This is a genomic window from Alcaligenes sp. SMD-FA, from assembly GCF_025960365.1.
In the GTDB taxonomy this organism is placed as follows: Bacteria; Pseudomonadota; Gammaproteobacteria; order Burkholderiales; family Burkholderiaceae_B; genus Alcaligenes; species Alcaligenes aquatilis.
Map to the genome: position 1 here is coordinate 1,484,073 of NZ_CP110108.1, position 54,371 is coordinate 1,538,443.

A 54,371-nucleotide genomic window follows, 5' to 3' on the forward strand; every position below is an offset into this window, starting at 1 on the left:
CACCTGCCTGCACATAGTTGAGCAGGGGAATGCGCCGCTCGCCCATCATGGCGTTTTGCACGTTGGAGTCAAAATCACGCTTGGCACCATAGCCATAGCCTTGTTGATCCAGGCTATGTGCTTCCAGACCCACTTCTTTTTCTATGGCGCGCGCCACTCGTTCGCCAATGCTGCGCCCGCCGTTGTAGGTGGATGACAGGTACTGGGCCAACTGCGCCCGTGTGCGCCCAATAGAGCGCGCAAAGTCAGCCGCGTTGCCGTGAGCGCGGTCTTCAATTAGGCGTTGCAGGTTTCTGCGGCGAATCGAGTAAATATCCATATTCAACATTAAAACAAGAAAAAACTAAACATTGGTTTAGATATTTCTTTTCTTTACGTTTAGAACTATCTATACTCAACACATGAACGCTAAACACATCATCGAAGAAATGGGCGGTCGCCGAGCCGTACTGCGTATCACAGGCTTGAGCAAAGGCCGCATATCTCAATGGGAGAAGGCCGGTGTCATTCCTCGCGTTTGGCAACTGGTGTTCCATCACATGAACCCGGTGGTGCCTGCCCCAGCACCCAAAGAAAGTTATAGAAATATCTAAGCATTCAAGATGGGGGTGGCTTGTAAGCCGAACCTGACAGATCGGCTGTGTCATGGGGTGACACAGTTTTTGTGCCCTTGGGGCATTGCCTATTAATCGGATGTTCTTGGCCTGTTGGGGTCAGGGGTCCTGCTGCGCGCCACATGTTTGCAAACAGATCTCAGGCGTGTGGCATTTCATTCCGGGATGCCATGAAAAAACATATTGAAAGCCACTGGCCGCAGGCGATGGGGTCGCCGCCCAAGCAGCTTGTGTCAGAACCAATCGCTGTACAGCCTTTGCCGTTGCTCAGGCAGGTCGTGCCGAAGGGCCAAGCCCTTGTCCGACTGGCTTATCGCCCGGGCATGCCGTCTTGTCACCCAGCCCGACAGAAACTGGGAGTGCAGCCTGTGTGGGCTTGGGCACAGCAGAACGTAAAACAGGATGGAGCGTGCCGATGAGCAATATGCCGTGGTTTCGTGCCTACACCGAGATGGTGGATGACGAGAAGTTGCGTCTACTGGCTTTTGAGGACAGATGGCACTACGTCGCCTTGCTGTGTCTGAAGGGGCAGGGCGTGCTCGACAGTGGGGACACCCTGATGCTGCGCAAGGTGGCCGTCAAGCTGGGTCTGGACCTGCGCACCTTGGATGATGTTGTGCGTCGTTTAAGCGAAGTGGGCTTGATCGACCCAGAGACTTTGCAGCCCTTGGCGTGGGACAAGCGTCAGATGAAATCTGACAGCAGCGCAGAGCGGGTGGCGCGCTTTCGGGCCAGAAAAAAGCAGGAACAAGACGGTAAGGAGGGCAGTAGCGTGCCCGTAACGTTACCGAAACGGACAGGTAACGCGCTAGATAAAGAGACAGATAAAGAAGGAGAGACAGAGACAGAAAAAGATAAAGAAAAAACAAATGCGCGGCGCAAGGCTCCGGCGCTGGAGTTCTCTGCCTGGCCTGCTGAACCCAGTGCAGAAGTGGTCGCGGATTATCTGCGTCATCGTCGCGAGATCAAAGCTCCCTTGACGCAAACTGCCTTGAATCGCCTGGGCGCCGAGGCCCACCGGGCGTTGGAGATGGGTTACAGCGTCGATGACTTTCTGGCCGAGTGCATGTTGCGTGGCTGGCGTGGGGGCAAGGCCAGTTGGCTGGAAGGGCGTAATGAGTTCCGTGCAGGGCAAGCATCGGGTTTTGACCCCCTGGCCTATGTGAACCGTCATCGGCAACGCGAGGAGATAGACGATGTCATCGATGTCTGATTTTTCTAACCCCTGGCTGCTGCGTCACACCAAGCTGGAAGGCATCAGCCTGATGGACCATTTGTACAACCGGCTCAATGGCATTTATCCCAACAAATTCCGCTCCAACTTCCGTGACAAGCAAGCCATTGAAGACTGGAAACAAGCCTGGGCCGAGGCCTTTGATGAAGAGGGCGTCTCGCCCACGGATGTGGCAATGGGCATCAAGAATTGTCGCCGCATGTTCGATTGGCCACCCAGCTTGCCGGAGTTCTTGCGGGCCTGCCGTCCTCAACTGGAACCAGAGACTGCCTTTTTCCAGGCCGTGCGTGGCATGCAGGCACGGGTGCGAGGAGAAATGGGCGAGTGGTCGCACCCGGCGATCTATTACGCGGCAATCAGTATCGGGCAGTTTGATTTGCTGAATCAGGCTTACACGCAGCTGGAGCAGCGTTGGCACAAAGTTCTGGGCGATCAACTGGCCAAAGGGCAATGGCCAGAAATCCCGCCGCCCCGATTGGCTTTGTCTTCACCACAAGACAGAGAGCAAGGCCGTCGGGAAGGACAGCGACGCGTACGCGATCTGGCCCAGGTTATTTCAGGCGACAACAACAAGGACCCGCGAGTCTGGGCGAACAGGATCCTGGCGCACCCCCAAGAGCGTTCTCTGGCGGTGCTGAAAATGGCTAAAGCCGCCTTGGGCAAGGAGTGAGTTATGGATCTGACAACACCGCTTCATCAAAAAGTGCGTAGGCCTATCACCGGAACACCGGCCCATCGCTACAAGGAGCTACGGGTTTTGCAGCAGCGCGGACAGATCAGGCAATTGGTACAGCAACCATCCTGGAGCCTGGTGCCCCGGTTTTTCAGCCACCTGATGCCTGCCAGCAGGATTTGCTACATCGCGGACTTTGCCTACACGGATAGCAGGAGCGGCCGTCGCATTGTGGAGGTAGGCCGCCATACACACAGTCTGTTTCAAGGTATCAAACGTGTCTTGCTGACCTGGATGCACGGCATCACCGTCCAGCGTGCCTGAAGGAGGAGTACACATGACAATCAAAGCAGAAAACAAACAGGGCCTAAGCGGCGATGATCTGCTCTGGAATTGGGCCCGCTGGTGCTGGTCCGGGCAGACCGTGGGCAATATGGAGCGCTACGTTCCCTGGCAAGAGGACTTTCGGCCCATACACCAGGACCATGCTCTGGCGGTGGATGCCTTGTACCAGCGCCTGCCGCACTATCAAGCCATGGTCATACAGGCCGAGTACCCACGCAAGAATGCCCAGTACGGCCATCTGACCGCCAGCGAACGTCAGGCCACAGCCCGTTTGTGGATCAAAAAGGTGACTGGCGCGGTCCTTCGGGATGAAGATTACCGCCGCCATTTGATGGATTTCAGAATCACAGTCGAGAAGGAGATTTTGCGGTGAAGTATGCAGCCGAAGTCATAGACCTGTTAGCGGCCTATCCGGGACGAGAGTTCCGCATGATTCAGATTGTGCGGCATGTCAGCAAAGGCATGGATCTGTCCACTGCACAACGCAACGCCATGCGCGAAGGCGTTAAGCGCGTGCTGGTGCAACTGCAGGATTCAGGCCAGGTGGACAAGATCAAAGAGGGTGAAACCTCTGCCTTTTACGCGTGGCGTTGCAGTCTGCAACATGGCCCGCTATGAATCTGTAAGCACAATTGCAATAATGGGCGTGCAAAGTTGCGTCCAATGCAAACGAAACAACCCCGAGCAAGAAATTGCGGCGGGGTTTTTTTATGTTCCGCACAAGGAGCCACTTTGTTTTTTGATGAACTTACTTGATCTCTGTATCGGCCTGCTTGTCCAGACCAGGAAACGTACCGCCATGAGCTATGCCCAAGACGATTTTTATACGCTGATTACCAAAGCGGCCGAGCCGCATACGGTGCTTCGTGAGCCTGTAGAGGAGGGGCAGTTACCTGCGATGCCTTATCTCCTTTTCTCCATGACCCAGGGTCATCCTGGCCCTAGCCATCACGGACGGGTTAACGAGGCTGGTATCCGCCAAGTCAGCGCGCATTATCAGGCACAGCTTCAGTTGCGCTGCTTTGCGACGGATAGCTGGAACATTCTGGAACGTGTTCATCTGGCATTGGAGTCCGAGTCTTTGCAGGCTCTCAGTGAGGAGCTGAACATTGCTGTAGTTCGCGCTGTGCTCTCGGAGGTGGAACCTGACCAGGCTGAACAGGGGCAAGCTTATACACGGCTGGATCTGGATGTCCTGTATACGGCCAGCATGGATGATGAAGTGCATGTGATTGAGTTTGTGGAAGTGAAAGGGGGGCAGCCCCCTGCTTGAGTGACCAGGCAGGCCTGCCCGGGCCTGTTTTCTTGAACGTGTTTTTTTAGCGCTTTAGCCACCGATCCAGGTGGTTTTTTCTTTTTGGAGCCACCGATGGCAAAACTATCTCGGATCGCCAACGTAGATATTGCGTTGCGTACGACCGCAATCAATGAACAATCTTTTTCCGACATGCTGATTCTGGGCAGTCATGTGCTCTCGACAGCACGCGCCATGACCATTACCGGTGCGGATGAACTGCTGGACATGGGACTGCAAGATACGGATCCTTTGTACTGGGCTGCGCGCGATGCTTTCGCACAGATTCCTGCCGTTCGTCAGGTCTTTATTGGCCGTCGTCAGGTTGACGAGCTCAAAGTTTCGGTAAGTCGTGCTGTGCCTGATGCCAACTACCGTGTCCAGTTGCGCTGGCGTGACGAACAGGGTCAACAGCTGGATGCGCAGGTGTCGTACAAGGCGCTGGAAACAGACACGGTGGCAGAAATTGCCTCGGGTTTGGCTAGCGCGATTGCACAAACGGCTGCTCCTGTGACGGCGACTGCAGCCGAAGCTGTGGTGACTGTGAGCAATAAAACGGTGGGTGCGGCCCTGGCGGTTCAACTGCAAGGCAATCTGGCCATGCAGGTGGTGCCCGGTACTGAGACTGTGACCCAAGCTCTGTCCTCGATCGCCAATAGCCCCTTTAATTGGTATGGCCTGGTTATTACCAGCCGTGCCAAAGAAGATGTGCTGTCGGCTGCCGCCTGGACCGAAGCCAACGAGAAACTGTTTGGTACGGCTTCGGCTGATGCGGGCATTATTGATCCCGATTCGAGCGAGGATTTGGCTAGCCAGTTGCAGGCAAAACAGTACTTCCGCAGCTTTGGCATTTACAGCGCAGCAGCCGCAACGCAGTACCCTGAAGCCGCGTTGATGTCCTCCATGTTTACTTACTACCCCGGTCAGGAAACCTGGGCACTGAAGAAGCTGGCAGGTATTGCCTACGACGAACTGAGTGAAGGCCAGGCTTTGGTGGCACATGGCAAGAACTTCTCCACCTTTGAGCCATTCCGCAACTTTGCAGTTACCCAAGGTGGTTTGACGGCCGCGGGAGAATGGATTGACGTTATCCGCTTGCGTGATGCCTTGGTCGAACAGATCAAAGTGTCGGTGGTCTCGGCCATGATCAATGCAGATGGCAAAGTCGCCTTCACTGACGATGGTATCCAGATGATCGGCAATGCCATCCGTGCTCCTTTGGATCTAAACGTGCGTCGTGGTGGTATTGCGACTGAAGAGCTGGACGAGAACGATCGTATTGTTCCCAGCTACACCCTGAGCCTGCCACGCAGCAGCCAGGTTCCTTTCAACGACAAGGCGAATCGTGTCTTGCGCGACGTGTACTTCACTGCTCGCCTGGCTGGCGCCATTCACGTGTCCGAAATCAAGGGCAGCTTGAGCTACGCCCTGTAATCCAGGCGCATAAGTTTCCCTTTTTGTCATAAATCCAGCCTGGTTTAGTGCCAGGCTTTTTTCTTTGGGAGCCTGAAATGGCCTATGAATTGAAAAGCTACGATTCCAAGCAAGTTAAATGTGTTCTGGGCGCGCATACCGTCACGGGCCCAGCTGATGACACTTTTATCAGTATTGAACCTCAAGGTGACGGTGTCAGCAGCTCGGTGGGGGTCTATGGCGATGTATCTCGCTCGATCAGTCATGATCCCCGTCACACCATCAAGATCACCCTGCAACAGACCAGCCGCTCCAACGACGTGCTCTCGTCCTTGTGCGATGTGGATCGTCTCTCGGGCGGTGCAGGTGCATTTCCTATCCTGATTACGGACCTGCGTGGCAGCACGCTGTTTACGGGTATGGCCTGGGTGCAAAAGAAGGCTAATGCCACTTTTGCCAAGGGCATCGGTAGCCGTGAGTGGACTCTGGAAGCGGTGGGCGGCTTCACTAACGGGGGTAACGACTGATGGCACGCCCTGTGGAGGTGACAGTCAACGACACCATCTTCTTGATCACGCCGATGGATGCGTTTGAAGCGCTGGAGGTTTTTGGTGATTTGCAAAAAGACCTCTTGCCAGCAGTGGGGGAGTTGCTGTCTTTGAGTTTGGGAGCGCAAGCGGAGCAGGCTGAAGTGTTGATGTCGGGTGCCATTGAAAAGCTGTCCGAAAAACTGAGTGGGCGTCAGCTCAAGCAGTGGACAGATCGCTTGATCAATGCTGACTCTGTCGCTGTTTCGATGAATGGTCGAGACGTGCGTCTGGATGCGGCGGCGCGTGCGATGGTTTTTAAGGAGTTCACCGATATTCTGGAGCTGTTGTTCCATGTTTTGAAGGTGAACTTCGCCTCCCCTTTAGGGCGTTGGCTCAGCCGTTCTGGTCTGGACCTGAGCCAACTGTCAGCAAACCCGTTGGGAGCTATCAGCCAGAACTCGAAAGAGAGTTCCTGATCTGGCGACCCGTGATGGCCAGCAAAGTAACCGTCGGCGAGATTCGTCGACGGGAAGTACTTTTGCTGGATTTGATCAAGTTAAACCACCTTATGGACGCTGAGGCTGCTGCTATGGAAGCAGCACGCACAGTGAACAAGTAATGACAAATGTCCGTGAAATTGTCGCGAAGGTGCGCAGCCAGGTGGACCTGTCCGACTTGAAGGCGTATGCGCAGTGGTACCAGCGCCTTCAACAGGATGCGGTGGATTTTGCGAAGTTGGCAAAGCAGTCCATCGAGCAAAGCCGCGCCTTGAATGCGCTGGAGCGAGGCGCAAAAAATGCTCAGTTGGCCATGGGAAACCTGGTACGTGGCATTCGTGGGCCTGGGGTGGGTGTGCGCTCTTCGGATCCATCACGTGCTGGCAAGAGCACAGCACCGGGTGCAGCCGGGGGAGCGGCGATTGGTTCCGTGTCCGGGGCTATCAAGCAAACCATCGCCAGGAATATTGGTCTTGATACGGTCAAGGATGTGCTGTTGGCCGGTGACCAGTTCAACCAGGTCCAGGCACAACTGGTAATGAGCTCCCAGGGTGAACAAGAACACCAGTTTGTTGATCAGCGTTTGAGCGCGGATTCCAAGCAAGCACGTCAGCCGTTTTCGCAGAGTGCTGATTTATTTCTGCGCATTCATCCGCTTATGCAAAGTCAAGGAAAAGGGGCACAAGACAGTCTGGACATGGTGGCGGCGACGGGCTTGTCCTTGACGGCAAGTGGCTCGGACCCGCAGCAAGTCAGTGCTTTTATAGCGCAGTTTTCTAAAGATCTGGTCCAGGGAAAGCTGAGCGGTGAAGGTTTTCAGACCATGCTGATCAATAATCGGCGCATGTTGACGTATTTGCTTGATGGGCTAAATAACACCAATCCTGCTTTGGGTGCTACTCGTCAGAATTTGTTTGAGCTGGCCCAGCAAGGCCTGATTACGTCTGACATGATGGTGTCCGCCTTCGGCAATCAGTTAAGCACCATGCGTGGGGATGTGGAAAAGCTACCAGCTTCCCTGGCTAGTTCTTTGACTGAGTTCTCGGACAAGTTGGCGCGGGTCAGCGGGGTGTTGCAGCAACAGACCGGCGTGATCGAGCTGTTGAGTTTCGCCTTGAAGGTGCTGGGTGCTCATCTTGAGCAGATCACACACTTGCTGTTTCTGATTGGAGCGGCTCAGGGGCTGCGCAAACTGGAAGCTGGTATGGGAGCATTGCTTGGGCGTGGGCAGTCCGTAACGCAAATGCTGCGTGGCCTGGCCGGTGTGACCGGTGTGCTGGTCAAGGAGCTGTGGGTCGCTGTTCGCCCCTTCCTGCGCTGGATGATTATTGTGGAAGCCATCAGTTTGGTCGTTCAGGATGTGATTTCCTGGTTCCAGGGAGGAGATTCTGTACTGGGCTCGATTATTGGCCGATCCGAGCAATGGCAAGGGGAGATTGAAGCCGTTCGAGGTGCTTTGGTGTGGGTCAAGGATTTGCTGGGGGGCGGCGCCGAGACAGTAGATTCCTGGATCGAGAAATGGGGGGCGGTTATTACGGTAGTGACCGGCCTGGTGTTATTGATTGGAGGCATTCCGGCCTTGATCGTGACGCTGGTTGTACTGATCCTGAGCTACCGCGACGTGATTGTGAGCTTTGCCAAAGACTTTTGGGACACATTCGTGCTGGCTGCCGAGCAGACCTGGGTCGAGATCAAAGCCACATTCACGCGTATGTTCAGCTGGTTTGAAGAGCAGTTCGCCCAAGTGGGGGCTTTCTTTTCCTCCATGGTGCCGGAGCTGCCAAGCTGGGCGACATTGGATGGCGTCAAGAGTGCGCTGGGCTTTGAAACGGCGACGCCCGTCTCCAGTATCTTCACAAGAGGCCAGTACACCGATAATCGCACCATGATGGTGAATGTGCAGACCAAAGACCAGGCCGACAAGATTGTAGATACCGTAGGGCAAGCAGTGCAGCAATACGGGTTTGCCAACTCGAATCAGGATCTGAGTTTGCGTGCCCCTTATACCGAAACTCCACCTTGAACCTGTTTCTTTTTGCGCCCTGGATGCGCTGAATGCAAACCCGCCGCCACAGAGCGGCGTTTTTTTATGGGGGCTCATTATGGCATTTGTAACCTTGTTATTTGATCTGGCTGGCAAGCAAAGCATGCTGGGCAGTATTCCTTTGGATGCTTTGTTGACCGAGGAAACCGAGTTGACCGCCAGCGTCAGCAAGTATGCGGTGGAAGATGGCTCGGTCATCTCTGACCACATAGCTCGTGAGCCAGAAACCTTGAGCCTGTCGGGTGTCATTACCGCTGCCAGCATTTACACGTTTCTCAGTGGTGGTCGATCCAAGTTGATTGCGGCCAAGGATGCGCTTCGCCAGATTCATGAGCGTCGTCAGCCCATCACTATCGTGACCGGGGCGGATATTTATCAGAACTACGCCATGACCAAGGCAGCGATCACTCGCAAGAACGAAGGTGAAAAACTGGATGTGGTCTGCAACTTTCAGAAGATTGTTGTAGCCAAGTTGCGCCAGGCTGATATCTCTGCTGACAAGGTAGCGCCTTCCGTTCAAGGCAAGGCGGGCCAGACGGGGGCGGCAACTGGCAAAGTCAGTGATACCCGGTCCCAAACTGTGCCTTCCAGCAATCTGAAAGTGCAAACAGGGAGTGGAACATGATTGAAATTCCCTTGGTGGACCAGAACAGCTTCGTGATTGAAGTCAGCCTGGAGGGAGCCAGCTATTTTCTGAGTTTCAACTGGAACAGCGAGGCTCAAATTTGGGTTCTGGGGCTGCAGGATGCCCATACAAAAAGTATTTTGAGTGGCCTGGTGCTGGTACCAAACACACCTTTGCTGGATCAGTTCCGGCACTTGAATGTGCCGCCTGGAGAGTTTGTCGTAGATGTGCAGGATGAAAAACTGCAGTTGACGCGAAGCTCTTTTCTGAGCGGTCAGGCCACTTTCTTTTACTTGAGCAGGCAAGAGTATGGCGCGCTTCGATAGAACGTACAGATTGCTGGTGGGGCGACCTGGAGAACCGGGCTTGGAGATCGCTCCGCCATTGCGTATGAAATTTGAAGTGAGCAAGGATACCAACGAGTCCCCGAACCAGATCAAGATCAGTATCTGGAACCTGAGCCCGCACACCCGCGAGGCTGTTGTGGAGCCCGATAATGTGGTCGCTCTTTATGCAGGTTACGAGCAGGAAGAGGGGGCTTTGCTCCTGGCTTATGGAACCGTGGTGCAAGGGGCAAGCAGCTTTCAGAACGCGGAGATTGTGACGGAGCTGGAAGTGCGGGACGGCTTTGCTCAAATTCGAGACACCGTTGTCAGTTTGGGCTGTGGTGCCGGCGTTCGGGCCAGGCTGATCATTGAAGACATTGCATTTCAAATGGGCTTGTCATTGGTGATGTCTGAGGATGCTCCGGATCGGGTCTGGCAAAACGGCTTCAGTTTTTATGGGGCTGCCCGAGTGGCCTTGCATAAAGTCGTGCAGGGAAGCGGGCTGGAGTACTCCATACAGAACGGTGAACTGCAGGTTATTGAGCGTTGCGGGGTAACGCCTCGCAAGGGTTTTGTGCTGTCGCCGGAAAGTGGCTTGCTGGGTAATCCCGAGCGGATACGGCAGAGCGCCAAAGAAAAGGCGGACAGTAAAGGGAGCGAAAAGATCAAGTCCGAGCGTCAGCAGGCCGATGGTTGGCGTGTCACATCGTTGCTGCTGCCCAGTTTGAACCCTGGTGATCTGGTCAAACTGGAAAGCCGTCAGGCGGTGGATTGGTTCCGGGTGGAAAGTCTGAAGCACTCGGGTGATTGGGATGGTTCCGGTGACTGGAAAACCACGATGGAGCTGCTGGATCGCCATGCTGCGCCTAAAGAGAAGGACGGCTCATGAATCAGCTCATTACGTCTATTTTGTCTGATATTAATGTTTGTCTGCCTGGCGTAGTGCAGGCTTACGACGGCAGGACCGTGACTGCAAAACCCGCTTTGCCCAAGCAATTGGCCAATGGTCAAACCTTGGCTGCACCGTTGATCGTTGCAGTACCCGTGTGCTGGCCGATTGCGGATGGGGGGCAGGCCATGATTACGGTCCCCTTGAAACCTGGCGACCCTGTTGTTCTGCACTTTTCCCAACGTAGCTTGGAAAACTGGCTATCGGGCTCAGACCAGGCTCCCGATGATCCCCGTCAATTTGATTTGAGTGATGCCTTCGCTACGCCAGTGATGCGTCCTGGCCCGGTAGCAGATACGGAAAACCTGACAGTGCAGTATGGGCCCGGCTCTTTGAAGCTGGCACCCGACGGCAGTTTGACTGTGCGAGTGCCTCGTCAGCATGTCATTGCCCAGGAAACCATTTTTGATAGCCCGGTCACGGTTAATGGTTTGTTGACTTACACGGCAGGTATGGCCGGCTCGGGGGGCTCAGGCAGTTCAATCAGCATCAGTGGTGGTGCCAGTTTTGAGGGGGGAAAGATTATGCATAACGGCAAGAACATCGGTTCGGACCATCGTCATAGCGGGGTGCAAACCGGTGGTGGCACGACGGGAGGGCCAGTGTAATGACATGGGATTTGCAATTGAATGGCCGTCATGATTTGGCGCTGTCTTCAGCGCAGGATCTGGTTCTGATTGATGGTGCTGCGCGAATTCGTCAGCAAATTACCGTCACCTTGCTGACTTTTCTGGGTGAGTGGTTTCTGGACCAGAGCTGGGGCGTTCCCTATCTGGAAAAAATCATGGTCAAGGCTCCTAATCGGGCCGAGATCGAAAATATTGTGCGCGCCAAAGTGCGTGCCGTCCCCGGTGTGATTGCTGTGCCCATGGTGCAGATTGAGCTCAATGCCATTGCGCGCCGAGCCCGGATCACATTGCCTGAAATTCAAACAGACGCGGGCCCGCTTACGGTCACCGTCACCCAATAGGATTTTTAAAAATGGCTGATTACGGTGTGACTCCGGAGGGATTTGTGCGTCCGCGCCTGCCTGAGATCCGGATGGAAATCATAGAAGAGCTGCGCCGCAATTTACGTGTTCGCGGCTTGCCTGATGATATGGAAACTAGGCCGGACTCGGTAACGGGGATAGTGATCGACACGTTTGCCGAGCGTGAAGCGGCTCTATGGGAAATGGGAGAGGGGGTGTATTACGCCATGTACCCGGGTTCGGCCAGTGGCGCCTCCCTGGATCGGGCCGTCTCCTTTTCGGGAGTCAAGCGCCTGAAGGCAGAGCGCAGTCGAGTGTATGTCGTGGCTTACGGCTTGCAGGGCACTCAAATTCCGGCCAGCGCACAGATTCGGCACCGCAGTACGCAAACGATCTGGCGCACAACACAGAACCTGACTATCGGAGCAGAGGCCGCCGCAGATGTGCGCATTACTCCGCTTGTGCAGTCTTCGGCCAGCTATTCGGTGACGGTGGATGGCACGCCTTATGTCTATACCAGTGGCGCTGGGGCCACCATGGCTTCTGTCCTGGCGGGGTTGATGGCGGCTTTGGCACCCAGCGGTTTGCAGATCGCCAGTGACGGCGCAACCATCCGTTTGGTTGCTGTGGCCACCTTGGCAGTCAGTGTCCAGCTTAGCAGCAACCTGTCTTTCGCAGAGATTGGTTCGCCTGTGCTGGCCGAAACCGTGGATGCGATTGCCGAGAAGGCCGAACCAGGTGATCTGGATTCGATAGTGACGCTGGTTGCTGGCTGGGCGCGGGTGGTGAATTTGCAGCCAGGTGCAGTGGGACATCAGCGAGAAACAGACGCTCAGTTGCGTGCGCGCTATCGCCTGGGTGTATTCCGGTTTGGTGCCGCCACGCTGCCAAGTATCGGCCCCAACATTCTTAATGAGGTCCCCGGTATTCGTGATATCCGGGTCTTCAACAATCAAACCGATGAAATTGATGCCGCTGGGCGCAAGCCGCACAGCGTGCATGTGATTGCTGATGGTGGGCTTGATGATGATATTGCTCACGCGATTTATCGCTTCAAGAGCGGTGGCATTGATACCAACGGGGCAGTCACCAAAGTACTGGACACATCGGAAGGGACCCAACTGATTCAGTTTGATCGGCCCCAGGCTGTGTATGTGTGGGTGCGAGCAGTGGTGAGCCTGCTACCGGTGGACGAGCAGGCCTTTCCGCCAGATGGTTTCGGGCAGATTGAGAAAGCCATTTTGGCGACCGGACAAGAGCACACAATCGGTCTGGATGTGCGCCACCAGCGATTCTTTTGCCTGATTTATGGCACCAGGGGAATTGCACAGGTGGATTTGAAACTTGCCCACTCCACTGACCCTGATTTTGTGCCTCGTCCAACTGATTACAAAGCAGCCAATATCGAGATCGGGGATGCCCAGAAGGCGCTGTTTGATGCCAGCCGGATTGAGGTGACGTGATGAATCTGGAACAAGGTCATGCCGATGTTGCCTGGAAACACTTTCTGGACCAATACGGAGGCTCCTCAAGACTGGAGTCCTTGGTGCGAGCCTTATATGCACCGCTTGAACATCATCAGCTCAAGGCTTTGCACGACGAGCGCTGGCTGGATGTCGCGGTGGGCCGACAACTGGATGGCATTGGCCAGATCGTTGGGCAATCTCGCGAAATTGAAAACTCGGTTTATGTGCAGTTCTTCGGCTTTGTTGGCCAGCCTGCGACCGTTGGCTTCGACTTGGCGCGTATCCGTCGTGAGCATGAAAGCGAAATATCCGGATCCAGCAAGCCTCTGGATCCGGAGTACCGGCGCATCCTGTACTGGAAGATCGCCGTCAACAATGGGCATGGCACGAGCCCGGAAATGGCTGCGGCCTTGAAGACGATTTTTGACGTGTCCCAAGTGCGCATCAAAGACGTGGGTAACGCCAAGCTGAATATCTGGATCAGCGCTTTACCCGGCCCTAATAATCCCTTGATGGCCGACCCGTATCAATGGGTGCCTGCGGCGGCTGGAGTGGGGGTCCACATATTGACAGGGTCTAACGACAAACCGTTTGGCTTTACCAGTCAGGGCTTTTATGGCTTTGGCATCGGAATGCTTGCACGAGTGATTTGACAACCAATATTGCCAACCACGCACGCGTGTTGGTAGCCACCGCCTTCGGACGGTCTTTTTATGAGGTGTGAACATGGCAGTAGTGAATTTTTATTCTGGCTTCGAATACAAATGGGGCCAAACTGGCGGTGTGATTGATCTGCAAGATGATCAGTACAAACTGGGCTGGGCCTTTATCGGTTCGACCCCGCCTTCTGTGGAGCAGTTCAACAAACTGCAGCAACTGAATGATGAAAAGTTTGCCTGGTTGTGGGGGCAGTTCAAGTCGGCTGCCAGTGCGCGCAAGGTCACGCTTGGTGCCAATGACCTGCTGGGGCTGAACAAGTTGTTGACGGCAGCGACACCTGATGCGAGTGCGACGGTCAAGGGCATGACGGCCTACGCCAGTGATGCGGAAGCCGCTGCCCGGACGGTCAAGACCAAGGCCCTAACTCCTTATGGTCTGGGTCTGAACCTGCAGTCCTCGGCCCGGGATACCACCGCCGGCAAAATCCTGACAGTGGGTGCATTTGGCTTGGGAAGGGCCGGTGCAGATACGACGATTGATGCCTGGCCAGCGGAAAACCTGAGCACGCTGGACGTGGGGGCTGGCATGTATTACGTGCCAAATGCACAAGGAGCCGCCAGCAATTTACCCGCCGGTGTGACTAATCAAGGGGTGGTATTCCACCGTCAGTCAGGTTCCGGTGGCGGTCAGCTCTATGCCTCTTTTGATGGTGAGCTTGCTTGGCGTGGCCGTCGATCCGGTGAGTACACCGCGTGGAACCGGGCGTTGGCTGTGGGTGACTATGGCTTGGGTGCGGGTACCGTTAATCCGGCTAATGGCCGGGATAGTGTCAATCCATTTGGCTGGTACTACCAGAACCGTACTACGACCTGGGGTGGAGGCTCGTTCTTTTTGGATATGCCGTATGGCACGGCACTGAATGCAGGTTTGCGCCTTTCTACCGATCCTTACACTGATAATTTTTATTTGAACGGTGGTGTGTCGGGCAAGAAGGAGTATCGGGCCGCCTGCAAAATCTGGCACAACAAGAACTTTGATCCCGATACGAAGGCCGACAAATCGACCTCGATCCCCACATTTGCCACTGCACCAAAGACCAACCAAGGTCCGGTGATTTACGTGATCGATCGCCAACAGCTCTTGCAATGGCAGACTATCGGTTCGTTTACAGGCTATGCCAGCCTGAACGTCGGTCGTTTTGTCTGGGGGACGTCGAAGAATGCCCGCGTGGATGAAGTTGATGCAATTGGGCAGGTCGTTGCTCCAACCAATACACGCTTTGTTGCCCTGGTGGCCTGGGCGGAGGCAAACGGCCACGTCGTCGCTCCAGGGGACTGGAAGAAGGGGGCATTTGTGTTTTCGAAAGTCTCTGCAGGCAGTTTCCGCCTGCCTGATTTGCGTGATCAATTCATCCGCGCAACCGGAACTGACGCTGACACTGCAAATGCGAGGGTGTTAGGTACTGCTCAAAAAGAGACCGTCAGGCGAGAGAAGCATGATGTCTATGGTTTGAAATCAGGGGGGGATATTCATACTTTGGACAGAGCAAAGCTTGGTGCTATAGGGGTTAGTGCCTCGATTGGTTTGCCTGACTCAATTGATCCCGGGATTATTTACGGCTTTGTTCAGACAGGAAGTGGAGTTGAAACACGCTCCGCCAATATGGGATTGCACCCACGTATTCAGGTTTGAATGCGCGGGTGGAGAGCCGTATTTTGCGGTCGCGTTTCGGAGCCCTGATTTGGGACCATTGCTGCGGATAAAGGCCCCAGAGAGCCGCCTGTATCAGCCCCCACTAAAGAAATAGATGCGCCTGTCACGTCAAAGCTACTTGATGCCCAAGTCTGAATCGGGAGCATTTTTGTGGCTGCAGGTTGCGCATTACCCAAACCTCTCGCATTTGCAGTCCCATAGTCACTTTTTTAATTTTTCAAGCCACCACGATGTGGTCAGGAGTTTTTATGACTTATTTTCAAACTGATGCTCATGGCCTGTTTTGCGGCCAGACCCCTTATCAAGAGAAAGGATTTGGTGATGTCGTCGTTGCGCCGCCCAGCACTATTCCTGCCGGTAAGGTAGCACGTTGGGTGTCTCGCCTGGAAACGCTGGATATTCAGTACGGGGATGCAAATACTGGAGAGTGGCAACTGGTGGAGGACAATCGCCAAGCTACGCTTTATACCCCGGATGGTCCTTACACCCTCGGCGAATCCTACTTTGGCCAGACTTATGATGGCCTGGGAGTCTTGCCCCCTTGGCTGAGTGTCGAGTCTGGTCCTGAGGTGGAGCCAAGCCTGGAGCAACTGCGTGAACAGCAGTTAACCCTTGTGAACGCGGGTTTTGAGAGTGCCGTGTCTGAGTTGACTGCCGGTTATCCTGCAACTGAGCGCTTGACCTGGCCTGTACAGCAGGCAGAGGCCCTGGCATGGTCCAAAGACTCATCGATAGCAACGCCGTATCTGGATGGCATTGCGACTGCCCGTGGCATTTCGTTGGACGAAATGCGTGAAAAGACCTTGACACAAGTGCGGTCGTTTCTGGAGTTGACCCAGCATCTCATTGGTGTGCGTCAGGGCTTGCGTGATCAGATTGATGCTGCTGTTTCCGAGGAGGCTGTCAAAGCCATTGTTTGGCCGGTATCAGGCGCTCAGGCGTAAGTGGTCAGCTTGGGAGCGGCCCAGTTTGCTGCGCATCAGTTTTTGAGCCAAGTCCCGCCCGCGAGGATGAAAGTAGCGTTGCAACATCCGGGTATCTCTATGCCCGGTCACTTTGGCAAGCTCGTGGGCGGGGAAGACATCAGCTAACCGAGAAGTAGCTTCATGGCGTAAGTCGTGAAACCGCAAATCCAGAAAGTAGGCTCGTACAGGACGCCGGTTGTAGCCACGGCACAAGGCTTCGTAGGCTTTACGTGCGCGCAGGCGGGCGCGCGCGAAAGCTCGGCTGATAGATCCGGGAGTGACATCAAAAATGCGGCCACGCAGTGGTTTGCCCACTAGCCATTTGCGCAGTGCGTCGCGGGCGAACGGTGTTAAAGGCACATAACGGGTGTCCCCATTCTTGGTGTCTTGCAAGGTAATGACCCCATGGGTCAGATCAATTTGCTCGCGCGTCAGATTCACGATTTCCGAGCGACGCATGCCTGTTTCCACCGCCAAGCTGACCACAGTGGGCAGACAACTGGAGCGGGTGTGTTTCAGGATCCACTCGAACTCGGAGCGTGGGCATTCCTCAGCGCTGACGCCATACAGACGAATCTGATTAAAAAGTCGACGGTCGCGTGCATCGTTGACAGCGGGGCGTCGAATTAGCTGAACCGGGTTAGCCAACCAGCTATAGCCCCAATCTTTACGGGCGACGGTATATAGATGGGATAGCAGGGCCATCCGTCGATTGACGGTAGCGGGAGCGCGATCTTGCATCCATTCGTCGCGTACGCGTTGCAAGTCTTGCGGGGTAATCCGCGCTAGGTTCCGGTTTGCCAACAGGGTGCTATTCCAGGCCCGGGTTAGTGAACGCTCCTGGTAGGCCGATTTTTTTAGTGTAGACACCTCACTCAGGTATCGCTCCAAGGCCTCTGCCAATGAAGGGCAGGTTCGGGAAAGGCGGCGCTGACGGGTGGCATTCATAAGTAAATCTGTCTTGTAGGCCATATAGCAGCTCGCTTCAACTGTGATTTTTAACAGCCCATGTTTCTGTGGAGCGTTTATTCGGCGTTTTTGCGGGTTCCCTAGTTTGGTGATCACGCTTATTTAAGGAAAAAAAATGATGTTCGATAACGACGCCGCTCACCTACCCATAAGCACCGGTTCGGCCCTGCTTATTTATGGTTGGACCATGCAGGATTTTGTGCTGACTTTATGGGCGGCTTATGTGGTGATTTTGATCGTGACCAAGCTGCCCGAGTTCATTCGGGCGGCTGCGCGGATTGTGGGTGGGGTGCGGCAGGCCTGGCGCCAGCTCAAGGAGTGGAAGCATGGATCTGAAGACTAAGTGGGGGGCGGGGGTGATCTCGGCGGCGATTGCTTTGGTTGCTGCTTGGGAAGGGCGCTCTTTGATCGCCTATGTGGACCCGGTGGGCATCCCGACCATTTGCGACGGCTACACGCAAGGGGTCAAGCTGGGGGATGTGGCCAGCCCGGCACATTGTGACGCTTTGACCGAGCAGGAGGTGCGTCGTGCTTTGGCTGTGGTGGATCGCTCTGTGAGCTATCCCTTGCCCGACGAAGTCCGTGTGGCACTGAGCAGCTTTGTTTATAACGTGGGGGCCGGGGCGTTTGCCAATTCCACTTTGCTGCGCAAGCTACGGGTTCAGGATATAGCCGGAGCATGTCGGGAGCTAGACCGTTGGGTTTATGCCGGTGGCCGCAAACTGCGGGGGCTGGAGCGGCGGCGTCAGGCAGAGAGGCAGCTATGTCTATCAAGTCTGCTTTAGCAGGGGCTGCTGTTCTGGCAGCCCTTTTTTTATGGGTGGCGCTGTATGGCCAGGGGCAGTATCGCAAGGGCTATGAGCTGGCTCGCGCAGAGACCAGGGCGGCGCAGTTGCAGGCGGAAGTCCGTGCGCGCCTGATGGAACAACGATTACAAAAGGAGGTGGAGGATGTTCGAGTTACGTATCAAACACAGTTGGATGCGGCCCAGCGTGCTGCTGTGGCTGTTCGCGCCGATCTTGACGGCTTGCGCGGCAAGCTCGTCGCCGCCAATGATCGTGTCGCCGCTCAGGCTGCCCGAGCCGGACAAACGCTGGATGCAAACGCCCGAATTGCCAGCGAGCTGCGCCACGTGGTCGGCCTGTGCGCAGAACGATATACAGAAATGGCAAGCGTTGCTGACGGATACAGGAGCGCTTTAGGTGGTTTGCAGGGGTATGTATTTAATGTGCGGTAATGCTGGCTGTGTTTGATAGTTATCGGTTTGAGCGAAAGTATTGCCAAGCGATTGCTCCAGCACCTATTCCGATCAGGGATCCGATAAATGCTGCCTTAAGTCGACTTAACAATGCGTCCTCGTTAAGCATGTCGAGTCTGGGCACTCTTTGCATAGGGTCATATCTAAACCAAGGCCACCAGTAGTAAATCAATATAGCCAAAAAAATGAGGGCAATGACGCCAAAAACGCGTCCGTCCCAGAGGAGCGTATCTCTCAGTCCATTGACGATCAGTGTGGTAAAGAAGAGCCAGAGAAAGGCATAAAAGCCTACATTTAGCATGAGTGCCCAAGAGCTAAGCATTGTATTTTGTCCTATGTCAAAATAAATGAATATAGCGCTTTTCGTTCAAAGGTGCAGCCGTTTGCGGGAGGGGGCTTAAAGAGTGTTCGATTGCGTTTGGCTTAAGCTTTCAACTGTTCACGTTTGTAGAAAAGGTTAAGTTCTCGCGTTGACTGCAGCCTAATTTTAGGCAAGGTGCTCGCTTCAAAAATGCTCAAATACTTGTGGCGATTAGGCGGTGTGACGATGGCGATGTGGCGGATCATTTGCCATTTCACGCTGTCTTTACTGCCCTCCAGAGCACCACGACGATCTCGCTCAAACAGGGTGCGCCGAAAGTAGCGCAGCAGGCTGGTCGCAGTGGAAACCTCTAGCACGATAAAGCCTGTCGCGCGCTCCAGGCGTGGGGCCAGGTGACGAGTGTAGTTACCTTCCATCACCCATTGTTCTTGCGCAATAGCCGCCTGATGCAGCGCAACAAAATCCGCTTCGGGGCGGGGAATCCAATTGGTATGGGGTAGGTGGTAGAGCTGATCCAGGTGCACGGCCGGGATGGCCAGTTTGCGTTCGATAGCGTCAGCCAAGGTGGATTTGCCACTATTGGACGGACCAAGAATGCAGATACGGGGGCCGAGGCTTTCAAGAGGGGGCATGGTGCAGTGCAGGTGTGAGGCAGGTCAGTGGCGGTGAGCTAAGTTAAGGTGAATTGAGTCTATCATCACAGCCCTATCTCGTCGCGCTTGGTAAGCAGGCAAGCCCAACACCGCTATTGTGATCAGGACGCTGATGATAGCTGCTGTTATGGTTGGGTTTCAAACGATGAACAATACGAGTTATTGGGCCCACTTAGGTCAAAATGTGCTTGGCCGTTGCACTGACTTTGTTCTCAAGCGTGCTGTCGTTTCCTTCCCATGCCCAGTACACGGGTCCGTCGGAGAGTGGTCAGACGACGCAAGCGGAAGCCTTGAAACATCCTTTGGGTGATCAGGACATGCGGGAGCAAGGCCATCTGCTACCTCAAACGGCCCACCACAAGTTTCTGTTGTCTGGTGGTCGCGGGCAGATCGTGGCGGATTTTCTGAAAACCGTGGACGGATAACCATTGCTTGATACCCCGTTTTTTTGCTGCCTGATTATCCTCATAGGCGCTAATCCAATGTGACGCTACACTGGCCGGGTCGCGGCGCAGGTCGCTTTTTTTCTTCGTGTCCAGAATGGCTAAGATCCTCCCTATCTTGATGTTGGTCGTCTCCAATGTGTTCATGACCATTGCCTGGTATGGGCACCTGAAGTATCCCAATAGCCCATTGCTGAAAGTTGTACTGATCAGTTGGGGTATTGCCTTGGTGGAATATTGCCTGGCAGTGCCGGCTAATCGTTTGGGGCATACCGTTTACAGTGCGGCCCAGTTAAAGACCATGCAGGAAGTGATTACCTTGCTGGTGTTTGTGGTGTTCTCGGTGCTATATCTAAAAGAGAGTTTTACGCTTAATCACCTGGTCGGTTTCACGCTGATTGGTGCCGGGGCATTTTTTATATTTTATGGGCCACTGAAATAAGGAATACCTTATTGCCGGTACAAAAAGGGCCCCCTCGCTACGCCTTTGGCTTGCTGCCCCCCGGGGGGGGGTTGTCTTGGGGCGGCCCGGCGACAAAAAAAAGCCTCGCATATTGCAAGGCTTGAAGCCGGATAAATAGGGAGGTGGAAAATGTTATCCGGTATTCCCATATTACGTATGAGTAAGCTTGTTGACTAGGTTCAATGCATAGCAGTGCGTAACTGTTTGTGGCTCCCTGGCTGCGATTTCTTATCCTGTTGTGGCAATTTGAAATAGGGTTTTTTTCTAAGCCTAATAAAAAAACAGCCTGAAATAAATGACCCCCAAGATGGCTTAAACCAGCCTTGGGGGTATTGAATTCGGCCATTCGTGAAGACAGCACTCAGATAGGGTAGCTGCCTGACTTATTTGCCGATTTGTTCAGATTCCACCACCATGTCCAGCACGTCGGCCTTGGAAGAGGCATCAGCAGGGACGTTCTTCAGTTCGTAGCGGTTGATACGCAGCACGTTACGAACACCTGGTGTGTGGGTGTAGCCCTCGATGTCACCGTAGTAGTACATCCATTCGCCCAGGTGGGTTTTGACACCAGAGTCGTTGTACTGGATTTCACGTACTTTCAGGCACTGGTAGTTGGGCATGAGAGGATGCGAGCAGGCTTCGCGCTGCGCCGCTACTTCCAGAAACACCCGGGTAGGCTCACTGCCATAACGGGTCGTGGCAGTAGGCTCCCCTTTCAGGCGCCATTGGGTGCCGTCCTTGAAGCTCAGAGTCAGGACAGGGGCCGGGTTGTTCGGCGCAGAGTCGGCCTTGCTCATGCTCCATGTCGTTGCCGTAGGCAGCAGCTTGCCCACGGCTTGCTCATTGCGCATCAGTTCGGGGTCCGCGCACATTTTCATAGTGCTGACCGGCGAAGTAAAGCTAATGCTGGAGCCCTTCAAGGTGTAGCCGCTGCCCAGAACATTACACAGATTGTCGACCGACATCATCTTGTCGGTGAAATTCAGGGTGACTTGTTCACCGCCTGCGCCAGCAATAGCGGGGGCTGGCTGGCCGTCTTTGCCTGCAGTGGCAAATAGACGCCAGTGATAAGCCTGCAAAGCGGTTTCTTTGTCCATATGGTGCTCGGAGTTAGCGGGGCTGGATGAGTTGTTTGGAGCCGCACAGGCGGCCAGACCCATTAGTGCGATTGACGCAATCGTTAACTTGAAGGTGCTTTTCATGGGTGGTTTCCTTGTTGAGTCCTTGGCTTGCCTTGTGTGGCGCCCTTGAGGAAAACAAACGCGCTCCGGTGACGTCGTTGCACGGAACAGTTGCCAGTTGGAGTTAGTTTGTTGTTAAAGCCTGTACTTGATTATCCAGGCTTTTGCGCAAAGAGTCTGGCAAGGATAGTAAACGTGCCAGCTCATCAAGATAGGCTCGTTCCATATAACTTTGCTCGTCAATGGCAAGTACGCTGGTCAAATAAATCTCGGCCGCCATCTCGGGTGTTTGAGCCAGTTGGGCAACGGCTTGCGGGTCAACAGGCTTGAGCAGCTCCTGGGACAACCAGTGGCGTGCCTGTTCGGGGGCGGCCATTTTATCGATTTCTGCATCGATCAGTTCGCGCTCGGCATCGCCGATGTGACCGTCTGCCTTGGCAGCAGAGACCAAAGCGGCCAGGATGACCATGGCGTGTGTATCGGCTTGACTGCTGGCGGCCAAAGGCAGTGGGGCGGGAGGAACGGCTTGCACTGGAGAAGGGGCAGCTTGTTGGCCCGCATTTTGCTCTTGCCAGTTCTGGTACACCTTGACGGCCAGGGCGCCCAGGGCAGCGGCTCCACCATAGGCGGCCATGGAACCCCCCATTTTGCGGAATTTCTTGTTGCCTAGCAGTACGCCCAGAACGCCGCCTACAACGGCCCCACCGCCAAAACCACCCGCCTGTTCACTGATCTTTTTACCCAGGCCGGAGGTATTTAACTGGCCTTGGCCTTGTTTCAGGGCGCTTTGGCCGCTTTGCAGAATTTGTTGCAACATTTGCTGAAGTGACATGGATTCGCTCTATCAGGTAAGGGGTAAACAGTAGCTTCGTTATAAACTACTTTATTGGGCGCGCCCGCGTACAATTGTAAGCAGACCTGCCGGGGAAAGTCGCCTAAGAAGGCGGGTATGGCATGGGCAATTGGGTGTCTTGTGTCCCGATCAATCCATATAGGCGCGCTTGCGCTGATATCAAGGGGGGAAGGGCTTAACTGGCTCTGTATATTATGAAATTGACTCGAACTGCTTTCGCTTTGTCCGTAGTGTTGGCCACCTTGGCCGCTCCGGCCCAATCACAAGTCAAAATCGGCGTGATCGCCTCGGCAACCGGGCCGACAGCGGTGGTTGGTTTGCCGCAGCGCAATACAGTGCCCCTCTTGCCAACTAAAGTTGGAGATTTGACCGTTGAGTACATCTCCATGGATGACGCCAGTGATCCGAACCAGACCGTCACCTTGTTCAAGAAAATGATTTCCGAGGACAAGATCGATGCCCTGATCGGGCCTACTGGCTCGCCCAACGCAATGGGCCTGATTCAGTTTGCGGCTGATGCGGGCACGCCGGTGCTGGCACCGGTGGGGGCGGCATCGGTTGTGTTGCCGATGACTGAGCAAAAGAAATGGGTGTTCAAAACCACCCAGAACGATGACATTATTGCTCAGGCCCTGGTCAAGCATATGGTTGACAATGGCGTCAAGACTGCTGGTTTTATCGGGTTCAACGATGCCTATGGCGAGAGCTGGCTGAACGTGTTCAAAAACTTGGCGGACGCAAACAATATCAAGATTGTGGCTACGGAACGCTATGTACGTTCGGACACCTCGGTAACGGGTCAGGCCTTGAAGGTTTACGCCGCTAAACCGGATGTGGTTCTGGTGGCCGGCACGGGCGCGGCTGCCGTGTTGCCGCAAGTGACTTTGGTCAAGCAAGGCTACAAAGGGCAGATTTATCAAACGCACGGCGCCGCTTTACCCGCGTTCTTGAGTCTGGGGGGCGAGCAGGTGGAGGGCACGATTCTGGCCGCCAGCCTGATGCTGGTGTTGCCTGAAATTGAAGACAGCAATCCTGCCAAGCCCATTGCTCAAGATTATATCCAGCGCTACTCCGAGCGTTATGGTCAGGCCCCTGCTACCTTTGGTGCCAACGTCTATGACGCCGGCCTATTGCTGGAAAAGGCGATTCCTGAAGCAGCCAGCAAGGCCAAACCGGGTACGCCTGAGTTTCGTTCTGCCTTGCGTGATGCACTGGAGCAAACTCGTGACTTGGTGGCAACCCAAGGTGTCTACACCATGTCGCCTGAGGACCATAGCGGCTTTGACGAGCGTGGTCGTGAACTGATCACTGTGCGTAACGGCCAATGGCGCTTGCTCAAACCGTAAACAGGTTCGAAGGCAGGTATGAAAAACGCGGCGTCACGCCGCGTTTTTTGTGTTTCCTGATAGATGGAAGGAAAGTCAGGCTGCTGTTCAAGCAGCCTGGCTGGGTAGGCTGAGCAAAATGTGAGGCTCTTCAACTTCAAGCTCAGTTTTCAGGTACTTGGCACCAAAACGGCTGAGCGCCACGGTCAGTTTGGCGGGAATGCCATCCAGAAGAATGTAGTAGTCTTCTTGGCCCTGCTCAATTTGCTGGACAACATCGGGTTGAGAGCGTTGCCAGCCCGCTCCTCCAAGATGGGTAATTCGTTCGTAAGGGTCCCGACGCATATCTTTCGTGACGTATGCAACCTCGATCATTTGCCACCTCATGAAGTTCTTGTTGGGACCTTCATCATTGGGCATAAGCAGGCTGGTAGCCATTAGGGATTTTACGAACCTTGAGGTTTATACCTTCAAAGCCTTGATCAGATAAGGGTCCAGGTCCGGCTGGCGCAGCAACCAGTTCTTGTAATCCTGTGGCACATCGGCAATAGCCATGCCCTTGTGTTTGCCAAAATGCAAAACGGTGGGAATGCGGGCGTGCTCGGAGAGCTGCCACAACTGTTCCCAGGTGTTGATGTTCTGCTTGAGCCCCAACAAATACTGCAGCAGCGACAGGCAATTGCGTACGTCGGCCAGTGCGCTGTGTGCGTTGCGCAGGCGTTCGCGAGCATTGGCGCGATCAATGTGATAAATCAGAGCAGATTGGCTGTAGCTATCCAGGCCTGGAATCAAGTGGCGCGATAAGGCCAAGGTACAGATACGCTTGATATTGGGGGAACCGGCCACCCCCCAGTCATAGTCCACATTGTGGCCGATGATGTATTGGGTGTCGGCAGGCAGTTTGAATTCGGTGTGCGGGGGGCAGTCCTGCAGCTCCTCGTCATAGATGTGATGCGTGGCCAAGGCGCCTAGCGTATTGGCTTGATCAGGCCGGTAGCGTTGCTCAAATTCTTCATTGACCAGCAAAAATACCGGGTCGCTCAAACGCAACCAAGCGGCCTCGATGACTTGAGGCTGGGCAGTGCCGGTGGTTTCAGTATCAAACAGCAGGGCAGACATACAAGAATCGCTAACAGACAAAGCCGTCATGGTAGTGCATGTGTCTGGCTTTGCCTATACGGGCTTGAGGCGAAACCCTTCAGGAGTTCCCCAGCGATTGGTGCGTAGTAGCCAGTGAGTCTGGCAGTTCAGACAGCGATACTGTGTTTCGTGGGCTCCGTCAGGAGATGGGGGGTGTTGCCCAACTAAGCGCAAATCGGCATGCGCTTGGCTAGTACTGACACCCTGTGGCAAGGCCAAACATGCCTGGCACAAGGGCGAGCCGTAAACTGACGCCATATCACCGCTCCCTGATGTGTTGTTTCGTATTGATACATCAGTATCGGTTTGCTTACGGATAGCGTCAAGTACCTGTCTTGGGCTCGGGCAAATGATAGGAATAACTTTGATCCCTACCCGCGCGTTTTGCTTCGTACAAGGCAGTGTCTGCTTGGCGTAGCAACGCGTGTAGATCCAGGGTTGAAGAGTCCAAAGTGGCGATGCCCAAACTGGCAGTCATAGTCAGTTGTTGGTCGTTGTCCAGGCAAAAGGGCAGCAAGGAAATGCTTTTACGGACTCGCTCAGCAACAGCATGCGCTTGTAGTGCGCTGCAGTCCGGCAACAAAATACCAAATTCTTCTCCGCCTAGCCGGCCACATACATCGGTCTCGCGCAAAGCCAGTGAAATACGTTGGGTAACTGCGCTCAAGGCCAGATCGCCGACATGGTGGCCGTGGGTGTCGTTAACGGGCTTGAAGTGGTCGATGTCCAGAACGATGACGCTGATAGGAACCTGTTTCAAACGGCATTGGGTCAGTATTGTCTGGCTTTGCTGATAAAAAGCCTGTTTGTTGAGCAAGCCCGTCAGGTCATCGTGGTGGGCAAGTTGCTGCAGTTTTTCAACCGCCAGATTGCGTGCTGACATCAGGCTGGCGCTGGTGATCGAGGCCAGCGCAATGGAAGCAATCCCGATGCGCAGTGACAGCAGGTCTAGCGAGGTGTGGAACTGATTGGGCAAGAAGTACACCGGCGGGCTCAGAGCAAACAGTGTCCAGAGCACATAGAACAACGTCAGTAAGGTGGTCGAAAAGAGCGAGTAGCTAAGGGCGCACCACAATAAAGGCAGGACGGGAAAGGCCAGGGAGCCGGGGCCGTCAATCAGCAGGCTTAACAAGCTGGCCAATAACAAGGACAGAGCGGGCGCTAACTGGGCCAGGCTCATCAGGTGCGGTTCGTTCCAGTATTCCAGAAAGCGGCGCCAAGGGCGCGCGGGGGCGGTCAGGATGACGGGCAAGATAGCGCTATAGGAAATCAAGCTAGTCAGCATCCAGGACAGAATGGCCAAAGGCAAATCCTGATCGGTATGCAGATACAGGGCAAAACCGCCTAGCAAGGCAGATAAAACGCAGGCCAGGCCGTAGTAGGAGGCCAGCGTCAACATCGCCTGGGGGCGACGCAGGGAAAGATCCAACTGGCGATTGCGGGTGATCAGCCAATACGCCAGGCTGACGCCGCTGACATCGGCTATGGTTAAAAGCAGCGCAATGGGTAGGGGGTTGGTGGCAAGCAGCTCGGCACAGAAATAGGCCAGCGTAATGAGTAGCCAGTTAAATTTTTGACTGGCCCAGTCTGGGCGGCGGATAAACAGACCCAGAAGCACACCTTCGGTAGGCCAGAAGATGGTTAGTGCATCGGAATGGTGCAGCTTGGTACCCAGCAGGGTCAGAAGTAGGACCAGGCTGAACAGGAAAAACCGGGAGAGATAGGAGTAGCGCCGGGGTGGGCGCAAGCAGAAAGCCTGCTTTGGTTTCATATCCGTTGCCATAGGAGCGCACGCTCAACGTGGACGCTTTACAGCGTCGGATAAGTTTTAAGCCGCCACTATTTTAGGACGAAAGCAGGAATGGCCATTACAGATTGTAATTATGTGTTATCAAATGAGACTAATACGGGGCTGTATCTGACTGCCCCGTATTAATTAGGGAACATATTCTTAATTCAGAGCGGGCATGGGATGGCGAGGGGCCACGTGATGCACGTCCTGCAGGCGGAAGCGAAACCGTACGTTGGCATCCTGACTATGGGCGTCGGCAGTGTAGGTGGTGCAGCCGTGTACAGGTGAACTGAAGATCACGGTACCAGCCATACGAGGGCCGTTTTTAGGCTGCAGATACACCGTATCGCCAATGCGAATATCGGTTTTATTCAAGGCAATATGGTCAGGGCGCGAGATCAAACCAGTTGGATAGATGTTTTTCATATTTTTTTCCTTATCGTGTGGTGTCATTACATCGTTTTTTTATTGAGATTTGATGACACCATGATGGACCAGCCTCCACACGGAGGTCAGGCCATTGCTATTTCAATGTAGAGCATCGCTGACTGGACAATAACAATGTCAAGCAAACGTACTCTGTGACAGCATGGACAGCGCCTTATTCGTTTGCCAAGCATATGGACGGAGCAAGTAGTCCGCTACGATGCAAAAAATAAGTCTGGATGTGGCTGCCGTCGCCGTAGTAAATGAATACCCGCATGTTTGGGGACATGCCAGAAGGTCAAAGGGACCTGTTTACGTGGGTATATTCAAGAAAATATTGATCGCACGTTCTTGATGTAATGGATATATGGGCGCGATCAGCTAACTATTAAGTCATAGGTTTGCGATGTTGTCAAGTGTCAGGGGGACGTCATTGCCGCAGGTCGATGTTTCTAATCCACTTCTTTGCACGCTATCGTCAAAGCAGGGGCGGGCTGTTGAACAGGCTGTTTTAGAATACGTTCTTTATCTTGCCTTTTGTTGTTGCCTCCCATGATTACCATCACCGGCTTGTTCACCCATCCCATCAAATCCTGTGCAGCCCAGGCGCATCCGCAGGGCGTTGAGGTTAGCGTTGCGGGCCTGGCCCACGATCGCGAGTGGGTCGTTGTTGACCAGCAGGGCGTATTCATGACGCAGCGTCGCTGGCCGCGTATGTCCTTGATTCGACCATTGGTACAGGATGGGCAGATTACGGTCCAAGCGCCCGGTATGGAGACGTTGAGCTGGTCTCTGGATGCTCCGGTAGGGGATAACGTCGCCGTCTCTGTGCGTATCTGGAGTTCAGATACGTTGGGCCGGGATGAAGGCGATCAAGTCGCGCAATGGTTTAGCGACTTTTTGCAAACCCCTTGTCGGGTATTGCGTAACCATAGTCGTGCCCGTCGGTATGTCCTGACTGAACGGGTACGCCCTTGGGAAGAAAAGTCTCAGGGCTGGCGCCAGATCGGTGATCAGCTAAACGGTTTTGGTTTTGCCGACGCCTTGCCCTTTTTGTTCACCAATGAGGCGTCCCTGGAAGAGCTCAATCGCCTGGTTCTGCAGTCTGGGGAGCAAGCGGTGCCCATGGATCGTTTCCGTGCCAACGTCGTTTTCACGGGTTTGCCCGCTTACGAGGAAGACTACGTCCTGGGTGTGAGCAGCGAGGGTCTGAGCTTTGCGTTTGTCCGTCAGTGCACCCGTTGCCCTATGCCCAACGTGAACCAGCGAACGGCCGAGGTGGGCACACAACCCGGTTTGGCCTTGGCGCAAAGTCGCCAGTTTCCGCAAGGCACCTTGTTTGGCATGCAAGCCATGCTGGTTGAATCCCGGTCTCAGAGGCTGACGATTGGCCAGACCTTGGACGTGGAATACAGCTTTTAAGCATTAACCGGCGCCGGATCAGGCGTAGTCCAGGGGTAGACGTGTCGTGAACTTGATCTGCTCCATGGCAAAACTGGAGCTGACATCGGTCAGCTCTATTTCCGAGATCAGTCGCTGGTAAACCCGGTCAAAGCTTTTGATATCCGGCACGACGACACGCAGTAAATAGTCGGTATCGCCGCTCATGCGATAGAACTCCACAATCTGTGGGATTGCCTCGACCACCGCCGAAAACTGGCTGTACCACTGCTTGTTGTGCTGATTGGTCTTGATAGCCACAAATACCGTGACTCCTACATTCAGCTTTTCTGAACTGAGTAGCGCCACCCGCTTTTCGATATAGCCCTCTTGTTCCAGACGTTGTATGCGTCGCCAGCAGGGAGTGCTGGACAAACCCACCCGATCGGCAATTTCCTGGATCGCCAAGGTGGCATCGTTTTGTAGGATCTCCAGGATGTGCTTGTCGAATTTATCCAGCATAAAAATAATTTCCCAATAATATCGGTAGTTGTGGATTTTTATTCTCTGAATTCTGCCTGTGGTAGCGTGAAAACGCAATAATTGCCCCTGGGCTCTTGCGTAGACTGTTTCCATTCGTCTTTAGCGATCACGATCAGGAAAACAGCATGCAGGACTGCGATTATCAAAATACGCGTTTGACGCATTTAGGCCGGGACACCCGCGTGTCGGCTGGCTTTGTGAATGTGCCCGTTTGTCGTGGCTCGACTATTTTGGCCGACAATCTGGAACAATGGGCCCAGCGCAAGGAACCTGACAATCCCTATGTTTCTTATGGCCGCTTCACCAACCCTACCTTGCAAACCTTGACGCAAGCCGTGGCCGAGCTGGAAGGCGGTTTTCAGGCCAGCCTGTTCCCGTCTGGCTTGGCGGCGTGTACCCATGCTTTGTTGGGCATGCTGGAAGTCGGGGATCATTTGCTGATACCGGATTCGGTCTATGGACCGGTACGCGCGTTTGCGCAGCAGGTACTGGCTAGCCGCATGGGTATTCAGGTTCAGTTTTACGAGCCGTCTTTGGGGGAGGAGATAGCCAGCCTGATTCGTCCCCATACCAAGGTGGTGTACGTAGAGTCGCCCGGTTCGGCCACCTTCGAGATTCAGGATATCCCGGCCATTGCACGTTGTGCGCATGCGGTCGGGGCGTATGTGCTTTTGGACAATACCTGGGCTACCCCCTTGTTTTTTAAGCCGTTTGAACATGGCGTGGATGTGTCTATTCAGGCTGCCACCAAATATCTGACGGGGCATTCCGATGCCTTGCTGGGAGTTGCCACGGCCAATGAACGCGCTTGGCCGTTGCTGCGTCGGGCGGCGCATGATTTTGGTCAGACAGCCGGGCCTGATGATGCCTTTTTGGCGCTGCGTGGCATGCGCACCTTAGGTGTACGCTTGCGTCAGCATCAGGCCAGTGCCTTGCAGATTGCCCGTTTTCTGGAACATCATCCACAGGTACAACAGGTTTTGCATCCGGCGCTGGAGTCTCATCCCGGCCATGCGATCTGGAAGCGGGATTTTACCGGTTCTACGGGTTTGTTCGGTGTGGTGCTGGAACCGTTGAGTCAAGCGCAGTTATCTTTATTTTTCAAGACCTTGCGCCTGTTTGGTATCGGTCTATCCTGGGGCGGGTTCGAGAGCCTGGCTTTGCCTATGGATATGCCCAAGCGCAACGGGCGCGCCTTGTTCGGGCAGGGGCAGTTGTTGCGTTTGCATGTAGGGCTGGAAGAGCCCCAGCACTTGCAGCAAGATCTGGCACAGGCTTTGGATGCGGCCTATGCCCTTAACACGTCCAGAAACACAGAGGGGCTGTGCTTAGTTGCCCAGCAGGCTTAACTGCTGGTTTTCCTGTCGGGCGATCAGGCGGCGCGTCTGTTCTTCATTAATGTCCAGACTGGGATCGTCCAAAGAAGGTTGAGCGGGGCTGGAGATGCGTTCTGCAATTCGGTTCCATCGCAGCCCCAGTTTGCTGGGCTTGGCCGGGCGGCGACGGCTGCGCGGGGCGGTTTCCTGTTGGTCGGGCGAGTACTGGGTCAGGTCAAACTGGCCTGTAACGATACCCACTTGCTTGAGCAGAACCATGGCTTGCAAGGGACTTTTGAAACTGCGCGGATCTTTGCTGCGGGCGGTAACCAGCACCGCCTGACCGGCACGCGTGGCCACTTGTACAAAAAAATGATTGCCTTGTCCTTTGATGGACACACCTAAAATGCCCCCGGCTTGCGTGGCGGCACGCAGCTGCTGCAGGGTAAAGGTGACGATTGCGCCTTGACAGGGCAAAGAGGACATAAATTAGCGCTCAATAAAGAAAGCCCGCCGTTGCGGGCTGGTCGGGCAAACAGCTACGTCCCCGCAAGAGGGGACTCAAGGGCGACATTATGCCAAAAAATAGGCGGTTCGTGGTTTGGACGGCACAAGACGGAAGGACGTCTTGTGCAGGTTGAGCCTTAGGCCGCGGCCTGTGCGCACAGACGCGGCAGGATGTGGTTAGCCAGCAAAGGGGCCAGCGTCAGCGAACGGATTTCTTGCGGGCTGACCCAGCGGGCTTCTTCCAGCTCGGCAGCGGCCTGAATGTCGCGGTCTACTGTCAACGTAAACACGTGGGCATGAACCATATGGCCAGGCTCATTGGCGGCGGGGCTTTCAAAGTAGGCTTCGTACCGGGCCTGGGCGGTTTCTTCCGCTTTCAAGCCCAGTTCTTCATCCAGTTCACGTTGCAAGGCTTGCAAGGGCGTCTCGCCTGCTTCCAGCTTGCCACCGGCTTGCATGTAATAGGCGCTGCCACGTTTACGGACCAGCAAAATTTGTCCGGCAGAGTTGGTGATGTAGGCGGCAGCCAGCAAGATGACAGGATGAGACATGGGTTCTTCAAGCAAAAGGGGTCAAGCCAGGATCGGTTCAAGCAGGCTATTTTTGCACAGGCTCGGAAGGGGTGTCATCCAGGGTTTTGGCTCGCAGCAAATAACGAGTGGCGAAAATGCCCGGAATTAACAAGCCCAGTCGATACCAGCCCAAGTGACTGGTCAGCCAGGCCGAGGCGGCCAGCGACAGCCACAACATGATCAGCGCCCGACGTTTGGCTTTGCGGGTCAAGCCTTGGCCGTTTTCCCAGTTGCGCAAATAAGGGCCCAGATGGCGCTGGTCCAGCAGCCATTGATGAAAGCGGGGGGAGCTACGGGAGAAGCACCATGCAGCCAGCAGCACAAAAGGCGTGGTAGGCAGCAAGGGTAAAACAGCGCCGGCAATGGCCAGCGCTACACATACCCACCCGGCAACCATCAGGGCGTAACGCATCATGCTTAGCGGGGAACGCGTCCCAGCATGTAGAACTCGTCATTGCAGCGCATGGACATGAAGTTGGCCATGCGGTTGCTCAGACCAAAAAAGGCGCTGATGCCGGCAATGTCCCAGGCGTCTTCGTCGCTGAAGCCGTGCTCGTGCAGGGCCTGGAAGTCCGCGTCTTCAATCTCCTGGGCGTTTTGCGAGACTTTCATGGCGAACGCCAGCATGGCTTTTTGACGCGCCGGAATATCGGCCTTGCGCCAGTTCACGGCAACCTGGTCTGCCACCAACGGGTTCTTGGCGCGGATGCGCAAAATCGCACCGTGGGCAATGATGCAGTAATGACACTGATTGGCGGCGGAGGTAGCCACCACAATCATTTCCCGATCGGCATGGCTCAAACCACTGGGCTTTTCCATTAACGCGTCGTGATAGGCAAAAAAGGCGCGAAACTCGTCAGGGCGGTGTGCCAGAGCCAGAAATACATTCGGAATAAAACCGGATTTTTCCTGTACGGCTTCAATACGACTGCGAATATCCTCGGGCATGTCGGCCAGGGTAGGGACGGGATAACGGCTGATAGCGGGTTGTGCTTGTGTCTCGGGCATGGCTTGTCTCCAGGTGAAAATGGATGTTCTAGTTCATCGAGTAATTAAATCCAGCTACGCAAAGGTGTCCAGGGTCGGTCAAGACGATATAATGACATATTGATCCTGCCGCGGGCATGGCTCTGCTATAGAGTCTTACGGGCGGAACTGTACTTGCACACCACTACTGACGCGATAATGACAACCATCCTTGAATCTCTTCCAGTCGGCCAGAAGGTCGGCATTGCCTTTTCCGGTGGCCTGGACACCAGCGCTGCACTTTTGTGGATGCGCAATAAGGGCGCGATCCCTTACGCATACACCGCGAACCTGGGTCAGCCTGATGAACCCGATTACGATGCGATTCCCCGCAAGGCCAAGGAATACGGTGCCACGCTGGCCCGTCTGGTGGACTGCCGTCAGCAACTGGTGGCTGAAGGGATTGCCGCCTTGCAGTGCAACGCCTTTCACATCACCACCGGCGGTGTCACCTACTTCAACACCACGCCTATTGGCCGTGCTGTGACTGGCACCATGCTGGTTGCTGCCATGAAAGAAGACGACGTCCATATCTGGGGCGACGGCAGCACCTACAAGGGCAACGACATCGAGCGTTTCTACCGCTACGGTTTGTTGACCAACCCTGAGCTGAAGATTTACAAGCCTTGGCTGGACCAGACGTTTATTGATGAGCTGGGTGGCCGTGCCGAGATGTCCGAGTACATGCAGGAAAACGGCTTCGACTACAAGATGTCGGCCGAGAAAGCCTACTCCACCGACTCCAATATGCTGGGTGCCACGCACGAAGCCAAGGATCTGGAATACCTGAACGCCGGTATCAATATCGTCAAACCCATTATGGGCGTGGCTTTCTGGCGTGACGACGTGGCTGTGGCCGCTGAAGAGGTGCGTGTGCGCTTCGAGGAAGGCCAGCCTGTTGCCTTGAACGGCGTAGAATTCGCCGACCCGGTGGAACTGATGCTGGAAGCCAACCGCATCGGCGGCCGTCATGGTCTGGGCATGAGCGACCAAATTGAAAACCGCATTATCGAAGCCAAGAGCCGTGGCATTTACGAAGCTCCCGGCATGGCCTTGCTGCACATCGCTTACGAGCGCCTGGTGACCGGCATCCACAACGAAGACACCATCGAGCAGTACCGCATCAACGGTTTGCGTTTGGGCCGCTTGCTGTACCAAGGCCGCTGGTTTGACCCACAAGCCATTATGCTGCGTGAAACTGCCCAGCGCTGGGTGGCTCGTGCTGTTACGGGCGAAGTGACTCTGGAACTGCGTCGCGGTAATGACTACTCCATCCTGGATACGGTTTCGCCTAACCTGACCTACAAGGCCGAGCGCCTGAGCATGGAAAAAGTGGACAGCATGTTCTCGCCACGCGACCGTATTGGTCAACTGACCATGCGCAATCTGGACATCGTGGACACACGTGATAAGTTGTTCACCTACACCCAGGTTGGCCTGCTGGCTCCTGCTGCCGGTTCGGCTGTGCCTCAGCTCAAAGACAGCAAGAAGTAAGACATGGCGGCAGATCGGGGGGCTCTGAGTAGAACCCCTGATTTGAAGCAGCAGTGTCAAAACACCTCAATGCCCGATTCAACAGGCATTGGGGTGTTTTTTATGGAGTTGGCCCAGCGTTCCTGAGCCGTTCTGTTTAATGGCTGCAGTTGTCGCTACTTGCTTGAGTACGCAGAGCGGTATGAGCCTATCGTCAATTTGGTTTGATGAGACCAGCAAGACGCAAGCTGCGCTTAGTGTGCGTCGGGCATCGAATCAGTCGATCAGTTTTCCGCTTGGCTCATGAAAGGCGAATGGGCCATCGAACTGACCCACTGTGGCGGTATGGGTGACGATCTGGCCGTGATTACTCAGTGCATGAACGGCATAGCCCGGTGGTTCCAGCGTCCAGGCCGAGGTGGCATCCTCAGCCAGGTCCAGGCAAACCTGGTGGGCAACAGAGGGGGCGGTGCTGGCAATGGTTCCGCCAAAGCGGATCTGTATATTGCGATGCAAATGTCCGCTGATTACACGTTCCACATTGCTATGCTGACGCACAATCGCCTCCAGTTGTTCTGCCCCGTTCAGTAGGCCAATCTTATCCATATGGCCGATCAGGGTGTTGAAAGGAGGGTGATGCAAGGCAATGACGGTGGGGCGCTTGGGCTGTGCGCTCAGTTCGGCTGCCAGCCAGTCCAGTTGCTCCTGATCCAGACTTCCCGTACTGGCACCCGCGACGGCACTGTCCAGGGCCAACAGTCTTAACTCACCCACATCCACGCCGTAGCAAACGGGGCCGGTCTTGCCCAAGTAAGTATGCTCGGGAAAGCTTGCGCGTAATTGCTGTCGATCGTCATGGTTTCCGGGCAGCAGGTACACAGGAATCGTTCCTAGAGGGGCAAGCAAGCGGCGCAAGTGGGCATATTCCTGCGGTCTGCCAAAATCAGTCAGATCGCCCGTCAGCACGATCGCATCTGGCTTTTGGGGCAGGGCCAGAGCGTGCTCTATGGCCTGTTTCAGATAGGGTGCGGTATTCAGGCGCCCATAGGCCAGCCTGCCTTCTTCCCGGATATGCGGGTCTGTCATTTGAATCAGTAGTGTTTTCAGCATCTTTTTCCGAGCTCCCCTAGGTGGGCGCTTTCTGTGTCAACGGTTCGGTGGGGAAGGTAAGTGGCGTGTTCAGGATCAGGGTTGATTAGGGACATTCTGGGAGTGTGTCACGGTGCCTGGCATCAGTTTTATGGGATTGATCCGAATGCCCACGATACTGCCGACCATCGCTGTGTGATCCCGATCAACTTCGGCAATCATGTCTGCCTGGCCTTCGACGCCTAGTGTCAGTTGCACCCTTCCTCCCATAAAACTGCGTTGACGCACCTGTGCCTGTGCCCAGCCTATTGGTCTGTTCATGGAAACGTCAATATCTTCTGGCCGGACCAGCAACTGATCGGTGCCGAGCAAGGTCTCGGGGCAGGGCAGGCATAGATCGGCTAGCTGAATGTCCTTGTTCAGCAGGTTTTGCGCTGTACGTTGCAGTACATTCACACGCCCCAAAAAGGTCGCCACAAAAGGGTGGGCCGGGTTGCGGTACAGGCTTTCACCGTCACCGGTTTGAACAATACGGCCCTCGTGCATGACGGCCAGCCGATCGGCAATCGCAAAGGCTTCCTGCTGATCGTGGGTGACATGAATGGCGGTGATGCGTAAACGCCGCAGTAGTTCGGCCAGTTCATCGCGTAAGGAGATTTTCAACTTGGCATCCAGGGCGGCCAAGGGTTCGTCCAATAGCAGGACGCGGGGCTGATTGGCAATGGCTCGCGCAATGGCGACCCGCTGTCGTTGGCCCCCGGACAGCGCAGAGGGCAGACGTTTTTCCAGGCCATTCAGACGCATGAGATCGACCAGCTCGCCGACTCGTTCTTGGCGCAGGGTTGGTGCCATGCCCTTGATTTTAGGGCCATAAGCGATATTGGCTTCTACCGTCATAGAGGGGAACAAAGCGTAGTGTTGAAACACCATGCCCACCTCGCGCTTTTCAATAGGTAGATGGGTGACATCTTGCCCATCGAACAGAATGCGGCTGCCGGCGTCTGGCATTTCCAGACCGGCGATCAATCGCAGCAAGGTGGTTTTTCCACAGCCCGAAGGCCCGAGCAAGGCCATGACTTCACCGGGGGCGATGTCCAGTGTGCTGGGATGCAAACCCCGCGTGCCATCCGCATAGGTTTTGGCGCATTGTTCGATACGTACCGGGACGTGTTTATTTTCCATCGTGTTTCTCCAGCAAGCGCGCCAGTGTTTGCAGCCCCCAGAGCACGGGCAAGATGACGAGCATGAAAATCAGTGTATAGGCCGAGCCTACTTCGATACGCATCGACGCGTAGCTGTCAGCCAGCCCCACGGGCAGGGTGCGGGTCAGTGGCGTATGCAGCATCCAGGTCAGGTTGAACTCGCCCAGGGACAAGGTGAACACCATCAGGCTGCCCGCCACAATCGCGGGCAGGATGGCGGGCAGCAAGATGCCGAAAAAGATCTGGCTAAAGCTGGCACCCAGGGATCGGGCGGCTTCTTCCAGATCAATCAGGCTACGTTTTTGCAGGGCTGCACTGGTGGTGCGCACCATAAAGGGCAGGGTGAACACAATGTGGCCCACCAAAATGAACCAGAAGCTTTGCCGAAAACCTTGCAAGGAGCCGTAGGCCAGCAGCAGAGCCAGCGCCGAGGCCAGCCCGGGAACGGCGACTGGCAAGGTCAGCAGTTCCTCAAAGGCTCGGGCCAGGCGCGAGCGGCTGCGAGCCAATGCGTAGGCACAGGGCACACCAAGCACAATGACAGCCAGTACGCAGAGTAAAGCCAGTTGTAGTGATAGCCAGACCGTACCGCCATAGTTCACCCAGACCTGTTCCAGCCATTTCAGGGTCAGGCCGCTTTTCAGGCCCAGTCGATAGTTGTTGACCAGGCCCGCCATCACCGAAATCAGGATGGGGCCCAGCAGAAACAAAACAGTGAGGCCAGTGACCGCCAAAAGCAAAGGAGCGGGGCGATGCATGCTGCCAGAAGAGATCGTCTTCATGGAACCCTCACGCGATGACGGAGGGGTCGCGCACGAGACGCCGAGCCATCCACAAGGTAAACCATGTCAGCAGCCCCAATGAAATGGATAGGCTGGCGGCCAGGGTGAAATTCGCATAATTGGTAAATTCGTTATAGATGGTGATGGGCAGTACTTCGTAGCGGCTGGACAGGGTGAAGGCCGTGCCGAAGGCGCCCATGGAGGTGGCAAACACAATGGCGCCACAGGACAAGGAGGTAGGTGCGAGTTCCGGTATCCAGACGTCTCTGGCGACGGCCCAACGCGAGGCACCGCAAGAGCGTGCCGCTTCTTCCAGATTGCGGTCGATGGATTCTGCCGCCGCAGTGTAGGTGGCAATGGCGCGGGGCAGTGAAAAGTACAGGTAGGCCAGAAACAGACCTAACAGGCCATAGGCAAAGGTCACGCGTCCCAATCCCAGACCCTGTGTAATTTGGGCCAGCAGCCCCTGCCGGCCACCCAGCAAAATAATGAAAAAACCGACAATCACCCCAGGGAAAGACAGGGGCAGGGTCATCAAGGAGAGCAGCAGACGCTTGGCAGGGACGCGATAGCGAGCCATCACAATTCCTACCATGGCGCCCAATATCAGGGTCGCCAGCGTCACGATGGCAGACAGGAGCAGCGTTTGCAGCAGGGCCTGCAAGTAACGTCCTGATGTCAGAACGACCCAATAGGTGTGCATGCCTTCTTGTGCGGGTAGTGCCAGGAGCTGTGCTGCAGGCAAGAGCCAGAAGGCGGCAAAGAAAGCGACAGCGGGGGCCGAGCACAGGGGTAACAGGTATTTGCGTTGCATACGCTAACTCCACATCTCAGAGGGCCGCTTAGCGGACCTCGGCCAGGTAACGTTCGGCAAAGGGTTTCTGGCCTTGTGCCATGCGGTCATAGTCAATTGCTTTGGCACGGGCGTATTCGCTGTCAGGCAAAAAGCGCGACTGTGCCTGTTCGCTGATGGCGCTGCTGCGAACCGGACGCAGGAAGGCATTGGCCCAGATGGATTGACCTTGCTCGGAAAGCACAAAATCCAGCACTTTACGTCCCTCTTCGGTGTGCGGTGCCTTGTTGACCAGCGACATCACGTAAGGAACCACAATCGTGCCTTCTTGCGGAATCACGAAGGCCACATCTTCTCCGTCCTTGTATTGGGCGCGATAGGCGCTGAAGTCATAGTCCAGCAAGATAGGGATCTCGCCGGAAATCAGGCGCGCATAGGCGGTTTGCTTAGGGACAATGGGGTTGTTTTGCTGCAGGGCCTTGAACCAGTTGATGGCCGGATCAAAGTTATCCATCGTGCCGCCCAGGGCTTCATTGATGGCCACGGCGCCCACATAACCCACGAAGGCGGACGAAGGATCCAGGTAACCGACCAGACCTTTGTATTCCGGTTTGAGCAAGTCGTTCCAGGAGGCAGGGACCGGTACATCGCCCAAGGCTGATTTGTTGACCATGATGCCCATGGTGCCGGAGTGAATGGCAAACCAGTGGCCTTGCGGATCCTTTAAGCCTTCCGGAATCTGCTCCCAGCCCTTGGGTTTGTAGGCCTGCGTCACGCCTTCTTTCTGGGCCTGAATGGCGAAGGTAATACCCAGATAGGTCACATCGGCCACCGGGTTGGCCGATTCGGCAACCAGTTGGGCCAGCGACTGACCGGAGTTCTTGTTGTCTGGAGGCACGGTAATGCCGGTGTGCTGTTTGATGGCCTCGATCTGGCTGGCCCAATCAGCCCATTCGGGTGGGCAGTTGTAGCAAATCGCCGTCTGTGCGGCGGCCGCATTGCCCAATGTCAGCATGGCCAATGGCAATGCGACGCGGCAGGCCAGTGTGCTCAGGATGTGTTTCATGGTTGGTCACTCCAGTTAGTAGGTGGGTCTAGATAAAGCCGGCATGGCTTGCAAGCAGGGGTGTTGCGGGAAAGTTTCCCGGAAAGGAAGGCACAGCATTGTCAGGGCGCCTGTAGTTGGAACGGAGAGGGGGCGCAGGACTCACCCGGATCAAAGGTGTAGGGCAGCAATATCGACTCTTGAGCCGGGACAGCTTGCTGCCGGGCGATAGAACCCAGCAGCAGGCCAATGCACTGGCGGCCAATTTCCTCATTGGGTTGAGCAATGGTGGCCGGGCGAGGGAACAGTTCAGCCCCCAGGCCAATGCCGTCAAAGCCGATGATGCTGATGTCCTGGGGTACGCGTAAACCGATCTGCTGGGCGGTGCGCAGACAACGAATGGCAATCAGGTCATTGGAGCCAATGACGGCCGTAGGCCGATCAGCCTGACGCAGCAGTCGGGCGACGCTGGCCAAGTGAATGCCGCCTTCTGTGGAGGCAGGGGCTGTCGGGTCTTCAGGAGGGTGATCCATAAAAGGTACTTCCAGTAGCGGCATGGGGGCCAAGCCCGCGCTTTCCATTCCTTTGAGGTAACCGCAACTGCGTTGTTGGGCCCGGTCCGAAACATGCAAATGTCCGCTCACCATGGCAATGCGGCGATGCCCTTGGGTGGCAAGGTGACCAATCAGCTCAACCATGGCTTGCTCACCATTGACGCTGACGCAAGGGTGTTCGGGATGCTGGTTGTAGGCCAGTACATAGGGGCAGGGTGTGGTGCTCAAGCGTTCCAATGCCGGGGACGTGGCCGGATTGGAGACCACCAGCACAATGCCTTCGACATTGCTGGCCAACAGCAGGGCCACGGCCTGGGATTCACGTTCGACGTGGTATTCCGTAAAGAAGGGCAAGATGGCGTAGCCGGCATGGGCGGCGGTATCGGCTATCCCTTTCAGGCACTCGGCAAAGACGGGGTTCAGCAAAGTAGGCAAGACCACACCAATCACACGGCTGCGTTGGCTACGCAGGCTGCGGGCCGAGGCATTGGGTTGATAACCCAGGGCCTGGATGGCAGCTTGCACACGCAGCAGGGTTTTTTTACCCACTTTCTCTGGCTCGTTGAGCGCACGCGATACCGTGGCAACCGATACCTGCGCTGCCTTGGCAACATCCAGGATTCCAACATTGGCCATGACATTCAGCCGTCAAAATGAAAACGATTACATTTGAGCAAAGGCATATGTCAGGCAAATGACGAATCGTTTTTTTTCCTGCCGGACGCCAAGAACCTTATCGGGTTTCGTGGCCGGAAGCATCGTTCCTCACCAAAATTGATGCCACTTATACGAGCGGGATCTGAAACAGATCCTGGTCTTGATGCGGCGGATTCTACAGTGGGCTCTCCTGAACAACAGGCCTGCGCGGTCAGGCTTTCACGTCATGAAACCCATTCTTGTTTTGCAGCACGAGGCTACACAAGGGCCAGGTGTATTACTGGATCATCTGGAGAAAAACGGCCTTTGCTATCAACTACTGATGTCACCGCTGGAGGGGAGAGCACCGGTCTTGGCACGTGATTACAGCGGGATTGTCGTCTTGGGCAGCGACCATAGTGTTAACGAGGATCTGCCCTGGATAGTGTGTGAACAGGCGCTTTTGCAGGATGCAGTCCAGCGCCATGTTCCTGTGCTGGGCCATTGCTTTGGGGCGCAGCTTCTGGCCCGTTCTCTGGGCGCCAAGGTGCAGCGCAGCCCGTATCCGAATATAGGCTGGGGTCAGGTCTGGAGCAGCCCTTATGCCCAGCGTGTGATGGGCCTGCCCAGACGTGCTGTGCTGTTTAACTGGCATTACGACACTTTTCAGATTCCTGCGGGTGCCAGCCGGACGTTGTATGGCCCTCATTGTCTGAACAAGGGCTTTGGCTTGGGTCCGCATTGGGCTTTTCAAGGTCATCTGGAAGTGACTGCCGATAGCATTCGGCAGTGGTGCGACCACGGTCGCCACGAGCTGGCGCAGGTATACGGTCCTGCCGCTCAGGATGCTGACCATATCTTGCTTGGGCTGGATCAGCATGTGAGCACCTTGCATCTTCTTGCCAGACAGACTTACCAGCGCTGGACAGATCAGTTGCTGGAGCGCTCCGGGTTTGCCCGCACCCAAATCCATATGCCGTCTTTATACGCAGGCCAGTAAACACTGCTCTGAATTTATGCCGCCAATTCTAGACTTTCTCTGTCTGCTGCAAGTCAGCATTGAGAGGGAGTGTGGAATGAGTGCGCCTTTTTTTACGGTTCTGGCAGGAGGGATTTCTATGGGACTGTTTATTTATTTGTTCTATGCCTTGATAAAGGCCGAAAAATTTTAGCTTCAGGCCGACAAGTGTTCATTGTTTGGAACAGGTGTGCATATGAGTGATTTTCTATTTCTAGCGGTGCTGTTCGCGTTCTTTGCGATGGCGACCGGATTTATTCTTGGTCTTGAGAAACTGTAAGAGGTGCTGTCATGCTGGACGATCTGATGCAGTTTCTAGTTATTTTGGCCGTCTCAACGGTCTTGTTAGTGGTGGTGGGTAAATGGATTGCCCATTTTTTCAGCAGCCCGAATCACAGTTTGATGGAGCGCGGTACGTATCGGCTGCTGGGTGTGAATCCTGAAGAGAAAATGTCCTGGAAGCGATATGGCCTGGCGCTTTTATTGAGCAACGCCGCCATGTTGCTTCTGGGATATGTTCTTTTGCGGGTGCAGGGCTGGATTCCCGGAGACAGCCTGCAGCGTGCCGCACAAACGCCAGACTTGGCCTTTAACACGGCCGTGTCCTTTACGACCAATACCAATTGGCAGGCGTATTCGGGCGAATCCAGTCTGTCCAATTTTTCCCAAATGGCGGCCATCACCTTTTTGATGATGATCAGTGCCACCACGGGTCTGGCGGCGGCAGGTGGTTTCATCCGTGGCTTAAGCCGTAAAAGCTCGGCTGATATTGGTAATTACTGGGTGGACTTTACCCGTTCTTTGTATCGCCTGCTCTTGCCGTGCAGCTTCTTGCTGGCCTTGTTTTATATCTGGCAAGGTATGCCGCAAACACTGAGTTCTGAGGTCGTGGTCAACACGCTGGAAGGACTCAAGCAGCAGATTGTTTTGGGACCCGTGGCCAGTCTTGAAAGCATCAAGCATGTGGGAACCAATGGCGGCGGCTTCTTTGGCATGAACGCGGCGCATCCTTTTGAGAACCCCACGCCGCTGACCAATACCGTGCATATGCTTAGCATGTTGCTGGTGCCCTCGGCCCTGACCTATGCCTTTGGCTCCATGCTGGCTCGTCGCCGGCAGGGCTGGGCCTTTTTTGCAGCCTTTCTGGTGATGTTCATCGGCTTTTTGTCTCTGATCTACAGCGCCGAGCAAGCAGGCAATCCTTTGTTGACGCCTTTGGGAGTCGATCAGACCCAAAGCAGTACGCTGGGCGGGGGCAATCTGGAGGGTAAAGAACTGCGTTTCGGTGTGGCGCAAAGCAGTCTGTTTGCGACAGTGACCACCGCAGCTACCACTGGCTCGGTCGATGCCATGCATGCGTCGCTGACCCCTTTGGGCGGCTTGGTGCCGATTGCTCAAATGATGCTGAACAATGTGTTTGGCGGGATCGGGGTGGGCTTTATCAGCCTGGTCAGTTACGCCATTCTGACCGTGTTTCTGGTGGGCATGATGATAGGACGCAGCCCGGAGTTTTTGGGCAAGAAGATCGAGGCCCGGGAGATGAAGTACGTGATGCTGGCCATGCTGGCGCACGCCTTCAGCATTCTGGGGTTTACGGCCTTGGCCAGCGTACTGCCGTCCACCATGGACAGCCTCTCGAACATGGGGCCGCATGGTTTCAGCGAAGTTCTGTACGCCTACACCTCGGGTACGGCCAATAACGGTTCGGCCTTTGCCGGTTTCAACGCGAACACGCCTTTCTTCAACACCACGATCGGGCTGGCCATGCTGGTCGGGCGTTATCTGACTTTATTGCCGTTGCTGGCTCTGGCCGGTGTGCTGGCGGCCAAAAAAGCCGTTCCTGCTGGTCCAGGAACCTTGTCGACGGCCACCCCTTTGTTTACTGGCCTGTTGATTTTCGTGGTCCTGGTGGTGGGCGGTCTGACTTTTCTGCCTGCTCTGGCGCTGGGCCCGATTGTGGAGCACCTGTTGATGCTCGATGGCATTACTTTTTGAGGATTGACTGTCATGTCTACCCATCAATTTATGGTTTCAACCCCAGTGGCACCGACGGTGAAAAGCCTGCTGCGTCCCGTGTTGCTGTCGGCTGTGTTCTTTATGCTTCTGACCGGGATTGCCTATCCCTTGGCAACGACCGTCATCGGGACGGCTTTGTTCCCGGAGCAGGCAAATGGCAGCTTGATTGAGCGTGATGGCCAAGTCGTGGGTTCACGCCAGATTGGCCAATATTTCAGTCAGCCAGAGTATTTTCATGGCCGCCCCAGTGTGACCCTGGGTGTGGACCCTTCAGATCCATCCAATAGTATCTCGCAGCCCTATAACGCCGCCGCTAGCGGGGGCAGCAATCAAGGGGCATTAAGCAAGAATTTGCTCAATGCCGTGGCAGAGCGAAGCAAGGCTTATCGTCTGATGAATGGTTTGGCAGAGGATGCCCCCGTACCTGTCGATGCCGTGACAGCGTCGGCATCGGGTCTGGATCCGCATATCTCGGTGGCTAATGCCCGTTTGCAGGCTGCGCGTATTGCCAGGGTGCGCGGCATGTCGCTGGAACAGGTGCAGGCCTTGATTGATCGCTATACCCATGCTCGTCAATTGGGTGTACTGGGTGAACCACGTGTGCAGGTCCTGGAGCTAAATCTTGCGCTGGATATGGCCAAGAGCGTCCAGCCCGTCGTGCGTTAGGAGCAGGTGTCAATATGTCTATTACTGATTTAAAAGCCTCGCAAGAGGCGGAGCACGCAACGGTGTTTCAGGCTGTTCCCTGGGGCACCGTGTGCAAGGAAGCCTTCAAGAAACTGTCCCCTCGGGTGCAGTTCAAGAACCCGGTAATGTGTGTGGTGTATCTGGGTAGCATTCTGACCAGCCTGCTGGGTGTGCAGGCTTTGATGGGGCAGGGCGAGGCCCCCGCTGGTTTTATCTGGTCCATTGCTGCCTGGTTGTGGTTTACGGTTTTGTTTGCCAATGCGGCCGAAGCGGTGGCAGAAGGGCGTGGCAAGGCGCAGGCTGATGCGCTGCGATCTACGCGCAAGCGGGTTATGGCCAAAGTGTTGAAAGAGCCCAGGCGAGATAGTCGTTCCTGGCCTGTCCCCAGCGATGAGTTGGTGCCCGGTGCCTATGTGCTGGTGGAAGCTGGGCAGATTATTCCGGCCGATGGTGAAGTGCTGCAGGGGGCAGCCTCGGTAGACGAGTCCGCTATTACTGGGGAGTCAGCGCCGGTTATCCGGGAGTCGGGGGGTGACTTTTGCTCGGTCACGGGCGGGACGCGTGTTCTGTCGGACTGGATTGTGATGCAGGTCACCGCCAAACCCGGCGAAGCCTTTCTGGATCGCATGATTGCGATGGTGGAAGGGGCCAAACGTGGCAAGACGCCAAACGAGATTGCCTTGAATATCTTGCTGGTCGCCTTGACGCTGATCTTTCTCTTGGTGTGCGTCACCTTGTTGCCTTTCTCCAGTTTTGCCACCGCGCTGACCGGCCAAGGTTCGCCCGTCACGATTACGGCCCTGATCGCCTTGCTGGTGTGCCTGATTCCGACCACGATTGGCGCCTTGTTGTCGGCAGTGGGCGTGGCCGGAATGAGCCGCATGATGAAGGCCAATGTACTGGCCAGCTCGGGCCGTGCGATCGAGGCGGCCGGGGATGTGGATGTCTTGTTGCTGGACAAGACAGGCACCATCACACTGGGCAATCGAGAAGCTTCGGCATTTCTGCCCGCGCCGCAGGTATCGGAGCACGCCTTGGCGGATGCGGCTCAATTGGCCTCGCTGGCCGATGAGACTCCCGAAGGGCGCTCTATTGTGGTGCTGGCCAAGCAGCTTTTCAATTTGCGTGGCCGTCAATTGCAGGGCGCGCAGACCATTGCCTTCAGTGCCCATACCCGCATGAGCGGGATTGATATTGAGGGTCGCCAGATCCGTAAAGGGGCGGCCAATACCATGCGCGCGCACATTGAGTCCCAGGGCGGGGTGTTCCCTCGTGAACTGGATACCTTGGTCAATGAGGTGGCACGGCGTGGCAGCACACCGCTGGTCGTTGCCGAGGGCAATAAGGCGCTGGGTGTGGTGGAGCTCAAGGACATTGTCAAAGGCGGTATCAAGGAGCGTTTTGCCGAGCTGCGCGCCATGGGCATCAAGACCGTCATGATTACGGGGGATAACAAACTGACCGCCGCAGCAATCGCGGCTGAGGCCGGGGTGGATGATTATCTGGCCGAAGCCACGCCCGAGGACAAGCTGCAATTGATTCGACGCTATCAGGATGAAGGTCGCCTGGTGGCCATGACTGGCGACGGGACGAATGATGCGCCTGCTCTGGCGCAGGCAGATGTGGCCGTGGCCATGAATAGCGGTACCCAGGCGGCCAAAGAGGCCGGCAATATGGTAGATCTGGACAGCAACCCCACCAAGCTCTTGCGTGTGGTGGAAGTAGGCAAGCAGATGATCATGACGCGTGGTGCCCTGACCACCTTCAGTATTGCCAATGACCTGGCCAAGTACTTTGCGATTATTCCTGCGGCTTTTGTGGTCACCTATCCGGCTCTGGGCGCCTTGAATGTGATGCAACTGCACAGCCCAGCCACAGCGATTCTGTCTGCGGTCATTTTCAATGCTCTGATCATCATCGCCTTGATTCCTTTGGCCTTGCGCGGCGTGAAATATCGGGCGGAGCCCGCAAGCAGACTGCTGCGGCGTAACTTGCTGATCTACGGTTTGGGCGGGCTGATTGCGCCTTTTATAGGTATCAAACTGATTGATATGCTGCTGACGCCGTTTTTCGGATAAGAGCGTAAGATCAATAGCTATTTTCTGGATGGAGTGCACAGATTCATGTCACCTGAGGATAGGCCGGACCCGGATACGCTGTTGCAGGTCATTGGCGAGGATCCGCATCAGCCTCGCCGTGGGCAGCTCAAGATTTTCTTTGGCGCTTGTGCGGGCGTAGGGAAAACCTACGCCATGCTCAAGGAGGCGCATCAACGCCAGTCCGAAGGGGTGTCCGTGGCCATCGGGATTGTAGAGACGCATGGTCGCCAGGAAACCCAGGCCTTGATCGACGGTTTGCCCGTACTGGCACGCAAGGCGTATCAGCGTCAGGGGCGGGTAGTGACGGAGTTTGATCTGGATGCCGCCTTGGCGTCGGGCTATCAGTTGCTGCTGGTCGATGAGCTGGCGCATTCCAATCTTGAGGGTAGCCGTCATGCCAAACGCTGGCAGGATGTGGAGGAACTGCTCGATGCCGGTATTGATGTATATACCGCGCTGAATGTGCAGCATCTGGACAGTCTCAATGAGGTGGTGGGTGGCATTGTCGGGGTACGGGTTCGGGAGACGGTGCCGGACCGTATTTTTGATCGAGCGGCGGATGTCCTGCTGGTGGATTTGCCTCCAGACGATTTGTTGTCTCGTCTGAATGCGGGCAAGGTATATCTGGCCGACTCGGTCGCCCACGCGCGCCAGAATTTTTTTCGTCGCGGCAATCTGATCGCTTTGCGTGAGTTGGCGTTGCGTCGTGTGGCGGATCGGGTCAATGCCGATGTGCATGTCTACCGAATCTCCCATGCGATACGAACAGTCTGGCCCACCCGTGAGCTGTTAATGGTTTGCGTCAGCGCCGATAGTGCTCAGGAAGCCCTGATTCGGGAGGGGGCGCGCTTGGCGCAGCAATTGCAAACCCCCTGGATTGTGCTGCATGTGGATACGCCGCAGGAAAGCGGGCAGATCAAGGCGCAGGAGGCGTTGGTGCGTTTGGCCGCCAGTGCTCAGCATGCAGGGGCCGAGTTTGCCAATATTGCCGGGCAGGATGTGGCGCATACGATTCTGGCCTATGCCCGTCAGCGCAATGTTACCAAGCTGATTCTGGGGAACTCTTCAGCGCGCTCTGCCTGGCCCTGGCGCACCAGCCTGTCCGAGCGTCTGGCCCGCAGTAATCCTGAAATTGGTTTGCTGCTCCTGCGCATGGATACGGTTCAGCGACCAATCCGGCCTTTGGAGCTGGAGCAGCCCATGGCGCAGGGCAAGGCCTTGTCCATCGCCTCCATTATTTGCGTGGCGACCACCTTGTTGGCCGAGCAGCTTTTGTCCTTTTTTGATCTCTCCAATGTCATCATGCTGTTCCTGATTACAGTGGTCTTTATCGCTTTGCATTTGGGACGGCTGGCGGGGGCATGGGCGTCATTGCTGTCAGTGGCGTTTTTTGATTTTTTCTTTGTCGCGCCGCGCTACTCCTTCTCGGTCACCGATACCCAATACGTGTTTACCTTTGGCGTCATGTTGGTCGTGACGCTGATTATTGGCCAGTTGGCTGCCAAACTGCAGGCCGAGGCCCGGGCTGCGCGTGATGGTGAACGTCGTGCGGCGGCGTTAACGCGTGTTAGTCGGGATTTGGCGGGGGCCTTGGCCCTGGAGCAGGTCCTGGCGGTCTGCCGCGATACGCTGGAGCCTTTGTTTGAGATGCAACTGGTGCTGGTGGTGCCGGATCAACAGAACCAACTGGTGGCAACCCGCCACACCGGCTTTGTCGAGCTGTCGGTAGCGCAATGGGTGTTTGATCACATGGAAGCTGCCGGTAATGGTACGGAGACCCTGAACGGCGCCAGTGCCTTGTACCTGCCCTTGAAAGGCCCGATGGCCCCACGGGGTGTCCTGGTGGTGCAGTCCGGGGCTGCTGCCTCTTTAAGCACTCCTGACGGACGGCGCTTGCTGGATGCTTGTTGCTTTACGTTGGCTCAGGCTCTGGAGCGGATTCATTACGTGGAAATTGCCCAGGATACCGTGCTGCGCATGGAGGGGGAGAAAATGCGTAATACCTTATTGTCTGCCGTTTCACACGACTTACGTACGCCCTTGACCGTGATCCGGGGCTTGGCTGAAACCTTGGAGCAGCCCAAGGGCTTGAGTGAGGCGGAGCGCACGGATATTGCCCATTCCATCCGTATTGAGTCTGACGAACTGCGTCGCCAGGTATCTAACTTGCTGGATCTGGCTCGCATGCAAAGTGAAGGAGTGAAATTGCATAAAGAGTGGCATGCCTTGGGCGAGATTGTGGGGATCGCCGTTGCCCGCTGTGCAGCCGCCTTGCAGCCCCGCAAAATTGTGACCGAGTTCGCCACGGATCTGCCCTTGGTCGAGGTGGACGGTGTGTTGCTGGAGCGAGTGGTGACGAATCTGTTGGATAATGCGGCCAAATATACCCCCGCTACCAGCACAATCTCGCTACGCGGCCTGTGTTCTGGCCAATCCATGTATTTATTGATCAGTGACGATGGACCCGGCCTGCCGCCAGGCGATCCCGAGCGTTTGTTTGAGACGTTTACGCGGGGGTACAAGGAGTCTTCTGTAGCAGGGGTAGGCTTGGGTTTGGGGCTATGCCGAACAATTATTGCCGCGCATGGTGGTACGATCAGCGCCAAGCCGCGTCAGCCTCATGGGGTGATCTTCGAAATCAGCCTGCCTTGGAAAGCGGCTCCTCAGATGGATGGTGACGAACTACTGACATGAACAAAACCCAGATATTGATTGTGGAGGACGAATCCAATATTCGTCGTTTTGTACGGATCGCCTTGGAACAGGAAGGTATGTTCGTGGTCGAGGCCAGCACCTTGGCGCAAGCGCGCATGGATGCGGCAACCCGTCGCCCGGATTTGATGATTGTGGATTTGGGTTTGCCCGATGGCGACGGCAAGGACTTGATTCACGATCTGCGCGCTTGGGTCTACTCGCCCATTCTGGTGTTGTCTGCGCGCGATCGGGAAGAGGAGAAAGTGGCTGCGCTGAATGCGGGGGCGGACGATTATCTGGTCAAGCCTTTTGGGGTGCCGGAGTTGCTGGCCAGGATTCGGGCCTTGCTGCGGCGTTCTCAATTAGTCCCGAATGCACAGACAGCCTCATCGCTGGTTCGCTTCGGTGGTGTCCGTGTGGATCTGGCCTCCCACGAGGTGTTCCGCGACGGGGAGGCGATACATTTAACGCCGATTGAGTTTCGCTTGTTGACGGCTTTGATTCGAGGTCATGGCAAGGTGTTGACGCACCAGCATTTGTTGCATGAAACATGGGGTGCGGCTTACTGTGATCGGCCCCATTATTTGCGGGTGTACATGATGCAGTTGCGTCAAAAGCTGGAAGAGGATGCGGCACAGCCCAAGTATCTGTTGACGGAATTGCAGGTTGGTTACCGATTGGCGGGTTTGGAGGTTGAAGAATAGGGGCGGGCGCGCTGCGCTGAGCATCAGGGGCACAGCGCAGCACAGGGTCATGGTCTGGCTGTAGTCGCTTGTAGTTGGTATCGTCGCAGCACTCAACAGAGCCGTCGTCTCGCGTCGTTTACATGAAGCAGGCTAGGTCCTGCCCTATTGAAATGATCTTCAAGCGCTTTTTTCAATGATGGCCTGGATGCAGGTGTGCGACGTTGTTGCGTAAAAAAGGGATGCCGTAGCATCCCCTTTTGTCATCAATGAGCAATCTGCTCCGAGTGGCAGCGTTTAGGCTTCCAAACGACCCAGAATCAGGAACTCCATCAATGCTTTTTGTACATGTAAGCGGTTTTCGGCTTCGTCCCAGACCACGCTTTGTGGGCCGTCGATGACTTCGCCTGTGACTTCCTCACCACGGTGGGCGGGCAGGCAGTGCATGAAGATGGCGTCAGGAGCAGCCACATCCATCATTTCCTGGTCCACACACCAGTCGGCAAATGCTTTGCGACGCTCTTCGTTCTCGGCTTCGTAACCCATGCTGGTCCACACATCGGTGGTGACCAAGTGTGCGCCCTTGCAGGCTTCCAGCGGGTCGTCAAATTCGCGCAGGATGCTGGAGTCCGGGTTGCCAGTACGATCTGACTCCAGGTGGTAACCATTAGGAGCGGATACATGCAGGGTAAAGCCCAGGATTTCCGCCGCTTGCAGCCAGGTGTAGGCCATATTGTTGGCATCCCCAATCCAGGCCACGGTCTTGCCCTTGATATCGCCACGATGTTCGATAAAGGTGAAGATGTCGGCCAGAATCTGGCAAGGGTGAAATTCGTTGGTCAGGCCATTGATGACCGGCACACGCGAGTGGGAGGCAAAGCGCTCCAGACGGGTTTGTTCGAAGGTGCGGATCATGACGATATCGACCATGCGCGAAACTACGCGGGCGGTATCTTCAATAGGTTCGGAGCGACCCAGTTGTGAGTCGGTGGTGGTCAGGTGAATGACCGAACCGCCCAACTGATACATACCGGCTTCAAAGGAAACACGGGTACGGGTGCTGGCTTTTTCAAAAACCATCGCCAGGGTGCGGTCGTGCAATGTGTGGTGCGGCTGATAGCGTTTGAACTTGTCTTTGATCAGGCGTGCGCGTTCCAGCACATATAAAATTTCGTCGTGAGAAAAGTCGCGAAATTGCAGAAAGTGCCGAAGCGGTCCTGCGTGCACGATGGCATCCATAAAAAAATCCTGCGGATAAAGAAAGCCATCTTAACCTGTCCAGCTATTTAGAGCAAAGCCGGCCTGTGCACGACAAGGGGAAATAGCTTGGTTTTAAGATAAAAAGAAAGGGTAAGGTAATGATTAGCAATAAATTGTCAAGTGGCTAATTTATTGAATCCCGGGCTTTGCTTGGCCGCGATCGGATACAATGCGGAGCGAGAAAGGAAAAGGTGCAGCCTACCTGAACTGCACGATGAGTGATCAATTGTTATGACAGAGCCAGTGAAGCAACTTGTAATCCATGGTGTGACCCGGCAGGATCAGCGCTTTCGTCCCAGTGACTGGGCAGAACGCTTGGCCGGTGTAATGTCTCAGTTCCGTCCGGCTGGGGCGATGGGAGGGCATCTGACGTATTCGCCCTATGTGGTGCCGCGATTGATTGACGGCGTGCGCTGTGTGGTGGTCGATGCGCGTTTGCGGGAGCTGGAGCCTTTGGCCTGGAAATTTGTCTGTGGCTTTGCGGAAGATAATAATTTAAAAACCAGCGGCATTGATCCCACCAATATGGGCCCTGTCGATTCCTGATTAAGGCAGCACATCCAACTAGTCGCCACCGTTAAAACGGTAGGCGATTTATTTTTTATACCGCAAGCAGAGTCAGTACTTTGCCGGTTTTTTGATACTGCAATATATTGTCCAGTGCCAGCGAGAGCATGGCTTGACGCGTCTCGTGTGTCGCACTGGCTGTGTGCGGTGCCAGAACGACCTGCTTGAGGTCACGCAAAGCCTGGGGGACCTGGGGTTCGTTTTCGAACACATCCAGCCCGGCAGCGCCTAGTCGTCCTTCTTGCAGGGCGGCAATCAGTGCGCTTTCATCAACCACACTGCCGCGGGCGATATTGACCAGAATCCCTTTGGGTCCCAAAGCATTCAGCACGTCTATATTGATCAGCCCGCGTGTCTCGTCGCCACCGACGGCTGCAATCACCATGAAGTCGGCCCAATGGGCCAACTCGATCAGGGAAGGTTCATAGTGCCAGGGGACGTCGCGGCGTGGACGGCGGTTGTGATAGCGCAGCTCCATATCAAAGCCGCTGGCACGGCGGGCAATGGTCTGGCCGATGCGACCCAGGCCCACAATCCCCAGTTTCTTGCCGCTGACCCGAGTGCCCAGCCCAAAACCATTGGGGCTGTCCCACAGGCCGGCACGTACGTAGCGGTCGGACTCCGTCACCCGGCGGGCGGCATCCAGCATCAAGGCCCAGGCCATATCCGCCACGCAGTCGTTCAGAACATCGGGGGTGGTGCTGACCTGGATGCCACGCTGTTGGGCGGCGTGCACGTCGATGCAGTCGTAGCCTACTCCCACACTGCAAATCGCTTTTAAAGCGGGCAGGCGGTCTATCAAGGAGGCGGGGGTGGGGGTGACGGCGCTAGTCAGGAGTACCTGTACGCGTTCGATCTGTTCGGCACAGAGCTGGTTCAGGTCCGGAAGGACAATGCGCTCGAAATAACGATCAATGTCGTCAAAAGAAGGGTGCTGGGCCAAAGATGCCAGTTGCAGCACGATGGGACGTGTCATGGGGACTCGCTGATGAACAAGCAAATCCATAACTTAGCATGATTGGCCTGCATGTTCAGGCAATGGTTTTGTGGCTAATAAAAAAGGGGTGCTAAGCACCCCCTTTCTAACTGGTTTTTAGGCCAGAGCCGATTAAACCATTAAAAATCTTCAGCAATCAGGCCAGGGCCTTGATAGCAGCAGACAGGCGGCTCTTGTGGCGGGCAGCCTTGTTCTTGTGAATAATGTTCTTGTCGGCAACGCGATCAATGATGCTGGTCGCTTTGCGGAAAACTTCGTTAGCAGCAGTTTTGTCGCCGGCGTCAATGGCCTGACGAACGCGCTTGATAGCGGTACGCAGCATGGAACGGATGCTGGCGTTGTGTTTGTTGCGAGCCACTGCTTGGCGGGCGCGCTTGCGTGCTTGTGCGGTATTAGCCATTTTTAGTAAAGCCTAAGTTTTAAAGTTTAATCGGCAAAGACAATTATTCTAAGACACTAAGCCCGCTTTGTAAAGTAAGAGGGCCGAATGCCTACGATAAACAACATGCCGAAATAAGAAATGCCGCTGGCAAGCAACACGCCGCCCAGATACAGCACACGCAGCAAGGGCGTGGCTCCCAGGCTGATCCAGTCGATATAGCGGTCAGCCAGCACAAGGACGGCAGCAAGGGCAGCCAGGGCGGGAATAATCTTCAGGAAAAAACGTAACCAGTCATGATTGGGCTGGTAAATCCCGCGTTTGCGCAGCATGACCAGCAAGGTCAGCGCATTGACGGTGGCGCCCAGGCCAATCGACAAGGCCAGTCCGGTATGGGCAAAGGTAGGCACCAGTACCAGGTTAAAGAGCTGGGTAATGATCAGAACAGCAATGGCAATGCGCACCGGTGTACGAATATCCTGGCGGGCATAAAAACCGGGGGCCAGAATCTTGATGGCCAGCAGGCCGACCAGACCCACTGAGTACGCACCCACGGCCAGCTTGGTCTGGGCAACGTCAGCGGCGGCAAACGCACCGTAATGAAACAGAGTGGCGACCAGGCCGTCGGACAGCATGGCCATGCCCAGCGCGGCTGGCAGGCCCAGCAGCAGAACCAGACGCAGGCCCCAGTCCAGCAAACCGCTGTAGTTCTGGTCATCTTTACTGGCATGGGCAGCCGATAGCTTGGGCAGCAAGACCGTGCCCAGCGCTACACCGAGCAGGGCGGTGGGAAACTCCATCAGGCGATCGGCAAATGATAGCCAGGTTACGCTGCCTGACTGCAGCCAGGTGGCAATATTGGTATTGATGAGCAGGGAAATCTGCGCCACGGACACCCCCAAAATGGCGGGCAGCATTTGTTTAAGAATGCGTTGCACGATGGGGTCGCGGCGCGCTTGACCCAGTCGTAGCGAGAATCGTGGCAACAGGCCCAGACGAGCCAGTGCGGCCCATTGCACCAGCAATTGGGCCAGACCACCTATCATCACCCCAACAGCCAGCGCATAAATCGGCGTGTCCATGTACTGCACCAGAAACAGGCTGGCGCCAATCATGGACAGATTCAGCAGGATAGGGGTGAAGGCCGGCACCGCAAAGCGGCTCCAGGTATTGAGTACGGCAGACGCAAACGCCACCAGCGACATGCAGATGATGTAGGGGAACATCATCCGCGTCATGGTGATGGCGGCGCCAAATTCGGTTTGTCGTTCGGGGGCGGTCAAGCCGCTGGCCATGGCGCTGACCACCCAAGGGGCGGCCAGGATGCCGATGACCGTGACCAGCATGACGGCAAAGGTCAGCAGCAGGGCGACACGGTCCAGCAATTGCTGCACCTTGTCTTGCCCATGTTCTTTGCGCACCTGTCCCAGGATGGGTACAAAGGCTTGCGAAAACGCCCCTTCAGCAAACAGACGTCGCAGCAGGTTGGGAATGCGAAATGCGACCCAGAAAGCGTCGGTAAGCGGACCCGCCCCAAAGGCGCGGGCAATCAAAATATCGCGTGCCAGTCCGGTGATACGAGACAGCAGCGTCAGGCCACTAATCGTGGCCGCCGAGCGAAACAAACCCATTGGAGCCGATACAGAAAGTTATTTTGGTGCCATACGAATGGCGCCATCCAGACGGATGGTTTCACCATTGAGCATTTCGTTATTGATAATGCTCTGCACCAGTTGGGAGAAATCTTCAGGGCGACCCAGACGCGAGGGGAAGGGAATGCTGGCTGCCAGCGAGTCCTGAACTTCCTGAGGCATGGCAAACATCATGGGGGTGCCGAAGATGCCGGGAGCAATCGTCATGACACGAATGCCGGTTTGGGCCAGGTCGCGGGCCAGGGGCAGGGTCAAGCC

General features: G+C 55.4%; 62 protein-coding genes (2 of these 62 cut by a window edge). 37 read left to right on the top strand and 25 right to left on the bottom strand.

Annotation, left to right across the window (positions count from 1 at the left end; all coding sequences use genetic code 11):
* A protein-coding gene (locus OKX01_RS06805; RefSeq protein ID WP_199827875.1) for a LexA family protein crosses the window boundary here: on the bottom strand, positions 1-319 show its beginning. Its footprint begins 371 nt before the window's first position; the window shows 319 of its 690 coding nt (coding positions 1-319); it begins with the start codon at positions 317-319; its stop codon lies beyond the left edge, outside the window.
* An 82-nt stretch (positions 320-401) separates the two neighbouring features.
* On the opposite strand from OKX01_RS06805, the gene OKX01_RS06810 reads away from it, so the two are divergent.
* From OKX01_RS06810 to OKX01_RS06905, 20 genes are all read left to right on the top strand, one after another.
* Positions 402-593, top strand: a complete 192-nt coding sequence (locus OKX01_RS06810) for a Cro/CI family transcriptional regulator (RefSeq protein ID WP_264672668.1) — start codon at positions 402-404, stop codon at positions 591-593.
* A gap of 436 nt (positions 594-1,029) precedes the next feature.
* Complete coding sequence (locus OKX01_RS06815; protein ID WP_249462042.1) at positions 1,030-1,827, top strand: hypothetical protein; 798 nt, start codon at positions 1,030-1,032, stop codon at positions 1,825-1,827.
* Complete coding sequence (locus OKX01_RS06820) at positions 1,811-2,518, top strand: replication protein P (RefSeq protein ID WP_249462044.1); 708 nt, start codon at positions 1,811-1,813, stop codon at positions 2,516-2,518. The genes OKX01_RS06815 and OKX01_RS06820 overlap by 17 nt, the downstream gene beginning before the upstream one ends.
* Positions 2,519-2,521: 3 nt before the next feature.
* A complete protein-coding gene (locus OKX01_RS06825) occupies positions 2,522-2,845 on the top strand; it encodes a DUF1064 domain-containing protein (RefSeq protein ID WP_094196321.1) in 324 nt (107 codons plus the stop codon).
* Positions 2,846-2,858: 13 nt separating this feature from the next.
* Complete coding sequence (locus tag OKX01_RS06830; protein ID WP_086061031.1) at positions 2,859-3,239, top strand: hypothetical protein; 381 nt, start codon at positions 2,859-2,861, stop codon at positions 3,237-3,239.
* Complete coding sequence (locus OKX01_RS06835; protein WP_094196322.1) at positions 3,236-3,484, top strand: hypothetical protein; 249 nt, start codon at positions 3,236-3,238, stop codon at positions 3,482-3,484. The genes OKX01_RS06830 and OKX01_RS06835 overlap by 4 nt, the downstream gene beginning before the upstream one ends.
* Before the next feature lie 124 nt (positions 3,485-3,608).
* Positions 3,609-4,139, top strand: coding sequence for an LIC_12616 family protein (locus OKX01_RS06840; protein ID WP_264672669.1), 531 nt, complete (start codon positions 3,609-3,611; stop codon positions 4,137-4,139).
* A gap of 96 nt (positions 4,140-4,235) precedes the next feature.
* Positions 4,236-5,594: a DUF3383 family protein gene (locus tag OKX01_RS06845; protein WP_108727269.1), complete on the top strand. Its 1,359-nt coding sequence runs from the start codon at positions 4,236-4,238 to the stop codon at positions 5,592-5,594.
* 77 nt (positions 5,595-5,671) lie between these two features.
* Positions 5,672-6,100: a phage structural protein gene (locus OKX01_RS06850; protein WP_108727270.1), complete on the top strand. Its 429-nt coding sequence runs from the start codon at positions 5,672-5,674 to the stop codon at positions 6,098-6,100.
* The gene (locus tag OKX01_RS06855) at positions 6,100-6,579 is read left to right on the top strand and encodes a phage tail assembly chaperone (protein ID WP_264672670.1); all 480 of its coding nucleotides are present in this window, start codon (positions 6,100-6,102) and stop codon (positions 6,577-6,579) included. Before OKX01_RS06850 ends, OKX01_RS06855 begins: the two co-directional genes overlap by 1 nt.
* 142 nt (positions 6,580-6,721) lie before the next feature.
* Positions 6,722-8,623, top strand: a complete 1,902-nt coding sequence (locus tag OKX01_RS06860; RefSeq protein WP_264672671.1) for a tape measure protein — start codon at positions 6,722-6,724, stop codon at positions 8,621-8,623.
* 79 nt (positions 8,624-8,702) lie between these two features.
* The gene (locus OKX01_RS06865; RefSeq protein ID WP_264672672.1) at positions 8,703-9,269 is read left to right on the top strand and encodes a phage baseplate protein; all 567 of its coding nucleotides are present in this window, start codon (positions 8,703-8,705) and stop codon (positions 9,267-9,269) included.
* Positions 9,266-9,595 (top strand): phage baseplate plug protein, encoded by a 330-nt coding sequence (locus OKX01_RS06870; protein ID WP_108727274.1) that lies wholly within the window; start codon positions 9,266-9,268, stop codon positions 9,593-9,595. The genes OKX01_RS06865 and OKX01_RS06870 overlap by 4 nt, the downstream gene beginning before the upstream one ends.
* Positions 9,579-10,484, top strand: coding sequence for a phage protein (locus OKX01_RS06875; protein ID WP_108727275.1), 906 nt, complete (start codon positions 9,579-9,581; stop codon positions 10,482-10,484). The genes OKX01_RS06870 and OKX01_RS06875 overlap by 17 nt, the downstream gene beginning before the upstream one ends.
* The gene (locus OKX01_RS06880) at positions 10,481-11,152 is read left to right on the top strand and encodes a Gp138 family membrane-puncturing spike protein (RefSeq protein ID WP_108727276.1); all 672 of its coding nucleotides are present in this window, start codon (positions 10,481-10,483) and stop codon (positions 11,150-11,152) included. The genes OKX01_RS06875 and OKX01_RS06880 overlap by 4 nt, the downstream gene beginning before the upstream one ends.
* Positions 11,152-11,514 (top strand): hypothetical protein, encoded by a 363-nt coding sequence (locus OKX01_RS06885; RefSeq protein ID WP_108727277.1) that lies wholly within the window; start codon positions 11,152-11,154, stop codon positions 11,512-11,514. Before OKX01_RS06880 ends, OKX01_RS06885 begins: the two co-directional genes overlap by 1 nt.
* 11 nt (positions 11,515-11,525) lie before the next feature.
* The gene (locus OKX01_RS06890) at positions 11,526-12,977 is read left to right on the top strand and encodes a hypothetical protein (RefSeq protein WP_108727278.1); all 1,452 of its coding nucleotides are present in this window, start codon (positions 11,526-11,528) and stop codon (positions 12,975-12,977) included.
* Positions 12,977-13,633 (top strand): DUF2612 domain-containing protein, encoded by a 657-nt coding sequence (locus OKX01_RS06895; protein WP_264672673.1) that lies wholly within the window; start codon positions 12,977-12,979, stop codon positions 13,631-13,633. The genes OKX01_RS06890 and OKX01_RS06895 overlap by 1 nt, the downstream gene beginning before the upstream one ends.
* A 73-nt stretch (positions 13,634-13,706) precedes the next feature.
* Entirely contained in the window at positions 13,707-15,332 is a 1,626-nt protein-coding gene (locus OKX01_RS06900; protein ID WP_264672674.1) for a hypothetical protein, read from the top strand.
* 269 nt (positions 15,333-15,601) lie between these two features.
* Positions 15,602-16,297, top strand: a complete 696-nt coding sequence (locus OKX01_RS06905; protein ID WP_264672675.1) for a hypothetical protein — start codon at positions 15,602-15,604, stop codon at positions 16,295-16,297.
* Here the strand turns inward: OKX01_RS06905 and OKX01_RS06910 are convergent.
* Complete coding sequence (locus tag OKX01_RS06910; RefSeq protein ID WP_264672676.1) at positions 16,280-17,188, bottom strand: site-specific integrase; 909 nt, start codon at positions 17,186-17,188, stop codon at positions 16,280-16,282. The two genes, OKX01_RS06905 and OKX01_RS06910, sit on opposite strands and share 18 nt — an antisense overlap.
* 214 nt (positions 17,189-17,402) lie before the next feature.
* Here OKX01_RS06910 and OKX01_RS06915 point away from each other — a divergent pair, with 214 nt between their 5' ends.
* Genes OKX01_RS06915 through OKX01_RS06925 form a run of 3 tightly spaced genes read left to right on the top strand, consistent with a single transcriptional unit; the run spans position 17,403 to position 18,524 of the window.
* The gene (locus OKX01_RS06915) at positions 17,403-17,630 is read left to right on the top strand and encodes a hypothetical protein (RefSeq protein WP_159086110.1); all 228 of its coding nucleotides are present in this window, start codon (positions 17,403-17,405) and stop codon (positions 17,628-17,630) included.
* On the top strand, positions 17,614-18,072 hold the full coding sequence (locus OKX01_RS06920) for a lysozyme (protein WP_094196337.1): 459 nt from the start codon (positions 17,614-17,616) through the stop codon (positions 18,070-18,072). Before OKX01_RS06915 ends, OKX01_RS06920 begins: the two co-directional genes overlap by 17 nt.
* Positions 18,051-18,524 (top strand): DUF2514 family protein, encoded by a 474-nt coding sequence (locus OKX01_RS06925; RefSeq protein WP_264672677.1) that lies wholly within the window; start codon positions 18,051-18,053, stop codon positions 18,522-18,524. The genes OKX01_RS06920 and OKX01_RS06925 overlap by 22 nt, the downstream gene beginning before the upstream one ends.
* Positions 18,525-18,968: 444 nt before the next feature.
* On the opposite strand, the gene OKX01_RS06930 is transcribed toward OKX01_RS06925, so the two are convergent.
* Positions 18,969-19,499 (bottom strand): AAA family ATPase, encoded by a 531-nt coding sequence (locus OKX01_RS06930; RefSeq protein ID WP_108727285.1) that lies wholly within the window; start codon positions 19,497-19,499, stop codon positions 18,969-18,971.
* A gap of 203 nt (positions 19,500-19,702) precedes the next feature.
* Between OKX01_RS06930 and OKX01_RS06935 the strand changes: the two genes are divergently transcribed.
* Together OKX01_RS06935 and OKX01_RS06940 are read left to right on the top strand one after the other, a co-directional pair.
* Positions 19,703-19,945: a hypothetical protein gene (locus OKX01_RS06935; protein WP_264672678.1), complete on the top strand. Its 243-nt coding sequence runs from the start codon at positions 19,703-19,705 to the stop codon at positions 19,943-19,945.
* Between the two features lie 115 nt (positions 19,946-20,060).
* Positions 20,061-20,405, top strand: coding sequence for a DMT family protein (locus OKX01_RS06940; protein WP_094196341.1), 345 nt, complete (start codon positions 20,061-20,063; stop codon positions 20,403-20,405).
* A gap of 404 nt (positions 20,406-20,809) precedes the next feature.
* Here the strand turns inward: OKX01_RS06940 and OKX01_RS06945 are convergent, their stop codons facing one another.
* Complete coding sequence (locus OKX01_RS06945; protein WP_108727286.1) at positions 20,810-21,628, bottom strand: META and DUF4377 domain-containing protein; 819 nt, start codon at positions 21,626-21,628, stop codon at positions 20,810-20,812.
* A 103-nt stretch (positions 21,629-21,731) separates the two neighbouring features.
* Positions 21,732-22,439: a tellurite resistance TerB family protein gene (locus OKX01_RS06950; RefSeq protein WP_121738671.1), complete on the bottom strand. Its 708-nt coding sequence runs from the start codon at positions 22,437-22,439 to the stop codon at positions 21,732-21,734.
* A 215-nt stretch (positions 22,440-22,654) separates the two neighbouring features.
* Between OKX01_RS06950 and OKX01_RS06955 the strand changes: the two genes are divergently transcribed.
* On the top strand, positions 22,655-23,806 hold the full coding sequence (locus OKX01_RS06955) for an ABC transporter substrate-binding protein (RefSeq protein WP_125277509.1): 1,152 nt from the start codon (positions 22,655-22,657) through the stop codon (positions 23,804-23,806).
* Positions 23,807-23,893: 87 nt separating this feature from the next.
* Here the strand turns inward: OKX01_RS06955 and OKX01_RS06960 are convergent, their stop codons facing one another.
* The 4 genes from OKX01_RS06960 to OKX01_RS06975 all read right to left on the bottom strand — a co-directional run bounded on the left by OKX01_RS06960 (position 23,894) and on the right by OKX01_RS06975 (position 27,143).
* Positions 23,894-24,160, bottom strand: a complete 267-nt coding sequence (locus OKX01_RS06960) for a DUF3892 domain-containing protein (protein ID WP_230018614.1) — start codon at positions 24,158-24,160, stop codon at positions 23,894-23,896.
* Between the two features lie 87 nt (positions 24,161-24,247).
* Positions 24,248-24,904, bottom strand: coding sequence for a 3'-5' exonuclease (locus OKX01_RS06965; RefSeq protein ID WP_094198314.1), 657 nt, complete (start codon positions 24,902-24,904; stop codon positions 24,248-24,250).
* Between the two features lie 343 nt (positions 24,905-25,247).
* On the bottom strand, positions 25,248-26,696 hold the full coding sequence (locus OKX01_RS06970; RefSeq protein WP_264672679.1) for a sensor domain-containing diguanylate cyclase: 1,449 nt from the start codon (positions 26,694-26,696) through the stop codon (positions 25,248-25,250).
* 180 nt (positions 26,697-26,876) lie between these two features.
* Positions 26,877-27,143, bottom strand: a complete 267-nt coding sequence (locus OKX01_RS06975) for a hypothetical protein (protein ID WP_094196347.1) — start codon at positions 27,141-27,143, stop codon at positions 26,877-26,879.
* A 552-nt stretch (positions 27,144-27,695) separates the two neighbouring features.
* On the opposite strand from OKX01_RS06975, the gene OKX01_RS06980 reads away from it, so the two are divergent.
* Complete coding sequence (locus OKX01_RS06980) at positions 27,696-28,565, top strand: MOSC domain-containing protein (RefSeq protein WP_094196348.1); 870 nt, start codon at positions 27,696-27,698, stop codon at positions 28,563-28,565.
* 18 nt (positions 28,566-28,583) lie between these two features.
* On the opposite strand, the gene OKX01_RS06985 is transcribed toward OKX01_RS06980, so the two are convergent.
* The gene (locus OKX01_RS06985) at positions 28,584-29,045 is read right to left on the bottom strand and encodes an Lrp/AsnC family transcriptional regulator (RefSeq protein ID WP_009455584.1); all 462 of its coding nucleotides are present in this window, start codon (positions 29,043-29,045) and stop codon (positions 28,584-28,586) included.
* Between the two features lie 146 nt (positions 29,046-29,191).
* On the opposite strand from OKX01_RS06985, the gene metC reads away from it, so the two are divergent.
* Complete coding sequence (metC, locus tag OKX01_RS06990; RefSeq protein ID WP_108727291.1) at positions 29,192-30,415, top strand: cystathionine beta-lyase; 1,224 nt, start codon at positions 29,192-29,194, stop codon at positions 30,413-30,415.
* Here the strand turns inward: metC and OKX01_RS06995 are convergent.
* The 4 genes from OKX01_RS06995 to OKX01_RS07010 form a co-directional block, all read right to left on the bottom strand.
* The gene (locus OKX01_RS06995; RefSeq protein ID WP_094196350.1) at positions 30,395-30,868 is read right to left on the bottom strand and encodes a hypothetical protein; all 474 of its coding nucleotides are present in this window, start codon (positions 30,866-30,868) and stop codon (positions 30,395-30,397) included. The genes metC and OKX01_RS06995 overlap by 21 nt on opposite strands.
* Positions 30,869-31,026: 158 nt before the next feature.
* Complete coding sequence (locus OKX01_RS07000; protein ID WP_108727292.1) at positions 31,027-31,440, bottom strand: NUDIX hydrolase; 414 nt, start codon at positions 31,438-31,440, stop codon at positions 31,027-31,029.
* A gap of 46 nt (positions 31,441-31,486) precedes the next feature.
* A complete protein-coding gene (locus OKX01_RS07005) occupies positions 31,487-31,876 on the bottom strand; it encodes a YbaN family protein (RefSeq protein ID WP_094196352.1) in 390 nt (129 codons plus the stop codon).
* Between the two features lie 2 nt (positions 31,877-31,878).
* Positions 31,879-32,469 (bottom strand): peroxidase-related enzyme, encoded by a 591-nt coding sequence (locus OKX01_RS07010; protein ID WP_108727293.1) that lies wholly within the window; start codon positions 32,467-32,469, stop codon positions 31,879-31,881.
* 177 nt (positions 32,470-32,646) lie between these two features.
* Between OKX01_RS07010 and argG the strand changes: the two genes are divergently transcribed.
* Positions 32,647-33,981 carry an argininosuccinate synthase gene (argG, locus tag OKX01_RS07015; protein WP_108727294.1) on the top strand — a complete coding sequence of 445 codons (1,335 nt, stop codon included), beginning with the start codon at positions 32,647-32,649 and terminating at the stop codon, positions 33,979-33,981.
* Positions 33,982-34,236: 255 nt separating this feature from the next.
* Here the strand turns inward: argG and OKX01_RS07020 are convergent, their stop codons facing one another.
* The 6 genes from OKX01_RS07020 to OKX01_RS07045 form a co-directional block, all read right to left on the bottom strand.
* Positions 34,237-35,070, bottom strand: a complete 834-nt coding sequence (locus tag OKX01_RS07020) for a phosphodiesterase (protein WP_264672680.1) — start codon at positions 35,068-35,070, stop codon at positions 34,237-34,239.
* Between the two features lie 75 nt (positions 35,071-35,145).
* The gene (locus OKX01_RS07025; RefSeq protein ID WP_264672681.1) at positions 35,146-36,231 is read right to left on the bottom strand and encodes an ABC transporter ATP-binding protein; all 1,086 of its coding nucleotides are present in this window, start codon (positions 36,229-36,231) and stop codon (positions 35,146-35,148) included.
* Positions 36,221-37,033, bottom strand: a complete 813-nt coding sequence (locus OKX01_RS07030) for an ABC transporter permease (RefSeq protein ID WP_203226742.1) — start codon at positions 37,031-37,033, stop codon at positions 36,221-36,223. Before OKX01_RS07030 ends, OKX01_RS07025 begins: the two co-directional genes overlap by 11 nt.
* 7 nt (positions 37,034-37,040) lie before the next feature.
* Positions 37,041-37,847, bottom strand: a complete 807-nt coding sequence (locus OKX01_RS07035) for an ABC transporter permease (protein WP_094196358.1) — start codon at positions 37,845-37,847, stop codon at positions 37,041-37,043.
* 28 nt (positions 37,848-37,875) lie between these two features.
* The gene (locus OKX01_RS07040; RefSeq protein WP_230018814.1) at positions 37,876-38,841 is read right to left on the bottom strand and encodes an ABC transporter substrate-binding protein; all 966 of its coding nucleotides are present in this window, start codon (positions 38,839-38,841) and stop codon (positions 37,876-37,878) included.
* Positions 38,842-38,993: 152 nt separating this feature from the next.
* Complete coding sequence (locus OKX01_RS07045) at positions 38,994-40,061, bottom strand: LacI family DNA-binding transcriptional regulator (RefSeq protein WP_264672682.1); 1,068 nt, start codon at positions 40,059-40,061, stop codon at positions 38,994-38,996.
* A gap of 247 nt (positions 40,062-40,308) precedes the next feature.
* Here OKX01_RS07045 and OKX01_RS07050 point away from each other — a divergent pair, with 247 nt between their 5' ends.
* From OKX01_RS07050 to OKX01_RS07080, 7 genes are all read left to right on the top strand, one after another.
* On the top strand, positions 40,309-41,061 hold the full coding sequence (locus OKX01_RS07050; RefSeq protein ID WP_264672683.1) for a type 1 glutamine amidotransferase: 753 nt from the start codon (positions 40,309-40,311) through the stop codon (positions 41,059-41,061).
* A 76-nt stretch (positions 41,062-41,137) separates the two neighbouring features.
* Complete coding sequence (gene kdpF / locus OKX01_RS07055; RefSeq protein ID WP_264672684.1) at positions 41,138-41,233, top strand: K(+)-transporting ATPase subunit F; 96 nt, start codon at positions 41,138-41,140, stop codon at positions 41,231-41,233.
* 137 nt (positions 41,234-41,370) lie between these two features.
* On the top strand, positions 41,371-43,074 hold the full coding sequence (gene kdpA, locus OKX01_RS07060) for a potassium-transporting ATPase subunit KdpA (RefSeq protein WP_205649029.1): 1,704 nt from the start codon (positions 41,371-41,373) through the stop codon (positions 43,072-43,074).
* Between the two features lie 12 nt (positions 43,075-43,086).
* Complete coding sequence (gene kdpC / locus OKX01_RS07065) at positions 43,087-43,761, top strand: potassium-transporting ATPase subunit KdpC (protein ID WP_264672685.1); 675 nt, start codon at positions 43,087-43,089, stop codon at positions 43,759-43,761.
* A gap of 14 nt (positions 43,762-43,775) precedes the next feature.
* The gene (gene kdpB, locus OKX01_RS07070; protein WP_199827878.1) at positions 43,776-45,860 is read left to right on the top strand and encodes a potassium-transporting ATPase subunit KdpB; all 2,085 of its coding nucleotides are present in this window, start codon (positions 43,776-43,778) and stop codon (positions 45,858-45,860) included.
* Between the two features lie 45 nt (positions 45,861-45,905).
* Positions 45,906-48,575 (top strand): sensor histidine kinase, encoded by a 2,670-nt coding sequence (locus OKX01_RS07075; RefSeq protein ID WP_264672686.1) that lies wholly within the window; start codon positions 45,906-45,908, stop codon positions 48,573-48,575.
* Complete coding sequence (locus OKX01_RS07080) at positions 48,572-49,279, top strand: response regulator (protein ID WP_264672687.1); 708 nt, start codon at positions 48,572-48,574, stop codon at positions 49,277-49,279. The genes OKX01_RS07075 and OKX01_RS07080 overlap by 4 nt, the downstream gene beginning before the upstream one ends.
* A gap of 276 nt (positions 49,280-49,555) precedes the next feature.
* On the opposite strand, the gene argF is transcribed toward OKX01_RS07080, so the two are convergent.
* Positions 49,556-50,497 (bottom strand): ornithine carbamoyltransferase, encoded by a 942-nt coding sequence (gene argF / locus OKX01_RS07085; RefSeq protein ID WP_121738684.1) that lies wholly within the window; start codon positions 50,495-50,497, stop codon positions 49,556-49,558.
* A gap of 252 nt (positions 50,498-50,749) precedes the next feature.
* Between argF and OKX01_RS07090 the strand changes: the two genes are divergently transcribed.
* On the top strand, positions 50,750-51,064 hold the full coding sequence (locus OKX01_RS07090; protein WP_094196367.1) for a DUF3579 domain-containing protein: 315 nt from the start codon (positions 50,750-50,752) through the stop codon (positions 51,062-51,064).
* Positions 51,065-51,119: 55 nt separating this feature from the next.
* On the opposite strand, the gene OKX01_RS07095 is transcribed toward OKX01_RS07090, so the two are convergent.
* The 4 genes from OKX01_RS07095 to OKX01_RS07110 all read right to left on the bottom strand — a co-directional run.
* Positions 51,120-52,061: a 2-hydroxyacid dehydrogenase gene (locus OKX01_RS07095; RefSeq protein ID WP_230018608.1), complete on the bottom strand. Its 942-nt coding sequence runs from the start codon at positions 52,059-52,061 to the stop codon at positions 51,120-51,122.
* Between the two features lie 157 nt (positions 52,062-52,218).
* A complete protein-coding gene (gene rpsT, locus OKX01_RS07100; protein WP_094196369.1) occupies positions 52,219-52,482 on the bottom strand; it encodes a 30S ribosomal protein S20 in 264 nt (87 codons plus the stop codon).
* A 56-nt stretch (positions 52,483-52,538) separates the two neighbouring features.
* On the bottom strand, positions 52,539-54,092 hold the full coding sequence (gene murJ / locus OKX01_RS07105; protein ID WP_264672688.1) for a murein biosynthesis integral membrane protein MurJ: 1,554 nt from the start codon (positions 54,090-54,092) through the stop codon (positions 52,539-52,541).
* Positions 54,093-54,110: 18 nt separating this feature from the next.
* On the bottom strand, positions 54,111-54,371 hold the 3' portion of the coding sequence (locus tag OKX01_RS07110; protein ID WP_108727303.1) for a 3-hydroxyacyl-CoA dehydrogenase. The gene runs 504 nt beyond the window's last position; 261 of the gene's 765 nt are visible here — the last part of the coding sequence; its start codon lies beyond the right edge, outside the window; the stop codon is at positions 54,111-54,113.

What these genes read in the sequence shown, in the direction of transcription:
- OKX01_RS06810 (WP_264672668.1), top strand. Translation starts at nt 402, where the DNA reads ATGAACGCTAAACACATCATCGAAGAAATGGGCGGTCGCCGAGCCGTA.
- OKX01_RS06815 (WP_249462042.1), top strand. Translation starts at nt 1,030, where the DNA reads ATGAGCAATATGCCGTGGTTTCGTGCCTACACCGAGATGGTGGATGAC.
- OKX01_RS06820 (WP_249462044.1), top strand. Translation starts at nt 1,811, where the DNA reads ATGTCATCGATGTCTGATTTTTCTAACCCCTGGCTGCTGCGTCACACC.
- OKX01_RS06825 (WP_094196321.1), top strand. Translation starts at nt 2,522, where the DNA reads ATGGATCTGACAACACCGCTTCATCAAAAAGTGCGTAGGCCTATCACC.
- OKX01_RS06830 (WP_086061031.1), top strand. Translation starts at nt 2,859, where the DNA reads ATGACAATCAAAGCAGAAAACAAACAGGGCCTAAGCGGCGATGATCTG.
- OKX01_RS06840 (WP_264672669.1), top strand. Translation starts at nt 3,609, where the DNA reads ATGAACTTACTTGATCTCTGTATCGGCCTGCTTGTCCAGACCAGGAAA.
- OKX01_RS06845 (WP_108727269.1), top strand. Translation starts at nt 4,236, where the DNA reads ATGGCAAAACTATCTCGGATCGCCAACGTAGATATTGCGTTGCGTACG.
- OKX01_RS06850 (WP_108727270.1), top strand. Translation starts at nt 5,672, where the DNA reads ATGGCCTATGAATTGAAAAGCTACGATTCCAAGCAAGTTAAATGTGTT.
- OKX01_RS06855 (WP_264672670.1), top strand. Translation starts at nt 6,100, where the DNA reads ATGGCACGCCCTGTGGAGGTGACAGTCAACGACACCATCTTCTTGATC.
- OKX01_RS06860 (WP_264672671.1), top strand. Translation starts at nt 6,722, where the DNA reads ATGACAAATGTCCGTGAAATTGTCGCGAAGGTGCGCAGCCAGGTGGAC.
- OKX01_RS06865 (WP_264672672.1), top strand. Translation starts at nt 8,703, where the DNA reads ATGGCATTTGTAACCTTGTTATTTGATCTGGCTGGCAAGCAAAGCATG.
- OKX01_RS06870 (WP_108727274.1), top strand. Translation starts at nt 9,266, where the DNA reads ATGATTGAAATTCCCTTGGTGGACCAGAACAGCTTCGTGATTGAAGTC.
- OKX01_RS06875 (WP_108727275.1), top strand. Translation starts at nt 9,579, where the DNA reads ATGGCGCGCTTCGATAGAACGTACAGATTGCTGGTGGGGCGACCTGGA.
- OKX01_RS06880 (WP_108727276.1), top strand. Translation starts at nt 10,481, where the DNA reads ATGAATCAGCTCATTACGTCTATTTTGTCTGATATTAATGTTTGTCTG.
- OKX01_RS06885 (WP_108727277.1), top strand. Translation starts at nt 11,152, where the DNA reads ATGACATGGGATTTGCAATTGAATGGCCGTCATGATTTGGCGCTGTCT.
- OKX01_RS06890 (WP_108727278.1), top strand. Translation starts at nt 11,526, where the DNA reads ATGGCTGATTACGGTGTGACTCCGGAGGGATTTGTGCGTCCGCGCCTG.
- OKX01_RS06895 (WP_264672673.1), top strand. Translation starts at nt 12,977, where the DNA reads ATGAATCTGGAACAAGGTCATGCCGATGTTGCCTGGAAACACTTTCTG.
- OKX01_RS06900 (WP_264672674.1), top strand. Translation starts at nt 13,707, where the DNA reads ATGGCAGTAGTGAATTTTTATTCTGGCTTCGAATACAAATGGGGCCAA.
- OKX01_RS06905 (WP_264672675.1), top strand. Translation starts at nt 15,602, where the DNA reads ATGACTTATTTTCAAACTGATGCTCATGGCCTGTTTTGCGGCCAGACC.
- OKX01_RS06915 (WP_159086110.1), top strand. Translation starts at nt 17,403, where the DNA reads ATGATGTTCGATAACGACGCCGCTCACCTACCCATAAGCACCGGTTCG.
- OKX01_RS06920 (WP_094196337.1), top strand. Translation starts at nt 17,614, where the DNA reads ATGGATCTGAAGACTAAGTGGGGGGCGGGGGTGATCTCGGCGGCGATT.
- OKX01_RS06925 (WP_264672677.1), top strand. Translation starts at nt 18,051, where the DNA reads ATGTCTATCAAGTCTGCTTTAGCAGGGGCTGCTGTTCTGGCAGCCCTT.
- OKX01_RS06930 (WP_108727285.1), bottom strand. Translation starts at nt 19,499, where the DNA reads ATGCCCCCTCTTGAAAGCCTCGGCCCCCGTATCTGCATTCTTGGTCCG.
- OKX01_RS06935 (WP_264672678.1), top strand. Translation starts at nt 19,703, where the DNA reads ATGTGCTTGGCCGTTGCACTGACTTTGTTCTCAAGCGTGCTGTCGTTT.
- OKX01_RS06940 (WP_094196341.1), top strand. Translation starts at nt 20,061, where the DNA reads ATGGCTAAGATCCTCCCTATCTTGATGTTGGTCGTCTCCAATGTGTTC.
- OKX01_RS06945 (WP_108727286.1), bottom strand. Translation starts at nt 21,628, where the DNA reads ATGAAAAGCACCTTCAAGTTAACGATTGCGTCAATCGCACTAATGGGT.
- OKX01_RS06950 (WP_121738671.1), bottom strand. Translation starts at nt 22,439, where the DNA reads ATGTCACTTCAGCAAATGTTGCAACAAATTCTGCAAAGCGGCCAAAGC.
- OKX01_RS06955 (WP_125277509.1), top strand. Translation starts at nt 22,655, where the DNA reads ATGAAATTGACTCGAACTGCTTTCGCTTTGTCCGTAGTGTTGGCCACC.
- OKX01_RS06960 (WP_230018614.1), bottom strand. Translation starts at nt 24,160, where the DNA reads ATGATCGAGGTTGCATACGTCACGAAAGATATGCGTCGGGACCCTTAC.
- OKX01_RS06965 (WP_094198314.1), bottom strand. Translation starts at nt 24,904, where the DNA reads ATGTCTGCCCTGCTGTTTGATACTGAAACCACCGGCACTGCCCAGCCT.
- OKX01_RS06970 (WP_264672679.1), bottom strand. Translation starts at nt 26,696, where the DNA reads ATGAAACCAAAGCAGGCTTTCTGCTTGCGCCCACCCCGGCGCTACTCC.
- OKX01_RS06975 (WP_094196347.1), bottom strand. Translation starts at nt 27,143, where the DNA reads ATGAAAAACATCTATCCAACTGGTTTGATCTCGCGCCCTGACCATATT.
- OKX01_RS06980 (WP_094196348.1), top strand. Translation starts at nt 27,696, where the DNA reads ATGATTACCATCACCGGCTTGTTCACCCATCCCATCAAATCCTGTGCA.
- OKX01_RS06985 (WP_009455584.1), bottom strand. Translation starts at nt 29,045, where the DNA reads ATGCTGGATAAATTCGACAAGCACATCCTGGAGATCCTACAAAACGAT.
- metC (WP_108727291.1), top strand. Translation starts at nt 29,192, where the DNA reads ATGCAGGACTGCGATTATCAAAATACGCGTTTGACGCATTTAGGCCGG.
- OKX01_RS06995 (WP_094196350.1), bottom strand. Translation starts at nt 30,868, where the DNA reads ATGTCCTCTTTGCCCTGTCAAGGCGCAATCGTCACCTTTACCCTGCAG.
- OKX01_RS07000 (WP_108727292.1), bottom strand. Translation starts at nt 31,440, where the DNA reads ATGTCTCATCCTGTCATCTTGCTGGCTGCCGCCTACATCACCAACTCT.
- OKX01_RS07005 (WP_094196352.1), bottom strand. Translation starts at nt 31,876, where the DNA reads ATGATGCGTTACGCCCTGATGGTTGCCGGGTGGGTATGTGTAGCGCTG.
- OKX01_RS07010 (WP_108727293.1), bottom strand. Translation starts at nt 32,469, where the DNA reads ATGCCCGAGACACAAGCACAACCCGCTATCAGCCGTTATCCCGTCCCT.
- argG (WP_108727294.1), top strand. Translation starts at nt 32,647, where the DNA reads ATGACAACCATCCTTGAATCTCTTCCAGTCGGCCAGAAGGTCGGCATT.
- OKX01_RS07020 (WP_264672680.1), bottom strand. Translation starts at nt 35,070, where the DNA reads ATGCTGAAAACACTACTGATTCAAATGACAGACCCGCATATCCGGGAA.
- OKX01_RS07025 (WP_264672681.1), bottom strand. Translation starts at nt 36,231, where the DNA reads ATGGAAAATAAACACGTCCCGGTACGTATCGAACAATGCGCCAAAACC.
- OKX01_RS07030 (WP_203226742.1), bottom strand. Translation starts at nt 37,033, where the DNA reads ATGAAGACGATCTCTTCTGGCAGCATGCATCGCCCCGCTCCTTTGCTT.
- OKX01_RS07035 (WP_094196358.1), bottom strand. Translation starts at nt 37,847, where the DNA reads ATGCAACGCAAATACCTGTTACCCCTGTGCTCGGCCCCCGCTGTCGCT.
- OKX01_RS07040 (WP_230018814.1), bottom strand. Translation starts at nt 38,841, where the DNA reads ATGCTGACATTGGGCAATGCGGCCGCCGCACAGACGGCGATTTGCTAC.
- OKX01_RS07045 (WP_264672682.1), bottom strand. Translation starts at nt 40,061, where the DNA reads ATGGCCAATGTTGGAATCCTGGATGTTGCCAAGGCAGCGCAGGTATCG.
- OKX01_RS07050 (WP_264672683.1), top strand. Translation starts at nt 40,309, where the DNA reads ATGAAACCCATTCTTGTTTTGCAGCACGAGGCTACACAAGGGCCAGGT.
- kdpF (WP_264672684.1), top strand. Translation starts at nt 41,138, where the DNA reads ATGAGTGCGCCTTTTTTTACGGTTCTGGCAGGAGGGATTTCTATGGGA.
- kdpA (WP_205649029.1), top strand. Translation starts at nt 41,371, where the DNA reads ATGCTGGACGATCTGATGCAGTTTCTAGTTATTTTGGCCGTCTCAACG.
- kdpC (WP_264672685.1), top strand. Translation starts at nt 43,087, where the DNA reads ATGTCTACCCATCAATTTATGGTTTCAACCCCAGTGGCACCGACGGTG.
- kdpB (WP_199827878.1), top strand. Translation starts at nt 43,776, where the DNA reads ATGTCTATTACTGATTTAAAAGCCTCGCAAGAGGCGGAGCACGCAACG.
- OKX01_RS07075 (WP_264672686.1), top strand. Translation starts at nt 45,906, where the DNA reads ATGTCACCTGAGGATAGGCCGGACCCGGATACGCTGTTGCAGGTCATT.
- OKX01_RS07080 (WP_264672687.1), top strand. Translation starts at nt 48,572, where the DNA reads ATGAACAAAACCCAGATATTGATTGTGGAGGACGAATCCAATATTCGT.
- argF (WP_121738684.1), bottom strand. Translation starts at nt 50,497, where the DNA reads ATGGATGCCATCGTGCACGCAGGACCGCTTCGGCACTTTCTGCAATTT.
- OKX01_RS07090 (WP_094196367.1), top strand. Translation starts at nt 50,750, where the DNA reads ATGACAGAGCCAGTGAAGCAACTTGTAATCCATGGTGTGACCCGGCAG.
- OKX01_RS07095 (WP_230018608.1), bottom strand. Translation starts at nt 52,061, where the DNA reads ATGACACGTCCCATCGTGCTGCAACTGGCATCTTTGGCCCAGCACCCT.
- rpsT (WP_094196369.1), bottom strand. Translation starts at nt 52,482, where the DNA reads ATGGCTAATACCGCACAAGCACGCAAGCGCGCCCGCCAAGCAGTGGCT.
- murJ (WP_264672688.1), bottom strand. Translation starts at nt 54,092, where the DNA reads ATGGGTTTGTTTCGCTCGGCGGCCACGATTAGTGGCCTGACGCTGCTG.